This is a genomic window from Stenotrophomonas sp. SPM (assembly GCF_003105135.1).
Classification (GTDB): Bacteria; Pseudomonadota; Gammaproteobacteria; order Xanthomonadales; family Xanthomonadaceae; genus Stenotrophomonas.
The window spans coordinates 1-57,671 of sequence record NZ_QETL01000005.1 but is presented as its reverse complement, the minus strand read 5'-3'; the positions used below and the strand labels follow the sequence as shown (position 1 = coordinate 57,671).

Annotated in this window: 41 protein-coding genes (1 of these 41 running past the window's edge); 22 read left to right on the top strand and 19 right to left on the bottom strand. The window is 66.4% G+C overall.

What is annotated here, in order from left to right; genetic code table 11:
- On the top strand, nucleotides 1–62 hold the 3' end of the coding sequence (locus DCO49_RS02915; protein ID WP_108765801.1) for an HIT family protein. Its footprint begins 361 nt before the window's first position; only the last 62 of its 423 coding nucleotides appear in the window; the start codon falls outside the window, past its left edge; it ends in the stop codon at nucleotides 60–62.
- A gap of 15 nt (nucleotides 63–77) precedes the next feature.
- Nucleotides 78–245 (top strand): DUF5668 domain-containing protein, encoded by a 168-nt coding sequence (locus DCO49_RS20260; protein WP_165835665.1) that lies wholly within the window; start codon nucleotides 78–80, stop codon nucleotides 243–245.
- A gap of 97 nt (nucleotides 246–342) precedes the next feature.
- Here the strand turns inward: DCO49_RS20260 and dcd are convergent, their stop codons facing one another.
- Both dcd and apbC read right to left on the bottom strand, forming a co-directional pair.
- Nucleotides 343–915, bottom strand: coding sequence for a dCTP deaminase (gene dcd, locus DCO49_RS02910; protein ID WP_079222647.1), 573 nt, complete (start codon nucleotides 913–915; stop codon nucleotides 343–345).
- A gap of 79 nt (nucleotides 916–994) precedes the next feature.
- Nucleotides 995–1,849, bottom strand: a complete 855-nt coding sequence (apbC, locus tag DCO49_RS02905; protein WP_116862737.1) for an iron-sulfur cluster carrier protein ApbC — start codon at nucleotides 1,847–1,849, stop codon at nucleotides 995–997.
- Nucleotides 1,850–2,295: 446 nt separating this feature from the next.
- On the opposite strand from apbC, the gene DCO49_RS02900 reads away from it, so the two are divergent.
- From DCO49_RS02900 to DCO49_RS02875, 6 genes are all read left to right on the top strand, one after another.
- A complete protein-coding gene (locus DCO49_RS02900; protein WP_116862736.1) occupies nucleotides 2,296–5,106 on the top strand; it encodes a TonB-dependent receptor in 2,811 nt (936 codons plus the stop codon).
- A gap of 417 nt (nucleotides 5,107–5,523) precedes the next feature.
- Nucleotides 5,524–8,424, top strand: coding sequence for a TonB-dependent receptor (locus tag DCO49_RS02895; protein ID WP_116862735.1), 2,901 nt, complete (start codon nucleotides 5,524–5,526; stop codon nucleotides 8,422–8,424).
- A 109-nt stretch (nucleotides 8,425–8,533) separates the two neighbouring features.
- Complete coding sequence (locus DCO49_RS02890; RefSeq protein ID WP_243402635.1) at nucleotides 8,534–10,534, top strand: prolyl oligopeptidase family serine peptidase; 2,001 nt, start codon at nucleotides 8,534–8,536, stop codon at nucleotides 10,532–10,534.
- Between the two features lie 161 nt (nucleotides 10,535–10,695).
- Entirely contained in the window at nucleotides 10,696–11,502 is an 807-nt protein-coding gene (locus DCO49_RS02885) for a sel1 repeat family protein (protein ID WP_133249380.1), read from the top strand.
- Between the two features lie 187 nt (nucleotides 11,503–11,689).
- Nucleotides 11,690–13,795: a M13-type metalloendopeptidase gene (locus DCO49_RS02880; RefSeq protein WP_116862733.1), complete on the top strand. Its 2,106-nt coding sequence runs from the start codon at nucleotides 11,690–11,692 to the stop codon at nucleotides 13,793–13,795.
- 183 nt (nucleotides 13,796–13,978) lie between these two features.
- On the top strand, nucleotides 13,979–15,985 hold the full coding sequence (locus tag DCO49_RS02875; RefSeq protein WP_116862732.1) for a M13 family metallopeptidase: 2,007 nt from the start codon (nucleotides 13,979–13,981) through the stop codon (nucleotides 15,983–15,985).
- Nucleotides 15,986–16,111: 126 nt separating this feature from the next.
- Here DCO49_RS02875 and DCO49_RS02870 read toward each other — a convergent pair whose 3' ends face one another.
- The 3 genes from DCO49_RS02870 to DCO49_RS02860 all read right to left on the bottom strand — a co-directional run bounded on the left by DCO49_RS02870 (nucleotide 16,112) and on the right by DCO49_RS02860 (nucleotide 24,614).
- Nucleotides 16,112–19,150 (bottom strand): carboxypeptidase regulatory-like domain-containing protein, encoded by a 3,039-nt coding sequence (locus DCO49_RS02870; RefSeq protein ID WP_116862731.1) that lies wholly within the window; start codon nucleotides 19,148–19,150, stop codon nucleotides 16,112–16,114.
- A gap of 465 nt (nucleotides 19,151–19,615) precedes the next feature.
- Nucleotides 19,616–22,645, bottom strand: a complete 3,030-nt coding sequence (locus DCO49_RS02865) for a TonB-dependent receptor (RefSeq protein ID WP_116862730.1) — start codon at nucleotides 22,643–22,645, stop codon at nucleotides 19,616–19,618.
- A gap of 313 nt (nucleotides 22,646–22,958) precedes the next feature.
- A complete protein-coding gene (locus DCO49_RS02860; protein ID WP_116862729.1) occupies nucleotides 22,959–24,614 on the bottom strand; it encodes an SDR family oxidoreductase in 1,656 nt (551 codons plus the stop codon).
- Between the two features lie 135 nt (nucleotides 24,615–24,749).
- Here DCO49_RS02860 and DCO49_RS02855 point away from each other — a divergent pair, with 135 nt between their 5' ends.
- Nucleotides 24,750–25,232 carry a VOC family protein gene (locus tag DCO49_RS02855; RefSeq protein WP_116862728.1) on the top strand — a complete coding sequence of 161 codons (483 nt, stop codon included), beginning with the start codon at nucleotides 24,750–24,752 and terminating at the stop codon, nucleotides 25,230–25,232.
- Entirely contained in the window at nucleotides 25,229–26,815 is a 1,587-nt protein-coding gene (locus tag DCO49_RS02850; protein WP_116862727.1) for an NAD(P)/FAD-dependent oxidoreductase, read from the top strand. Before DCO49_RS02855 ends, DCO49_RS02850 begins: the two co-directional genes overlap by 4 nt.
- A gap of 63 nt (nucleotides 26,816–26,878) precedes the next feature.
- Here the strand turns inward: DCO49_RS02850 and DCO49_RS02845 are convergent, their stop codons facing one another.
- From DCO49_RS02845 to DCO49_RS02820, 6 genes are all read right to left on the bottom strand, one after another.
- Nucleotides 26,879–27,553, bottom strand: a complete 675-nt coding sequence (locus tag DCO49_RS02845; RefSeq protein ID WP_116862726.1) for a rhomboid family intramembrane serine protease — start codon at nucleotides 27,551–27,553, stop codon at nucleotides 26,879–26,881.
- Nucleotides 27,554–27,646: 93 nt separating this feature from the next.
- The gene (locus tag DCO49_RS02840) at nucleotides 27,647–27,985 is read right to left on the bottom strand and encodes an MGMT family protein (RefSeq protein ID WP_243402637.1); all 339 of its coding nucleotides are present in this window, start codon (nucleotides 27,983–27,985) and stop codon (nucleotides 27,647–27,649) included.
- Nucleotides 27,982–28,902, bottom strand: a complete 921-nt coding sequence (locus DCO49_RS02835; protein WP_116862725.1) for a DMT family transporter — start codon at nucleotides 28,900–28,902, stop codon at nucleotides 27,982–27,984. Before DCO49_RS02835 ends, DCO49_RS02840 begins: the two co-directional genes overlap by 4 nt.
- 188 nt (nucleotides 28,903–29,090) lie before the next feature.
- Complete coding sequence (gene gorA / locus DCO49_RS02830; RefSeq protein WP_116862724.1) at nucleotides 29,091–30,449, bottom strand: glutathione-disulfide reductase; 1,359 nt, start codon at nucleotides 30,447–30,449, stop codon at nucleotides 29,091–29,093.
- 111 nt (nucleotides 30,450–30,560) lie between these two features.
- A complete protein-coding gene (locus tag DCO49_RS02825; protein ID WP_116862723.1) occupies nucleotides 30,561–31,805 on the bottom strand; it encodes a DUF418 domain-containing protein in 1,245 nt (414 codons plus the stop codon).
- Between the two features lie 99 nt (nucleotides 31,806–31,904).
- Nucleotides 31,905–32,387, bottom strand: coding sequence for a peptidylprolyl isomerase (locus tag DCO49_RS02820; RefSeq protein ID WP_116862722.1), 483 nt, complete (start codon nucleotides 32,385–32,387; stop codon nucleotides 31,905–31,907).
- Nucleotides 32,388–32,498: 111 nt separating this feature from the next.
- Between DCO49_RS02820 and DCO49_RS02815 the strand changes: the two genes are divergently transcribed.
- From DCO49_RS02815 to DCO49_RS02805, 3 genes are all read left to right on the top strand, one after another.
- A complete protein-coding gene (locus tag DCO49_RS02815; RefSeq protein ID WP_116862721.1) occupies nucleotides 32,499–33,038 on the top strand; it encodes a C40 family peptidase in 540 nt (179 codons plus the stop codon).
- Nucleotides 33,039–33,238: 200 nt separating this feature from the next.
- Nucleotides 33,239–33,940, top strand: a complete 702-nt coding sequence (locus DCO49_RS02810; protein ID WP_243402636.1) for a C40 family peptidase — start codon at nucleotides 33,239–33,241, stop codon at nucleotides 33,938–33,940.
- A 240-nt stretch (nucleotides 33,941–34,180) separates the two neighbouring features.
- Entirely contained in the window at nucleotides 34,181–35,533 is a 1,353-nt protein-coding gene (locus DCO49_RS02805) for a sigma 54-interacting transcriptional regulator (RefSeq protein ID WP_116862719.1), read from the top strand.
- 224 nt (nucleotides 35,534–35,757) lie between these two features.
- On the opposite strand, the gene DCO49_RS02800 is transcribed toward DCO49_RS02805, so the two are convergent.
- The 7 genes from DCO49_RS02800 to DCO49_RS02770 form a co-directional block, all read right to left on the bottom strand.
- Nucleotides 35,758–37,050 (bottom strand): transporter, encoded by a 1,293-nt coding sequence (locus DCO49_RS02800; protein ID WP_116862718.1) that lies wholly within the window; start codon nucleotides 37,048–37,050, stop codon nucleotides 35,758–35,760.
- Nucleotides 37,051–37,095: 45 nt separating this feature from the next.
- Nucleotides 37,096–37,845, bottom strand: a complete 750-nt coding sequence (locus DCO49_RS02795) for a hypothetical protein (protein ID WP_116862717.1) — start codon at nucleotides 37,843–37,845, stop codon at nucleotides 37,096–37,098.
- 13 nt (nucleotides 37,846–37,858) lie between these two features.
- Nucleotides 37,859–38,563 carry a C39 family peptidase gene (locus DCO49_RS02790; RefSeq protein ID WP_116862716.1) on the bottom strand — a complete coding sequence of 235 codons (705 nt, stop codon included), beginning with the start codon at nucleotides 38,561–38,563 and terminating at the stop codon, nucleotides 37,859–37,861.
- Between the two features lie 139 nt (nucleotides 38,564–38,702).
- Entirely contained in the window at nucleotides 38,703–40,085 is a 1,383-nt protein-coding gene (locus tag DCO49_RS02785; protein WP_116862715.1) for an adhesin, read from the bottom strand.
- Between the two features lie 45 nt (nucleotides 40,086–40,130).
- Nucleotides 40,131–40,754, bottom strand: coding sequence for a hypothetical protein (locus DCO49_RS02780; protein WP_116862714.1), 624 nt, complete (start codon nucleotides 40,752–40,754; stop codon nucleotides 40,131–40,133).
- Nucleotides 40,751–41,290 carry a hypothetical protein gene (locus DCO49_RS02775; protein WP_108769515.1) on the bottom strand — a complete coding sequence of 180 codons (540 nt, stop codon included), beginning with the start codon at nucleotides 41,288–41,290 and terminating at the stop codon, nucleotides 40,751–40,753. Before DCO49_RS02775 ends, DCO49_RS02780 begins: the two co-directional genes overlap by 4 nt.
- 232 nt (nucleotides 41,291–41,522) lie before the next feature.
- Nucleotides 41,523–42,857 carry a dicarboxylate/amino acid:cation symporter gene (locus DCO49_RS02770; RefSeq protein ID WP_116862713.1) on the bottom strand — a complete coding sequence of 445 codons (1,335 nt, stop codon included), beginning with the start codon at nucleotides 42,855–42,857 and terminating at the stop codon, nucleotides 41,523–41,525.
- Nucleotides 42,858–43,010: 153 nt separating this feature from the next.
- Between DCO49_RS02770 and DCO49_RS02765 the strand changes: the two genes are divergently transcribed.
- The 9 genes from DCO49_RS02765 (at nucleotide 43,011) to DCO49_RS02720 (ending at nucleotide 56,028) form a co-directional block, all read left to right on the top strand.
- A complete protein-coding gene (locus DCO49_RS02765; RefSeq protein ID WP_116862712.1) occupies nucleotides 43,011–44,717 on the top strand; it encodes an alkaline phosphatase in 1,707 nt (568 codons plus the stop codon).
- Nucleotides 44,714–45,259: a WG repeat-containing protein gene (locus tag DCO49_RS02760; RefSeq protein ID WP_116862711.1), complete on the top strand. Its 546-nt coding sequence runs from the start codon at nucleotides 44,714–44,716 to the stop codon at nucleotides 45,257–45,259. The genes DCO49_RS02765 and DCO49_RS02760 overlap by 4 nt, the downstream gene beginning before the upstream one ends.
- Nucleotides 45,260–46,053: 794 nt before the next feature.
- Complete coding sequence (locus tag DCO49_RS02750) at nucleotides 46,054–47,166, top strand: efflux RND transporter periplasmic adaptor subunit (protein ID WP_116862710.1); 1,113 nt, start codon at nucleotides 46,054–46,056, stop codon at nucleotides 47,164–47,166.
- On the top strand, nucleotides 47,163–50,288 hold the full coding sequence (locus DCO49_RS02745) for an efflux RND transporter permease subunit (protein ID WP_116862709.1): 3,126 nt from the start codon (nucleotides 47,163–47,165) through the stop codon (nucleotides 50,286–50,288). The genes DCO49_RS02750 and DCO49_RS02745 overlap by 4 nt, the downstream gene beginning before the upstream one ends.
- Nucleotides 50,281–50,865, top strand: a complete 585-nt coding sequence (locus DCO49_RS02740) for a GNAT family protein (RefSeq protein ID WP_116862708.1) — start codon at nucleotides 50,281–50,283, stop codon at nucleotides 50,863–50,865. Before DCO49_RS02745 ends, DCO49_RS02740 begins: the two co-directional genes overlap by 8 nt.
- Before the next feature lie 181 nt (nucleotides 50,866–51,046).
- Complete coding sequence (locus DCO49_RS02735; protein ID WP_116862707.1) at nucleotides 51,047–52,555, top strand: alanine/glycine:cation symporter family protein; 1,509 nt, start codon at nucleotides 51,047–51,049, stop codon at nucleotides 52,553–52,555.
- Entirely contained in the window at nucleotides 52,556–53,395 is an 840-nt protein-coding gene (locus DCO49_RS02730; RefSeq protein WP_116862706.1) for a TrmH family RNA methyltransferase, read from the top strand.
- A 175-nt stretch (nucleotides 53,396–53,570) separates the two neighbouring features.
- Complete coding sequence (locus DCO49_RS02725; RefSeq protein WP_116862705.1) at nucleotides 53,571–54,563, top strand: hypothetical protein; 993 nt, start codon at nucleotides 53,571–53,573, stop codon at nucleotides 54,561–54,563.
- A gap of 13 nt (nucleotides 54,564–54,576) precedes the next feature.
- Nucleotides 54,577–56,028, top strand: coding sequence for an alanine/glycine:cation symporter family protein (locus DCO49_RS02720; protein WP_116862750.1), 1,452 nt, complete (start codon nucleotides 54,577–54,579; stop codon nucleotides 56,026–56,028).
- Between the two features lie 60 nt (nucleotides 56,029–56,088).
- On the opposite strand, the gene DCO49_RS02715 is transcribed toward DCO49_RS02720, so the two are convergent.
- Nucleotides 56,089–57,510, bottom strand: coding sequence for a M28 family peptidase (locus DCO49_RS02715; RefSeq protein ID WP_116862704.1), 1,422 nt, complete (start codon nucleotides 57,508–57,510; stop codon nucleotides 56,089–56,091).
- Nucleotides 57,511–57,671 lie beyond the last annotated feature (161 nt).

Here is a 57,671-nt window from a genome sequence, read left to right as displayed (position 1 = left end):
CCGCACTGGACCAGCATGTCGCCTACTGGAAGGAACGGCTAGGATATCCGGCCCACCCCTGAGCCTTTGACGACCCGATGCGCTTCAATCTCGTCGCCGCCATCCTGCTGATCCTGATCGGCTTGTTCATGCTCGCCAGCAACCTGGGCTGGACGCACCTGAACCTGTCCAAGCTGTTCCTGACCTGGTGGCCGGTCGGCCTGGTCGGTGTCGGCATCGCGATGCTGTTCGGGCGCGGCAAGTAAGGCAGCGCCGGGCCATGCCCGGCGAGCGCACCACGCGGCCATGCGAAAACGCCGGGCATTGCCCGGCGTTTCGATGCATCGTGGAGCAACGTGACCGTCAGGTGCGCGGCAGGGTCACGCCGGTCTGGCCCTGGTACTTGCCCCCGCGGTCCTTGTACGAGGTCTCGCAGACGTCGTCGGCCGCCGCCTGGAAGAACAGCATCTGGGCCACGCCTTCGTTGGCGTAGATGCGCGCCGGCAGCGGCGTGGTGTTGCTGAATTCCAGGGTCACGTGGCCCTCCCACTCCGGTTCCAGCGGGGTCACGTTGACGATGATGCCGCAGCGGGCATAGGTGCTCTTGCCCAGGCACACCACCAGGGTGTCGCGCGGGATGCGGAAGTACTCCACCGTACGCGCCAGCGCGAAGCTGTTCGGCGGGATGATGCACTCATCACCGACGATGTCGACGAAGCTGCCCGGGTCGAAGTGCTTGGGGTCGACGATCGTGGAGTTGATGTTGGTGAACACCTTGAACTCGCGCGAGCAGCGCACGTCGTAACCATAGCTGGAGGTGCCGTAGCTGACGATGCGCTCGCCGTTGGCATGCTTCACCTGGCCGGCCTCGAACGGCTCGATCATGCCGTGCTGCTCGGACATACGGCGGATCCAACGGTCACTCTTGATGCTCATGCTTTGTCCTGGGTACGAGGGGGCGCGTGGATTCTAACAGGGGGCCGGGCACGCACGCCGCAGCCCCGCAGGCCTGGCCTTACAGCAGCGAGGACAGGATCTGGATCGAGGCACGCGGGCGCTTGCCCACCTCCTCCACCAGGCGCTCGGCGGCGCGGCGGTAGGCCTGGGCCGCGGTCGACTCGGGCTGGGCAACGGTGATCGGGCTGCCGGCATCCCCCTGTTCGCGGATATCGATCTGCAGCGGCAGCGACCCCAGCAGCGGCACGCCGTACTGCGCGGCCATGCGCTCGCCACCACCCTCGCCGAACAGATGCTCGACGTGGCCGCAGTTGCTGCAGGTATGCACGGCCATGTTCTCGACGATGCCCAGCACCGGCACCTCCACCTTCTCGAACATCTTCAGCGCCTTCTTTGCATCCAGCGTGGCGATGTCCTGCGGCGTGGTGACGATGACCGCACCGGCCAGCGGAATCTTCTGCACCAGGGTCAGCTGGATGTCACCGGTACCCGGCGGCAGGTCGATCAGCAGGTAGTCCAGGTCGTCCCACAGCGTGTCTTCGAACAGCTGGGTCAGGGCGGCGGTCGCCCGCGGCGCGCGCATGATCAGCGGCGTCTCGTCTTCCACCAGGTAGCCGATGGACATGGTGTCCACGCCGAACGCGCGCATCGGCTCGATGCTCTTGTTGTCCGGGCTTTCCGGGCGCCCGGACAGGCCGAGCATCGCGGGCACGCTGGGGCCATAGATATCGGCGTCGAGCACGCCCACGCGGGCACCGAGCTGCTGCAGCGCCACGGCCAAATTCACCGAGGTGGTGGACTTGCCCACGCCTCCCTTGCCCGATCCCACCGCGATCACGTTGCGGATGCGCGCATGGGGCGAAAGGCCCTTCTGCACCTGGCTGGCATGGGGACGACGGGCGGGGCTGTTCACTGCGGACTCCGGAAGCGGTTCATGGGGCGGGCAACCTCCCATCATACAAGTTAAGCCACGCGCGGCCCTCCCCGTCCTGCGCGCGTTGGCGACCAGCACTGAACACCTGCTGCACGGGGGATACAGCTTCAACAGAATCTCCTGGCAGCGCTGATACAGCAGGTCGCATTTAGGTGAAACGCGACACCATCCTCCAATTCAATAGTTAATAATAAGTGAATTAATTATTAAGCTGACTTGAAGGCGAAACGACAAACTCTGCAAATAAATACCTATCCAATTGATTATTCGATGTAATTTTCCGCAAAATGCAGATATTTCTTACAACGCCGTGCCATTAACGTTAATGCCGTGTTACGGTCAGTTCGACAGTCTTCAAACTGAAGGCTGATTGAATGCCCCGGGAAAGGGGCTGCCTGCACTTACTTAATGGATGGGATATCGCAATGACTCGTCGTCGCACCAATGTCGTCCGCCACCCGCTCTCGCTCGCGCTGCTCGGCAGCCTGCTCGCCACCGCCCTTCCCGCCTTCGCCCAGGACAGCAAGGAGACCACCGACCTCGGCCGCGTGACCGTCACCGGTTCGCTCATCCCGCAGACCCAGGTGGAAAACCACACCCCGGTGCTGACCGTCACCGCCGAGGACATCCAGACCCGCGGCTTCACCAGCATCGCCGAAGTCCTGCAGCAGTCCTCGCTGACCACCGGCGGCCTGCAGGGCGGCCAGTCCTCCGCGGCCTTCACCCAGGGTGCCGAAGCGGCCGGCATGTTCGGCCTGGATCCGGGCTACACCAAGTACCTGATCAACGGCCGCCCGATGCTGCAGTACCCGGCGCTGTACAACGGCAGCGACGCCTTCAACAACATCAGCGGCATCCCGATCGACATCGTCGAACGCATCGAGATCCTGCCCGGCGGCCAGTCGTCGCTGTACGGCTCCGATGCCATCGCCGGCGTGGTCAACATCATCCTGAAGAAGCGCGTGGATGGCGGCACGATCAACGTGCGCGGCGGCGCCTATACCGAGGGCGGCGGCAACAACGTCCGGGTCAGCGTGGCCAAGGGCTTCAACAGCGCCGATGACCGCTTCAACGCGCTGCTCAACGTGCAGTACGAAAAATCCAGTCCGATCTGGGGCTACCAGCGCGACCTGACAAAGGTGAACAACCCCGCCGGTTACAGCGCGCAGGTGCCGTCCAACGACTTCCTCGTCTACCTGCCCGACGAGAACAACGCATTCGTCATGATGGACCCGACCCGCTGCGCCAGCGTGGCCGGGCAGTTCGGCGGCACCACCGAACTCGGCGTGCGTGCGGCCGGTGAATCCTGCGGTTCCAAGTACAGCGCCGGCTACCGCACCATCAAGAACGCCAAGGAAAGCAGCCAGTTCTATTCCTCGCTCAACTTCCAGGTGAACGAGAACTTCGAACTGTTCGCCGAGGCGCTCTACTCCCTCGAAGAAATCAACTACGTCACCGGTTCCGGCTACACGTTCTGGAGCACCGGGCCGGGCTTCGGCTACATCTACGACCAGGACACCGACCAGTACATGAGCCTGCAGCGCGCGTTCGCGCCGGAGGACATCGGCGGCCAGGGCTACCGTGACATCCAGGAAACCAACCGCAACAAGGCCTACCAGATCACCCTTGGCGGCCGCGGCACCTTTGGCGCCAACTGGGATTACAGCGCCAGCTTCAGCCGCGGCGAATACAAGCTGACCGAGCGCGGCTTCGCACGCTGGGCCGAGCCGATCGACAGCTGGTTCGAACAAAACGTGTTCGGCCCGGTGCTTGGCCAGACCGATGATGGCTACAACATCTACAGCCCGAACTGGGGCGCGTTCTACTCGCAGCTGCCGGCAGGCGCATTCCAGAGCTTCACCGGCTACACCTACAACCAGAGCCGCACCTGGCAGAACCTGGGCCGCGTGCAGCTGACCAACAGCGGGCTGTTCTCCCTGCCCGGTGGCGACGCCGGCCTGGGCATCGTCGTCGAAGGCGGCAGCGAAGGCTGGGACTACAGCCCGGATTCGCGCCTGCTCAACGGCGATGTCTGGGGCACCACTTCGGTGGCCGGCGCTGGCCATCGCAGCAACTACGCGGTAACCGGCGAACTGCGCCTGCCGCTGCTCGACTCGCTCACTGTCACCGGTTCGGGCCGCTACGACGCCTTCAAGATCGCCGACAACACGGTCGACAAGTCGACGTACAGCATCGGCGTCGAGTTCCGTCCGATCGAAAGCCTGCTGTTCCGCGGCAAGTACGGCACCGCGTTCCGTGCGCCGTCGCTGCCCGATGCCTTCCAGGGCGAAAGCGGATTCTACACCGCTGCCACCGACTACTACCGCTGCGCCCAGCTGGGCTTCGAGCCGGCCGACACTGTGGGCTGCCCGTATGCAGGCCAGTCCACCTTCGGCGTGCAGTCGGGCAACCCGGAACTGGAACCGATCACCGCCGATGTGTGGAACGCCGGCGTGGTCTGGGCACCGATGGCCAACCTGTCGCTGTCGGTGGATTACTACCGCTGGAAGATCGAGAACGAGGTCGACACCCTCAGCTCCGACCAGCTGCTGCGTGCCGAGTACTACTGCCGCAACAACCTGGACAACAACACCAACGCCACCTGCCAGAACGTCGCCGACTGGGTCACCCGCGATGCGTCGGGCAACCTGGACCAGATCTACACGCCCAAGCTCAACGTGGCACGGCAGAACCTCAATGCGCTGACCGCCAGCTTCAAGTACGTGCAGGACATCGGCCGCTTCGGCTCGCTGCAGTTCGCCAGCAACTACACCAACATCCTCAAGCGCGAACTGCAGCCGCAGATCGGCGATGACTACCTGGACCTGCTGCGCGATCCGTATGCGATGTGGAACTACCAGGCCTTCGCCAAGGTGCGTGCCGATGGTTCGGTTGGCTGGGCAAAGAACCAGTGGACCACCACCCTCTACTACAACTACATCGGCCGTACCCCGAACTACATGGCGTACCTGGGCGAAGGCTACGACTACGTCCATTCCTCCGGCTACAAGGCCGGCAAGTGGGGCTCGTACACCACCTACAACCTGAGCGTGAGCTACCGCGCGATGGACAACCTGACCCTGTCGCTGATGGTCAACAACGTGTTCAACAAGAACCCGTCGAGCCAGCGCCACAGCTTCGGCGGCAACATCAACGCACCGTACAACGAAAGCCTCTACAACCCGTACGGCCGGGCGATCTATGCCCAGATGCAGTACGACTTCGGCGCCAAGTAAGCGTCGCGACGCTACAGGGATGACTGGCACTGGCCCCGCTTCGGCGGGGCTTTTTTTTACCCGCGTGGCCGGCCCGCAGGCGCCGCCATGGCGGCCACCCCTTCCGTCCGTCGTCACAACCCGAACTGCCGGCTGAACATCGGGAACCGTATCCACTGTATACAGGGGCCACAACGGCCTGCCGCGCAGCAAAACCTTTCATTTGAAATCAAAGCGTTGGGTCAAAAATCCATCCAAATCAGCACTTTGCCTACCTTGGCTTCATGACGAGAGCGTGAACAGTTGACACGGCAAGTTAAGGTCGTGTTAACGTCGACCCATCGGCTTGTGAAGCCGGTTAGAGAACGGGGCGAAACGCCCTACAGGGACGACAGGCCTACGCGCCTGTCGAGAATTGATACATCAGGGGATCCATCCATGACCATCCGCAAGGCGCTCAGCCGCCACCCGCTGAGCTTTGCTCTGACGTCCGCCCTGCTGGCAGCCGTCGTTTCGCCCGCTTTTGCCCAGGAAGCCGGCAACGAAGCCGGTGGCAAGAACGCCACCAACCTGGACCGCGTTTCGGTCGTCGGCTCGCGCATCAAGCGCGCGGACGTGGAAGGCCCGGCTCCGGTCACCGTCATCACCCGCACGGACATTGACCGTGAAGGCTTCCAGACCGTCGGCGACATGCTGCAGACGCTGACCCAGAACACCACCTCTTCGTTCACCGGCGATCTGGCCGTGACCGGCTTCACCCCCAACGCGCAGGTCGTCAATCTGCGCAACCTGGGCCCCGGTTACACCCTGACCCTGGTCAACGGTCGTCGCCCCGCGCAGTACCCGCAGCCGTACAACCGCGACAACAACGTCGCCAACATCAACTCCATCCCGAGCAGCATCGTGGAGCGCGTTGAAGTACTGACCGGCGGCGCCTCGGCCATTTACGGCTCCGACGCGGTGGCCGGCGTGGTCAACATCGTCCTGCGCGAGCATTACGACGGCAACCTGGTCCGCCTGACCACCGGCACCACTGCCGAGGGCGGCGGTGACACGGTCAACCTGGAACTGACCGGCGGCCGTACCGGCGATCGTTGGAGCGCCGTCTGGGCCCTGCAGTACAGCGATCGCGAGGCGGTCTATGCCAACCAGCGTGAGTTCCTGTCGGATCTGCGTGAGGGCCCGCTGGGCTCGACCGCCAACCCGGGCCTGTCGCTGATCGCGATCCGCGGCCTGGCCTCGGCCAACGGCCCGGTCAACCAGAATGCCTACTACCCGGGCCAGGCCAAGTGCGACGCACTGGGCTTCACCACGGTGACCACCAACGCCCGCGGTACCTACTGCGGCTCCTATGACAGCAACGCGGCGCGCTCGATCTCCAACCAGCGCCAGTTCTACTCTGCCTACGGCTACGGCACCTTCGACTTCACCGACACCACCCAGGGCTGGGCCAGCGTCAACTACTACACCACCAGCGCCAAGGCCAGTGCCGGCACGGAGTTCTGGGGCACCTCGGGCGACAAGTTCAACATCCTGTCCAATGGCTCCACCAGCGCCTATTACTACGATGCCGGCCTGCGCGACATCGTGCAGCTGCAGCGTGTCTTCACCGCCGCCGAACTGGGTGGCAATGACGCGGCCAGCACCAAGTACGACGAATACACCTACGACTTCGCTGCCGGCGTACGCGGCACCTTCGCCGACCGCTTCGACTGGGAAGCCACCGGTGGTTATGGCTACTACAACTACAAAATGGATCGCCCGCGCCTGCTCGCGCAGTCGGTGCATGACTACTTCCTGGGCCCGGTGCTGGGCTACAGCAACGCCGCCGGTACCGGTGCGGGCGTATATCCGATCCACCGTCTGAACCTGGATCGCTGGTCCTCGCCGATCACCCCGGAGATCTACCGGTCCTTCGCGACCCGCGTGATCAACCGTTCGGAAACCAGCGTGGCGAACGCCGCCTTCAACGTCAGCGGCGATTTGTTCGAGCTGCCGGCCGGTGCCGTTGGCTTCGCCAGCGTGCTGGAATGGAACCGCCAGAAGATGGACATGGTGAGCGACCCGCGCACCGACCAGCTGCGTCCGATCGACAGCCAGACCATCTACAACCTGACCAGCTCGGGTGAGACCCACGGCACCCGCGACCGCTATGCTGCAGGTGCCGAGTTCCGCGTGCCGATCTTCAGCAATCTGAGCCTCAACGCCGCAGCGCGCTACGACAAGTACGACGACATCTCCTCGGTCGATGCGTCCACCACCTACAACCTGGGCCTGGAATTCCGTCCGTTCAGCAACCTGCTGCTGCGCGGCAGCTATGCCACCAGCTTCCGTGCGCCGGACATGCAGCTGATCTACGCCGGCGGTGCCGCTTCCTACACCACCGAGCTGGACGAGTACTCCTGCCGCTCCGGTACCGGTCCGGGCGCTGCCCAGGGCCCGCGTACCCGCACCCAGTGCAACTCCCCGACCAGCGATCCGACCAAGTACTCGGTGCAGACCCTGGTGGCCGGCAACCCGAACCTGACCGAAGAAAAGGGCAAGTCGTGGGGCGCGGGCTTCGTCTACGACATTACCGATGGCATGTCGCTGACGGTGGACTACTACCGCATCCGCCTGGAAGACGCCGCTGCGCAGCTGAGCAACGACTACCTGCTGCGCGCCGAAGCGGCCTGCCGACTGGGCACCGCCAGCGACGGCCGCTCGGTACCGAGTGCCTCGGTCTGCCAGAACGTGCTGGGCCTGATCACCCGTACCAACCTGCCCGGCTCGCCGGATGACGGCCGTATCCAGCGCATCAACAACGCCTACATCAACACCGCCCTGCAGGACACCAGCGGTATCGATGCAAGCTACAAGTACGCGCTGGACACCGACCGCTGGGGCCGCTTCAACGTTGACCTGGGTTACTCGCTGACGCTCACCAACAAGTACAAGCAGACCGCCGACGACGACCTGATCGACTACCGCGATCTGCCGCCGGAGTACTTCAACCCCGAGCGCAGCCGCGCCCGCGGCAGCCTGACTTGGACCAAGGGCGACTGGGCAACCACCGTGTTCGGCACCCGCTACGGCTCGGCCTTCAGCTATGCCGAAGCCGATGGCACCAACTCCGCAGGCGGTGATTACTCGCGTCGCCTGGCGCCGTACTTCCTGTGGAACCTGAGCGTGGGCAAGAAGTTCGGCGAGAACGTGCTGGCGACCTTCCAGGTCGTCAATGTGTTCGACAACCAGTACCGCAAGGACAACAGCAACACGACCTATCCGTTCTACGACCCGTTCATTGGCGCAGATCCGCTGGGCCGTCGCTTCTACATGAGCCTGCAGTACAAGTTCTGATCCTCGCTGCATGAGGTAGGAACGCATGGGAAAGCCCGGGCTTGAACCGGGCTTTCCTTTTTTCGAACCCGGCCGTCAGCACCGCCGGCCAGGACAAGGACCCCTGATCATGATGAAGACCTCGCTGATGGTGCCGTTGGCGCTCGCACTCGCCGCCGCCCTCCCCACCCCCTTGCTGGCCGCCCCTGCAAATACGCCGACGGCCTATTCAATCGAAGACTTCGCCAAGCACGCCAGCTACAGCTCGGCCAGAATCTCTCCCAATGGTGACTACCTCGCCATCAGTGTCGATCTGGGCGATCAGGACGTGCTCACCATCCTGCGCACCAGCGATCTGAAGGTGCTCAAGGTCAACCAGCTGCCGGACAAAAAAAGCGTTGGCTCGTTCTACTGGATCTCGCCCGAACGCATCATGTTCAACGCGGTCAAGAAGCAGGGTGGCTACGCCCAGCCCTTCCCCACCGGGGAATGGTTCGCGGTCAATGCTGACGGCAGCCTGGCCCGTCCGGTGATCTTCTACGGCACGCGTGATGCCACCCAGCGCAGCAAGAGCGTGGGCAACGAATCCTATTCGCTGCTGGATACGCTGCGCGGCGATGACCAGAACGTGATCATGCAGGTCCGCTACCCGCGCTCATCCGAAGGTGCTGGCACCCAAGTGGTGAGTGTGGACACGATCAGCGGCAGGCGCTCGCCGCTGGCACGCGCGCCCAAGGAAAACTGCGACATCGCGCTGGATGGCGCCAAGGAACCGCGCTTCGCGGTCTGCAGTTCCAGCCGCGATGAAAGCGGTGAATATGATGAGCGCAGCGAGCTGTACCGCCGCGACGGCACCGCCTGGACGTTGATCAACGCCTCCAAGTCCGACGGCCAGCATCTGCGTGTGCTGCGCACCAGCGCCGACGGTACGGTCTACGCGGAGCAGGATGATGGCAAGGCTCCGCCGGCAATCGGCACGCTGGACACTGCCAGCGGCCGGTTCCAGAAGCTGTTCCAGGACCCGGTCAGCGAAGTCTCGCAGATGATGTGGAGCACCGATGACAAGCGCCTGATCGGCGTCGTCAACCAAGCAGGCAGCCCCAAGGTCACCCTGCTGGACGAGGACCACCCCGATGCTGCGCTGTACCAATCGCTGGCCGAGGCATTTCCGGGGCAGATGGTGCAGTTCTCCAGTTCCACAGAAGATGGCAACCGCATCCTGCTTTCGGTTTACAGCGACACCAATCCGGGCGAGCTGTATCTGTTTGACCGCAAGAGCGGCCAGGCCCGTTTCCTGCTGCAGGGCCGTGACTGGCTCGATCCCAAGCGCATGGCCAGCGTCACCCCGTTCACCGTCAAGGCACGGGACGGCCAGACGCTGCATGGCTACCTGACCATTCCCCAAGGGGCGCAGGGCAAGCGCCTGCCGATGATCGTCAATCCGCACGGCGGCCCGATCGGCCCGCGAGACAACTGGGGCTTCAATTCCGAGGCGCAGCTGCTGGCGAGCCGTGGCTATGCAGTGCTGCAGGTCAATTTCCGGGGCTCCGGCGGCTATGGCAAGGCCTTCGAAGAAGCCGGGCACCGGCAGTGGGCTGAAGGCATCCAGAACGACATCCTCGATGCCACGCATTGGGCCATCGACCAGGGGGTGGCCGACAAGGACCGCCTGTGCATCTATGGCGGCAGCTTCGGTGGCTACTCTGCACTGATGGCGCCCATCCGCGAGCCAGGCCTCTTCAAGTGCGCCTTCGGCTACGTTGGCGTATATGACGTGGACATGCTGTTCAAGAAGGGCGACATCCCACAGCGTGAGTCCGGCCAGCGCTACCTGCGCCGCACCCATGGCACCGATGCTGCCGAGTGGAACAAGGCCTCGCCCGCCCGCCGCGCCAGTGAAGTGAAGATTCCTGTGTTCCTGGCCGCCGGTGCACGCGACGTGCGTGCGGTACCCGAGCAGACCGAACTGATGGCCAAGGCGCTGACCGACGCAGGCAATGCACCAGAGGGCGTCATCATCCAGTCCGGCGAGATGCACGGTTTCTACGATGTAGCGGCGCGGGTAAACCTGTACACGAAGATGCTGGACTTCTTCAACCGCCATATCGGAGCAGGTAGCGCTGCGCGGTGACCGTCGCGGGGCGGAGCAACCGCCCCGCATGCCCCTTTCCTTTGGCATAGTGACCAACGCCGCATGCGATGTGGCAGTCTCTGGTGGAGGATCCGGCTGGGTCCTTCACTTCTGGCTTCAATCAGGGAATGATGAACATGAAATCGCGTTACCCGCTGTTCGTGCCACTGCTGCTGGCACTGGCGCTGCCCGTCGCCGCCCCCGCGGCTCCCCCTGCGAAGAAGGCGCCCGCGCCTCTGCCCAGCGACCCCACCGAAGACCCGCTGATGATCAGTGCCGGCTTCCTGAACGGCCATCCTGACCTGCGCTTCCGCATGCTGGGCATGGAGAAACAGAGGGCGAACGACCAGGCCGCCGCCTTTACCTTCTTCCAGCGCGCAGGCTACTACGGCGACAAGGTGTCACAGGCCATGGTGGCCGAGATGCTGTGGAACGGCACAGGCACCGCCGTGAACCGCCCTCTGGCCTACGTCTGGATGGATCTGGCCGCCGAGCGCGGCTACAAGGGCTTCTTGGAGCTGCGCGAGCGGTACTGGGCTGCCCTGGCCGAGGACGAGCGCACGCAGGCAATCAATCAGGGCGAGGCGGTCTACGCACGCTTTGGTGATGCCGCTGCCGACCCGCGCCTGGCCCTGGCCATGCGCCGTGAACAGAAGCGGATGACCGGCAGCCGCACCGGCTTTGCCGGCAACATCAAGATTCTTGTGCCGGGCCCTAACGGCACCAGCGAGCAGATCGATGGCACCAAGTTCTATGACAGTCGCTACTGGGAACCGGCGCAGTACCGCCAATGGCAGGACAGCATCTGGTCGACCCCCCGGGTGGCGCGCGTGGATGTGGGTAGCGTCTCCCAGGTGCCACTGCCGGGCGAGCAGGAAAGCCGAATCCCCCAGACTTCTCCGCAGGTGGATGCACCGGAGCCGGTGACCGAAGATCGCCAGCCTGAACCGATCCCCGGCGGGAACTGAACCGCAATCGGACAGGTCAAGACAGTGTGCCGATCCTGCCCGCTTGCCAGCGGGCAACGGTGTGGCTTGTGGCCTTGCCATCGGTCATGACCTTCGACACCCTTGCATGACGGGCCGGCGGCGTATCGTTCGGCCCACGGCCGTCCTGCGGCCCTTCCCTGACTCACTCGGCCTGGAGGCCATACAAGTGACCCGTACTCCCAAGATCGTGCTGCTGACCCTGGCCGTTTCGGCCGCGCTGGTCGGCTGCGGCAAGACCGATACCCCGGCAAAGGACGCCGCCGCCTCCACGCCGGCCGCCACCGAGCAGGCCACCGCCTACACGCTCGACGAAGCCAAGCTGCCGGCCTACAACGCCTTCCAGGCCAGTGACCTGGACAGCAAGCTGGACGCCTGCGGCGCCTTCGGCGACTACGTCAACGGCAAGTGGCTGGCCGCCAATGAGATTCCGGGCGACCGCACCAGCTGGGGCGCCTTCACCATCCTCGACGAGCGTTCGGTAGCGGTGCAGCACCAGCTGGCCGAGCAGGTCGCCCAGGTCAAGAACCCGAACCACATCGAGAAGATCGTCGGCGACCTGTGGGCCACCGGCATGGACGAGGCCAAGATCAACGCCCAAGGCATCGAGCCGCTGAAGGCCGACCTGGCCGCCATCGACGGCCTGCAGGACAAGGCCGCCATCGCCGATTACCTGCGCACCAGCGCCGCCAAGGGTGAAAACATCCTGTTCGGCTTCGGCGCCGAAGCGGACTTCAAGAACTCGGCCGTGAACATGGCCTACGCCAGCCAGGGCGGCCTGGGCCTGCCGGACACCACCTACTACACCGATGCCAAGAACGCCGACAAGCTGAAGGCCTACCAGGCGCACGTCGCCAAGGTGCTGGAGCTGTCGGGCGTGGCCGCTGCCGACGCCGCCAAGCAGGCCGAGGACGTGGTCAAGTTCGAGACCCGCCTGGCCAAGGCCTCCAAGTCGCGCGTGGAACTGTCGCGCAACGTGGAGCTGTTCTACAACCCGCTCACCCTGGCCGACGCCGACAAGCTGACCCCGAACTTCAGCTGGACCGAGTTCTTCAAGTCGCAGGGCGTTGCCGCGCCGGAGAAGTTCTCGCTGGCCATGCCGGCCTTCCACGAGGAAGTGAGCAAGGCACTGGGCGACACCGATCCGTCGGTCTGGCGTGCCTACCTGCGCTTCCACACCGTTGACGGCGCCTCGCCGTACCTGGCCGATGCGTTCGTGCAGGAGAACTACGAGTTCTACGGCAAGACCCTCAATGGCCAGAAGGAACAGAAGCCGCGCTGGAAGCGCGTGCTGGGCACCATCGAGAACGATGCCGGCGAAGCCTTCGGCCAGCTGTACGTGAAGGTCGCCTTCTCGCCGGAAGCCAAGGCGAAGATGGAAGAACTGGTGAAGAACCTGGCCGCGTCGCTGAAGGAACGCATTCAGGGCCTGAGCTGGATGAGCGACGAAACCAAGGCCAAGGCCATCGCCAAGTGGGAAACCTTCACCCCGAAGATCGGTTACCCGGACAAGTGGCGTGACTGGGCCGGCCTGCAGACCCAGCGCGACAGCTACCTGGGCAACGTGCGCGCGGCCAACGAGTTCAACTACAAGTTCAACCTGTCCAAGGTCGGCAAGCCGGTGGACAAGACCGAGTGGGGCATGACCCCGCAGACGGTCAATGCCTACTACAACCCGCTGCAGAACGAGATCGTGTTCCCGGCCGCCATCCTGCAGCCGCCGTTCTTCGACCCGAAGGCCGACGACGCGCTGAACTACGGCGGCATCGGCGCGGTGATCGGCCACGAAATGACCCACGGTTACGACGACCAGGGCGCACGCTTCGGGCCGAGCGGCAACCTGGAAGACTGGTGGACCCCGGCTGACAAGAAGAACTTCGAAGGCCTGACCGGCAAGCTGGTCAAGCAGTTCGACCAGTACAAGGTCGACGGCCAGGCAGTGAACGGCCACCTGACCCTGGGCGAGAACATCGCCGACCTGGGTGGCCTGGCCACCGCCTACGACGCCCTGCAGAAGGCTACCGCCGGCAAGGAAGATCCCAAGGTCGACGGCTTCACCCGCGACCAGCGCTTCTTCTTCAACTGGGCCACCGTGTGGCGCACCAAGTACACCGCGGAAAACGCCAAGGTCCGCCTGGCCACCGACCCGCACGCCCCGGCGCAGTTCCGCGCCATGGGTGCGCCGTCGAACCTGCCGACCTTCGCCGCTGCGTTCCAGTGCAAGGCCGGCTCGCCGATGGCCCGCACCGGCGACCAGCAGGTGGTGATCTGGTAAGCCGCGGCTGACGCAAAGGTGACCCCTCAAAGGCCCGGGATTTCCCGGGCCTTTGTTTTTGCATGCACACCACCCGGTAGCGCCGGGCCATGCCCGGCGAACGCCGCGTGACGCGTGCATCCCGTGTCCATGCACGGCTTGCTATAGTTCGCCCGCCCTCAATCCATCACGGATTCGTTCTACATGCCCAATTTCCGTCCGCTTGCCGTCGCCCTGGGTATCAGCCTGGCGACCCTGGTCCCGACCCACGATGCGTTCGCCGCCAAGAAGAAGGCCGTGCGCGCCCCCGCCGTCAGCGCCCAGTGCAGCGATTTCTACGATGCCACCAACGCGGACTGGCTGAAGGCCAACCCGGTGCCGCAGTCCGGCGCCGCCACCGCGCTGGGCCAGCTGGTCGACCGCAGCCGCCAGCAGCAGCGTGAACTGCTGGACGCCTCGATGAAAGCGCCGCAGGGCAACGTGCAGAAGCTGCTGGGCGACTTCTGGGCCAGCGGCCTGGACGAAGCCGCGGTGGAAGCCGATGGCTCCAACCCGATCGCCCCGCTGCTGACCCGCATCAACGCGATCAAGAAGGCCAAGGACGTCCCGGCCTCGATCGCCGCACTGCACCAGGTCGGCATCCCGGTGGCCTTCAACTTCGGCCCGGACGTGGACCTGAAGGCGCTGGACCGCCACATCGGTTACTTCATGCAGGGCGGCATGGGCCTGCCCGACCCGGCGTTCTACACCCGTACCGACGCCGACACCGTCGCCCTGATGGGCCGCTACCGCAACTACGTCAAGCAGATCCTGGCCCTGACCGGCACCCCGGCAGCCAAGCTGGATGCCGAGTCGCAGTCGGTGATCGAACTGGAAACCGAACTGGCGCGCAACGCGCAGTCGCTGGCCGGCATCAACAATCCGTTCAACAACTACGCGCCGATCTCGAACAAGGATCTCAACAGCCGCTACCGCAACCTGCAGCTGGATGCCTTCCTGAAGGCGCAGGGCGTGAACGACGACCTGGTCTCGCTGGCCGACCCGGGCCTGTTCAAGCAGCTCGACACGATGGTCACCAAGCTCAAGCCGGAGCAGTGGAAGGCCTACCTGCGCTGGCGCGTGGGTGACTCGATGGCACCGTACCTGTCCAAGGCCTACCGCGACGCCGAGTTCGAATTCCGCGGCCGCGTGCTGCGCGGTGAAACCCTGCCCGCACAGCGCTGGGAAAACGTGCTGGATGCCATCAACGTGGCCGCCGGCCCGATGGTCGGCCGCGAGTACGCCGCCCGCTACCTGTCCGCCGAAGATCGCCGCCAGGCAGCGTGGATCGTCGACAAGGTGCGCGAAGTGCAGATCGAGGCGGTCAAGAACAGCACCTGGATGAGCGCCGAGGCCAAGGCCGAAGCACAGGCCAAGCTGGCCGCACTGAAGATCGAGATCGGCACCCCGCTGCGCGACCTGGATTACAGCGTGCAGCCGATGGGCCGTGGCTCGTTCGGCGGCAACATGCTGATCGCTTCGACCTGGCGCCATCGCGAGGAAATGAAGCGCATCGGCAAGGGCAACGCCGACCGTCGCTGGGACGTGCTGCCGCAGCAGCCGTCGCTGGCCTACGACCTGGCGCAGAACCGCCTGATCGTCACTGCCGCGATCCTGCAGGGCCCGGTGTTCAACGCCAAGGCCGACGCCGCCGACAAGTTCGGCAGCTTCGGTGGCCTGGTCGGCCACGAACTGAACCGTGCCGTCGACGCCAAGGGCGCCCTGGTCGATGCCAAGGGTGAACTGCGCAGCTGGTGGACCCCGGCCGACAAGACCGCCTGGACCCTGCTCGGCAGCCGCGTGGCCGCGCAGTACGGCGCCTATGAATTCCCTGGCGTGAAGGGTGCCAAGGTCAATGGCACGCTGACCCAGGAAGAGAACCTGGCCGACATCGCCGGCCTGGAACTGGCCTGGGCGGCGTATGCCGCGCAGGAACCGAAGGCCAAGCCGGCGCAGCAGCAGGGGTTCTTCCGCGCCTGGGCCGCCCTGTGGCCGCAGCAGCTGTCGCCGAACGAGGCCGCACGCCGCCTGACCGCCGACATCCGTGCACCGGGTCGCTGGCGCACCAACGGCCCGCTGTCGAACCTGCCGGCCTTCGGCGCGACCTTCAGCTGCAAGGCCGGCCAGCCGATGCAGCGCACCGACGCCGAGCAGATCAAGGTCTGGCGCTGAGCCTGGCCGTGGTGCGGTAACGGAAAAGGCGCCTGAGGGCGCCTTTTTCGTCGGCGGCGCCTACAAAAAGAAGACCCCGGCAGATGCCGGGGTCAAATGTCCTGCTGAAAGAGAGCGGTTTCTACATCAGAAGTCGTAGGACGCGGTCAGGCGAACAGAGCGCGGCGCGGTGTAGTAGGTGCCGATTCCATAGGTGTTGGAGATCGTGTGCTGACCGGATTCATACGACGGATCGGACTGCAGCTGGCGACGCTGGTTGAGCACGTTGAACACGTCCAGGCCGAAGGCCAGCTTGTGATCGGCAAAGGTCGGGCGATACATCACGCCCAGGTCCAGGCGATAGGTCCAGGGCTGGCGGCCGGCATCACCCGGACGCGACGGCTGGCCGTTGCAGTAGTGGTACGCAGACTCATAGCCGATCGGATCGCTGCCATCCGCACCGTAGTAGCCCAGGCAGCTCTTCGGCATGCCCGACGAGATGAGCATGGTGGCCGACGCCGTCCACTCATCGTTGAACTGATACGCGCCGTAGCCCTTCAGCTGGTGGCGACGATCGTTGGCCAGGTAGCCACCGGCGTACTCCATCAGGTAGTAGGAATCCCAGTCCTGGGTCTTGGACACGTCGTCCTGGCCGATGTCCGACTTGACCTGGCCCTCGGTGTTGCCGAAGTTGCGCGACCAGGTGTAGTCCAGGCGGCCGTACCACTTGTCGCTCAGCGGATGTTCGATGAACAGATCGACGGCGACGTAGCTGCGCTTGGCCTTGTTGCCGTTGTAACCCCAGTCCGACGAGCTCATCTGCACCGGGGTGTAGCCCGAACCATCGGCGTGCTTGACCATGAAGGTGTTGGTCTTGCCCGGGTTGAAGATCACGCAGCCCGGCACTTCCATGCCGCTTGAATCGATACCCATCGACTCGAGCTTGGCGTAGATCTGGTCGGAGTCGCAGGTGTCGTCGATTGCTGCCTGCAGGCGACGATAGGTGAACTTGGCACCAGAGTTCCAGGACGAACCCAGGGTCTTCTCAAAGCCCACGATGAACTCGTCCTGGTACTGCGACTTCAGGTCGGTCGGCGCCACCGACAGCGGGTCAGGCGCAACGCCATACTCGTTGTTGGTCGACACCGGGCCCGGGCCCAGCGCTGTCAGGTCGGTAGGGTTGCCGTTGGCATCGATGCCACCGTAGGTGAAGTATTCACGGGTATAGGTCGATGCCGACGCGCCACGGATGGCCACGCTGTTCGGCAGGGCCAGGTAGTAGCGGCCCAGGTTGGCGAACACCTTCATCGACGAATCACCGAAGACATCCCAGCTGGCGCCCAGGCGCGGCGCCCACTGGTCACCGCTCTCGACATAGGCGATGGCCGAGCTGTTGTAGTTGGTGAACTTGTCATTGCGCAGGCCCAGGGTCAGCAGCCAGTTCGGGCTGACCTGCCAGCGGTCTTCCAGGTAGTAGGCCTTCTGCTCCACCGACATGCTGGTGGTGGTGGAGAAGATGTACTTCTGCACGTAGTACCCATCACCACCCGGCGCGGAGATATCGAAGGCCGGCGCCGGCGACGAACCCGGTGCGATGCGCGAATAGATCCACGCGTAGCCCGGGCCGGTCATGGCCTGGCCTTCGCTGTTGCCCTGGTAGGTCATGTTGTCGATGCCGGCGGTCAGCTCGTGGCTGCCGATGCGGTACTGCAGGTCCGCACGCAGGCCGCGGGTCTTGCTGCCAGCATCCGACGCCTTGGTGTAAAGCGCGGTCTGGTCGTTGCGGATCGGCGTGCCGCCGGTGATCGACGGATCCTGGTTGGTCGGACCGCTGATGTAGGCGTTGGCCGAATCGAGCGGATTGAACTCCAGGTTGCTTTCCTTGCTGCGGCCCCACACGGCGCTCAGGGTCAGGTCATCGGTCAGGTAGCCGGTGTACTTGAATACGTCGAATTGGTCCTTGAGCTTGGTCGTGTTGGCGAAGGTCCCGTTGCGCTCGCCCTCGCTCATCGTCTCGTAGTCGAAGTCACGGTAGTAGGCGCCATAGCGGTCCGTGTTCTCGACCCGGGTGTACTCCAGCGTATTGCTGTCGTTGATGTTCCAGTCGATCTTGCCGTAGAACTTCGGCGTGTCGTAGGCGTAATGGCTGCGGACCTGCTGCGCGGCTTCACCGGCGCTGGTGGAAACGCCTTCAGTGCGATCCTTCTCGGCGGCGAGATGGATGAACAGACGGTCCTCGACCAGCGGGCCGCTGACATAGCCGCTGTAGGAGGTGCGGGTCGCCTTGTCGCCCTTGCGCGAGCGATACAGGGAGCCGGCCACGGTGCCGGTATCATCCTCGAGCTCGAACCCCTGCGGCGCAGTGTGATTGGGGTAGTAGATGTCGCGCGGCGATTCCGCCAGCGAGTCGGGCGACCAGGTGGTCTGGAAGCCGAACTTCCATTCATTGGTGCCGCGCTTGCCGAGCTGGTTGATCACGCCACCGGTGGAGCGGCCGTAGCCCGCACCGTAGCCACCCATGAAGGTCTCCTGCTGGTCGATCGAGCCGTACGGCAGGCTGACACCACCCATCGCGCTGAGCGGATTGGTCGCGTTGAAGCCGTTGAGGTAGTAGGCGTTCTCGGTGACGCTGGAGCCACCGAACGACAGCACCGCGCGCGAACCATTGGAGAACTCACCACTGCCGGCGACAACGCCCGGCGCGAGCAGCGCGATGGCTTCGGCGCTGCGGCCCAGCGGCAGCACGTCCAGCTGTTCGGAGGTGATGACCGACTTGGAGACCGTGTTGGTCACGTCGATCTTCGGAATGTTGGCTGCAGTGACGTTCACTGCGTCGAGGTTGGTGGCGCCGCCGGTGGCGGACTGGCCAAAGGAAACTTCCGTGCCGACGCCGACCTTCAGCAGCACGTTGTCACGCTTCTCGACCACCTGCCCGTCACGCTCGAGGCTGATGGAGTAACGGCCCACCGGCAGCGAGCCCAGGGTGTAGCGGCCGTTTGCATCGACGTTGGCGCTTCGCTTGAGACCCGAATCGCTCTGCACGACCACCGTGGCGCCTGCAGCGGCCGGGGCGTTGCCATACAGGGAACCGGTGGTGCTCTGCGCCGCTGCGGCGCCGACGAACGAGGTCAGGACAACGGCCAGTGCCGTGCGCTTCAGCCGGATGGCCGTCTTGCTGTAGGTCATGGAATTTCCTTGTTTCGTGAAAAGACACACTTACGTTTCAGGCTCGCTGCATCGATGTTCGATCATGAAAACAGCTGAATAGGATATTAATTTCATAAAAGTTTAACTTGCAAGGCCTACCGGACAATATTTTATGTGTTTGATTTTATTGACTTTGTTTTGATACAAATCAAAACATTCATTTACATTTCATTTAACTGAGACATTCCAGCATTCATTTGACCGCTTATGCGCGGCGCGGGCGCGCTGATCCCGAAAGGTCCGCCGATCATTTACTTTCGATTTCCCGCAGCGGGCGGCAGGGCGAGACGACAACGAAAAAGGCGCCCTGGGGCGCCTTCGCTGGTATGACCGGGTATCCGTGCCTGCCGTGGATCCGTGCAGGGCAGGTCGCTGGAAAAAGGGCCCTGACGGATCAGGGCCAAGCCAACCCTTGCGGAGAGAGAGAGCCGTTGTTCGCGCAGGTCAGAAGTCGTAGGAAGCGCTCAGGCGCACCGTCCGCGGGGCCATGAAGTAGTTGCCCATGCCGTAGAGGTTGGAGACCGTGTCCGGCCCGGTCTGGTACTTGGCGGTCGACTGAAGCTGGCGCCGCTGGTTGAGCACGTTGAAGACGTTCAGGCCCAGGCCCAGCCGGTTGTCAGCAAACCCGGGGCGGTACATCACGCCCATATCCAGCTGCGCCGTCCACGGCTGCCGACCCGCGTCGCCGGGACGCGACGGCTTGCCGTTGCAGTAGTGGTAGGCCGAGCCGTAACCATTGAGAGGATCGCTCTGGTCACTGCCGTAGTAGCCGAGGCAGTTTTTCGGCATGCCCGACATCACCCGCACCGTGGCAGATGCGGTCCATTCGTCATTGATCTGATAGGCGCCGAACGCCTTGAACTGGTGCCGCCGATCATTGGCGAGGTAGCCACCGGCGTACTCCATCAACGCCGCCGCATCCCAGTCCTGGGTCTTGGACACATCGCCCTGGCCGATATCCGATCTCACCTGCCCTTCGGTGTTGCCGAAGCTGCGCGACCAGGTGTAGTCCAGGCGGCCGTACCAGCCGTCGGACATCGGGTGCTCGATGAACACATCCAGCGCGACATACTGACGCTTCGCCTTCTTGCCGTCGTAGCCCCAGTCGGTCGAACTCATGCTGACCGGCGTGTAGCCGGAGCCATCACGGTGCCGCAGCTGGAACGTGTTGGTGGCACCTGGATTGAAGATCACGCAACCGGGCAGGTCGAAGGTGTCGGCATCCAGCCCCATGCCTGCCAGTCGGTCGACGAAGCGGTCGGCATCGCAGGTATCGTCAATGGCCGACTGCAGTTGCCGGTAGGTGACCTTGCCACCGGTGTTCCAGCGGCTGCCCAAGGTCTTCTCGAAGCCCAGGATCAGTTCGTCCTGGTACTGCGACTTCAGGTCGGTCGGCGCCACCGCCAGTGGATCGGGTGCCTGCCCATACTCGCCATTGGCCGACACCGGCCCCGGCCCCAGCGGCGTCAGACCGGTCGGATTGCCGTTGGCATCGATGCCGGTATAGGTGAAGTACTCACGCGTGTACGTCGATGCGGAAGCGCCACGGATGGCCACGCTGTTGGGCAAGGCCAGGTAGTAGCGGCCCAGGTTGGCGAACAGCTTCAACGAGGCGTCACCGAAAACATCCCAGCTGGCGCCCAGTCGTGGCGCCCACTGGTCGCCGCTCTCCACGTAGGCGCGGCCATCGCTGTTGAAGTTGGTGAAGCGGTCGTTGCGCAGGCCGAGCGTCAGCAGCCAGTCGGGCGGCAGCTGCCAGCGGTCCTCCAGGTAGTACGCCCGCTGCTTCACCGACATGCTGGTGGTGGTGGAGAAAATGTACTTCTGCACGAAGTAGCCATTTCCTCCCGGGGGTGCGATGCCGAAGCCCGGGCTGGGCGAGGCGCCGGGATTGCCGCGGGAATAGATCCAGGCATGGCCGGGGCCGGTCATGGACTGGCCTTCGTTGTTGGCCCGATAGGTCATGTTGTCGACGCCAGCGGTCAACTCATGGTTGCCGATGCGGTACTGCAGGTCCATGCGCAGCCCGTGCGTCGTGCTGCCCGCATCCGGGGCCTTGTTGTAGAGATCGGGCTGGTCGTTGCGGATCGGCGTACCACCGTTCAACGCGGGATCCTGGTTGCCGGCGCCACTGATGTAGGGGTTGCCCGAGTTCAGCGGATTGAACTCAAGGTTGCTGGTGCGGGCGCGCCCCCACACGGTACTGAAGGTCAGCGCGTCGTTGAGGTAGCCGGTGTACTTGAAGATGTCGACGTCGGTGGTCGATTTGCTGATGTTGGGGAAGGTGCCCGTGCGATCCCCCTCGGACAATGTCTGGTAGTCGAACTCCCGGTAGTAGCCGCCGGTACGATCCGTGTCCTGGAAGCGCGTGTATTCCAGCGTGTTGCTGTCGTTGATGTTCCAGTCGATCTTGCCGTAGAACTTCGGCGTATCCACACCGTAGTGGTTGCGCACCTGCTGCGCGGCGGCCTCGTTGGCGGTTGCAACCCCCTCGCGACGGTTCGACTCGGCGGCAAGGTGGATGAACAGCTTGTCTTCGATCAACGGGCCGCTGACATAACCGCTGTAGGTGGTCGTGGCGGCCTTGTCACCGCGCCGGTAGCGGTACAGCGTGCCCGGCTTGCCCTCGTTCTCGTAGGCATATCCTTCCGGCAGGGTCATGTCCGGGTAATTCACCGATGCCGGTGACTCGGCCAGCCCGGCCGGTGACCAGGTGACCTGCGCGCCAAACCGCCACGCGTTGGTGCCACGCTTGCCGACCTGGTTGATGACACCACCGGTGGAACGGCCATACGCCGCGCCATAGCCGCCGGTGAAGGTTTCCTGCTGGTCGATGGAGCCATACGGCAGACTGATGCCACCCAGGTAGTTGAGTGGATTGGTAACGTTGAAGCCATTGAGGTAGTACGCGTTCTCGGTGACGCTGGAGCCGCCGAACGAGAGGACCGAGCGCGATCCGTTGGAGAAGGCACCGCTGCCGGCCACCACGCCCGGCGCCAGCAGCGCGATGGACTCAGCGCTGCGCCCCAGCGGCAGCACGTCCAGCTGCTCGGAGGTGATGACCGACTTGGAGACCGTGTGGCTCACATCGATCTTCGACAGGTTCGCCGCGGTGACATTGACTGCTTCCAGCGTTGTGGCCGGGCCATGTGCAGCGAAGCTCACTTCGGTACCGCTGCCCACGCGCAGCTGCACGTCATCGCGCTGTTCGAGGATGCGCCCGTTGCGCTGCAGGCTGATGCTGTAGCGACCCACCGGCAGCGCGCCGAAGCTGTAGCGTCCCTGCGCATCGACGGCGGCCGTCCGCTTCAGGCCGCTGTCGCTCTGGGCGACGACGGTCGCGCCTTCGGAACCGGCGGCGGTGCCATGCAGCGTGCCGGTGGTGCTCTGCGCGGCGACGCTGCCAATGATGGAAAACAATACTGCCGAAAGCGCGCTGCGCTTCAGCACACGATGTGCGGATGCAAATGCCATGAACTCTCTCCGGTGATGGAACTGCCGGAGCGTTATAGGCACGGACCTGGCGTGCGGGGCAGTGCTGCAACGGGTGATGAATCGGGCGAAATACGTCACGACCAACGTTCGACGTAGGCCAAACCCTCCGCCATGCGCTTGAAAAAGCTGAGGATTCAGCAGGTCATGCAGCCGCTCGCATCGCTGCCCGGATCGCCTCACGACAGGTGAAATACGTCACCCAAGAATAGGCAACGCGCAGCGGACAGTGTCCGAAGCGACAGCGCACCATTCCGATTCCGACACACCCGCTGCATGCACGCAGCGGAAATCCTCACGCCGGCTCCAGCGTCCCCCGGTAATGCACGATGCGGCCGACCAGCGGCGCACCGATCTCCACGTCGAACACGAAACGTCCATCCACTTCGTACTCGAAGCTGTCATCTCCCGGCAGCAGCGCGCGCGGCAGCGGGATGCCCAGCAGCGACCAGCGACGCGGCACCAGCTGCAGCCGACCGCCCTCGACCACCACGGCCAGCGCCACCGACACGGCACCGAAGCGCTCGACCAGCAGCGCCTCGTTGCGGCCACGCCCTTCGGTCTGCAGTGAGGAGAAACGGCGCCCGGCAAACGTGCGCGTCCAGCGCTCGCCGCCCGCTTCCGGCGCAAAGGCGACGCTGACCGGCACCTGCTCGCCCGCAGACGGGAAACCAAACACCACGCCCAGCAGCCGCGACAGCAGGCCATTGCCTCGCTGCACCTGCGCCCTGCCCTGCCAGCACCGCGCCGCACCCGGCGCATGCAGGGCCTGCACGGCTGCGGGCAACTGCGAATAGGCCTCGCCGAGCACGCGCTGGTACAGGCTGGCGCCGGGCATGTCCTGGCGGAAACCGGTATGGATGGTGCGGCCGGCAAACACCTGGTCGTAGTCGGTCAGTTCCAGCGCGTGCGTTGCCGGGCGCGCGCCCGGCACCGGCCGCTCGCCGGCAAGCTGCTTGCGGATCAGCGCCTCGATGGCCATCGACGGAATGTAGGGACCGTCATCGGCTTCGGCCAGCAGGTGCCAGCTCTGCCGCACCGGCGCGCCGTCACGCACGCCGAGCGCGCGCACGATCATGCCGCCGCGATGCTCGCCGAACTTCATCAGGTTCAGCACGGCGTAGAACAGCCGCGAGCACGGCTCCAGCGACGGCAGTCGCAGGTGCTGGCGGGCCTTGGCCAGCAGGTTGAGGATGCGGTGCAGGATCTCCGGCACCGGCCCGGCACCGATCCAGACTTCGGTGAGCGTCGGGTGCTCCGGCGGCAGCACCTGCAGGTCGGGCACGTCCACCAGCGAGAAATGCAGGTTGCGCAGCGGTATCCGGCCCGGCACCGCCACGGTGAAGCGGCGGCTTTCGGCCAGGCCCACGCCGTGGCCATCACGCCCACCGCGACGCAGCTTCACCGGTGACCCGGCATAACCGACCACCGCGCGCATCACGTTCAGGCCGATGCCGGCGTAGGGCGACGGCGCGATTCCGCCTTCCACGCTGAGGATGTCCATGCGCGTGGCCATCACCCGCAGCACGGCGGCGGTCAGCACCGGGAAGCTGCTGACCCCGGACAGCACGTAGACGCCGGCCGCGCGCGCCTGCGCGTCGAACTGTGAGACACCGAACACGAAGTCGGCGGCGTCGGCGAAATCCAGATAGTCGATGCCGGCGGCGATGCAGGCCTCGATGGCCGCATAGCGCTGGCTGCCGTACTCTTGGAAGGGACCTGACGCATCGATCACCAGATCGGGCCCTTCGGCCAGCAGGGTCGGCGCCAGCTCCTGCCGGTCCACCCGCAGCGGCCGCACGCGCGCTTCGCCGCGGTAGTCCGCGCAGAAGGCCTGCGCCGCCGCCAGGGTGCGCCCGGCCACCAGCAGCTCCAGCTGCGGCAGGTCCGCCAGCAGCTGCACCAGGCGCCCTCCAAATACCCCATATCCGCCGAGGATCAGGATCTTCACGCGTCGTCCTTGTCGTACTGCGATGGAAGGGAACTGCTCTGCCATCGCATGGTAGCGCGGTCCTGCAGTGCAGCACGATCCCGCATTAACACCGCCCGTGCTATCGCTGCGCCTTCGCCCGCTGCGGAGCCGATCATGATCGTCAGGAACATCATCTGCGTGTGGTACGACAAGGAGGCGCTGGAAGCCGCCACCTTCTACGCCAGCACCTTTCCCGACAGTGCGGTGACCGCCGTGCACCATGCGCCCGGCAACTACCCCGCCGGCCAGGAGGGCGCGGTGCTCACCGTCGAGTTCACCGTCTGCGGCGTGGCCTGCGTCGGCCTCAATGGCGGCCCGGCGTTCAAGCACAACGAAGCGTTTTCGTTCCAGATCCAGACCGAGGACCAGGCCGAGACCGACCGTCTGTGGAATGCGATCGTCGGCAATGGCGGCCAGGAGAGCGACTGCGGCTGGTGCAAGGACCGCTGGGGCGTGTCGTGGCAGATCAGCCCGCGCATGCTCATCGAAGCGGTGACCAGCCCGGACAAGGCACTGGCGAAACGCGCCTTCAACGCCATGATGCCGATGAAGAAAATCGACATCGCCACCATCGAAGCGGCGATTGCCGGCGCATGAGCCACTGGGACGCGATCATCGTCGGCGGTGGCCACAACGCACTGGTGTGCGCCGCCTACCTGGCCAAAGCTGGAAAGAAGGTGCTGGTGCTCGAGCGCCGTGGCGTGCTGGGCGGCGCAGCGGTCACCGAGGAGTTCCACCCCGGCTTCCGCAACTCGGTGGCGTCCTACACCGTATCGCTGCTGCAGCCGAAGGTGATCGACGACCTGCAGCTGCACGCGCATGGGCTGCGCATCATCAACCGGCCAGCCAACAACTTCCTGCCGCTGGACGATGGCCGCTACCTGCTGTCGGCACCGGGCCGTACCCAGGCCGAGGTGGCGAAATTCTCCGAGCGCGACGCGCTGCGGCTGCCCGACTACGAAGCGCGGCTGGAGATCTTCGCCGACGTGCTGCGTGCATGGGCGCTGCGTGCGCCGCCCGACCTCGGCGTGGCCGGCGGATGGCGCGCCCTGCCCGCGCTGTGGCAGATGGGGCGCCTGGGCCGCGAACTGGCCTCGCTGGATGCGTCGCTGCGGCAGGAGCTGCTGGACCTGTTCACGCTGTCGGCCGCCGAGTACCTGGACCGCTGGTTCGAGAGCGAACCGATCAAGGCGCTGTTCGGCTTCGATGGCATCGTCGGCAACTTCGCCAGCCCGTACACGCCGGGCAGTGCCTACGTGCTGCTGCACCACGTGTTCGGCCAGTGCAACGGCGTGAAGGGTGCCTGGGGCCACGCCATCGGCGGTATGGGCGCGATCAGCCAGGCCATCGCGGTGGCAGCGCGCGCAGCCGGCGCGGAGCTGCGCGTGGATGCGGGTGTGCAGCGCGTGCTTATCGAGCAGGGGCGCGTGGCCGGTGTCGTGCTGGCCAGCGGCGAAACCCTGCGTGCGCGCAGCGTGGTCGCCAACGTCAATCCCAAGCTGCTCTACGAACAACTGCTTGAGCCGGCGCAGGTACCGTCGGCCACGCGTGAACGCATGGCGCAGTGGCGCTGCGGCTCAGGCACATTCCGTATGAACGTGGCGCTGTCGCGTCTGCCGGACTTCACTGCCCTGCCCGGCCCTGGCGACCACCTCAGTGCCGGCATCATCATGGCGCCCAGCCTGGACTACATGGACCGCGCCTGGCTGGACGCACGGCGCGATGGCTGGTCGCGCGAACCGATCGTGGAGATGTTGATTCCCAGCACGCTGGACGATTCGCTGGCCCCGCCCGGGCAGCATGTGGCCAGCCTGTTCTGCCAGCACGTAGCGCCGGTGCTGCCCGGTGGGCGGCACTGGGATGACCATCGGGACGAGGTGGCCGACCTGATGATCGCCACCGTCGAGCGCCATGCGCCGGGCTTTGCCGGAAGCGTGCTGGGCCGGCAGGTGCTGTCACCGTTGGATCTGGAACGAACCTTTGGCCTGATCGGCGGCGACATCTTCCATGGCGCGCTCAGCGCCAATCAGCTGTTCTCGGCACGGCCGATGGTCGGCCAGGCCGGCTACCGCGGTGCGCTGCCGGGGCTGTACCTGTGTGGTTCGGGCACGCATCCCGGTGGTGGTGTGACCGGGGCGCCAGGGCACAATGCCGCGCAGGTGGTGTTGCGGGATCTGTGACGGTGTGAAAGCGTGCGGACCAACGGTCGACACCTACCCGCGTGACGCGAGGCGCGACGCGCCTCACTTCACGCTGCGCAGGTGATTCGGGCGCTTGGGCGGGCCGGGGGGGCGGCGCTTGCTGAAGGGAGGCTGCCCACGCCAGTAGCGGATCAGCAGCCAGCCGAACAGCATGCCGCCCAGATGGGCCAGATGGGCGACGCCCGGTTCCCAACCGGTCATGGCCATGACGATTTCCGTCACGCCCATCAGGATCACGAAGGTACGCACGGTCATCGTGATCGGCGGGAACATCAGCCGGATGACCTGTTTGCCGAAGATCATGCCGTAGGCCAGCAGCAGGCCAAAGATACCGCCCGATGCACCCAGTACCGTGGCGGGGTTGTCCAGCAGGGTGCCCACCAGCAACTGGCAGACACCGGCACCGGCGACGCACACCAGGTAGTAGGTCAGGAAGCGCTTTTCACCCCACACCTGTTCCAGCGGCGCGCCCAGCATGAAGAGCAGCATCATGTTGAAGAACAGGTGGCCGAAGCCTGCATGCAGGAAGCCATACGTCAGCAACTGCCACGGCTGGAAGTTGCTCCCCGGCGAGAACGCATCGAAGCCCTGCTGCAGCGGCTGCAGCATGAACGGCTCGAAGGTCTGCATGCCAAGCAGGAACGGCTGCTGCAGCAGGAACAGGATCACGTTGGCGATCAGCAGCGCCTTGGTGACAGGGGTCAGTCGCGGGAACATGGGAGCACCTGCATGGAACGGCCTCCATCATAGCCGCAGCACTACGGCAACGTCGCGACCGCCCAGCGCCCGGCGTTCAGACGGCAGCGGTGATCAGCCCGGGTCCCATAGGGCCGCGTCCAGTGCAGCAGCCGGGTCGATGGCCGGCATCCGCACCCGGCCGTTCTCGACCACCACACCTTCGGCGCGAAGCCGCTGCGACTGCTCGCGCCAGCCGGCCGAGCCTTCGGCCATGGCGATGCGACCGTCCGAGCGCAGCACACGGTGCCAGGGCAGGTCCGGATCATCATTCTGGCCCAGGATCCGCGCGGTCAGGCGTGCGCGCCCGGGCAGGCCGGCACGCATCGCCACCTGGCCATAGCCCAGCACCTGGCCCGGCGGGATCGCACGGATCACCGCCAGGATGCGGTCACGCGCCTGCTCCGGCGTCAGCGCCGCAGGCGCGTCACCAGCAGTACGCCGATCAGCACCAGTACGGTGCCGACGATCTGCGCCGGCCCCATCGGCTCGTCGAGCAGCCATAGACTCATCACGATGGTGGAAACCGGCCCCAGCATACCCACCTGCGCGGCCAGCGACGAGCCGACGCGCTGCACCGCCAGCATGATCGCCAGCACCGGCAGCACGGTGCACACCGTGGCGTTGACCAGCGACAGCCATTGCACCGGCGCCGGTGCCTGCCACAGCAGCGGCAGCGGATGGGTGATGGCGAAATGCAGCAGCACCAGCACGCCGGCCACGCAGCTGGCATAGGCGGTCAGCCGCACCGCACCGATGCGCGCGACCACCTGGCCGCTGCCGAACAGGTACAGCGCGTAGCTGAGCGCGCTGCCCAGCACCAGCAGGCTGCCGACGATGATCTGCCCGCCCTCGCGCTGCAGATCATGGCCGAAGGCCAGCAGCACGCCCAGGTAGCTCAGCACCAGCGCCGCGACCTGCCAGCGGCCCGGGCGCTGCCGCGCCAGCAGCACGTTGATCAGCAGCACCAGGGTCGGGTTCAAGTACAGGATCAGCCGTTCCAGGGTCACGCTGATGTACTGCAGGCCCTGGAAATCGAGCAGGCTGGACAGGTAGTAGCCGGTGAAGCCCAGCCACAGCACGCGGGCACGGTCGGCCCAGGACAGCGTTTCGGCACGCCGCGCCGACCACAGGGCCATCAGCACGAACAGCGGCAGCGCCATCAGCATGCGCAGGGCCAGCAGCGTAGTGGCATCGACGCCGTGGCGCAGACCGAGCTTGACGATGATGGCCTTGCCGGACGCGGCGATGGCACCCACCGCCGCCAGGCCGATACCGCCCAGGGCAATGCGCGGGGAGGCAGTAGCGATGCGGGGGGAAGGGTTGGACATCAGGACGACGGCAGACCGCAGGGGGCGGCCATGGGGTATGTGGGGACGCGCATTGTCGCATGCGCGGGCGCGCTGCCCGCCTTGTTGAGTCGAGCCATGCTCGACTGACTTCCCACCGCAGTCGAGCATGGCTCGACTCTACAGATGGGCGCAGCCGAGCATGGGCTCGGCGCTACAGCAACTGCAGATCAGCGCATCAGCACCACTTCCTCGGCCGAGGTCGGGTGGATGGCCACGGTATCGTCGAACTGGGCCTTGGTCGCGCCCATCTTCACCGCCACCGCGAAGCCCTGCAGGATCTCATCGGCTGCTTCACCGAGCAGGTGGATGCCGACCACGCGCTCCTCGGCACCGGCGCAGACCATCTTGAACAGGCTGCGCTGGGTGCCGTTGGCCAGCGCCTGCAGCATCGGCCGGAACCGGCTGTGGTAGACCGTCACCTGGTCGAAGCAGGCACGTGCTTCTTCTTCGCTCATGCCCACCGCGCCCAGCGGCGGGTGCGAGAACACCACGCTGGCCACGTTGCTGTAATCCATCTTCGCTTCAGGGTGACCACCGAACAGGCGGTCCATCAGGCGCCGTGCCGCGGCCACGGCGACCGGGGTCAGGCCGACCTTGCCGGCAATGTCACCCACCGCATGCACGCTGGGCACCGCCGTGGTCTGCCACTCGTCCACTTCCACCTGCTGGTGTTCGCCAATGCCGATGCCCAGCGCTTCCAGGCCGAGGTCGCGGCTGTTGCCACGGCGGCCGGTGGCGAAGAACACCGCATCGAACACGCTGTCCAGCGGGCCGTCATGGCCGAAGGCGCGCACGCGCTCACCGTCGCGCTGCAGTTCACGCAGGCGGTAGTCGAAATAGATGCGCACACCCTGCTGTTTCAGGTTCTCGGCCAGCTGGTCGGTCAGTTCATGATCGAAGCGCTCCAGCAGCCGGTTGCCGCGCACCAGCAGGCTGACCCTGCTGCCCAGCGCCTGCAGCAGTCCGGCCAGCTCCACCGCGATGTAGCCGCCACCGATGATCGCCACTTCGGCCGGCGCACTGCGCAGGTCGAAGAAATCATCGGAGACCAGGCCCAGCTCCGCGCCGGGAATGTCCGGCCGCTGCGGGTGCGCCCCGGTGGCGATGAGGATGTGTCCGGCGCTGTAGCGCACGCCATCGCTGCAGGTCACGGTATGCGCGTCGACCAGTTGGCCGCGCGCGGGGATGCGCACCACGCCGGTTTCGTCCAGGCGCTTGTTGTAGCTGGTATGGATGTTGGTGATGTAGGCCTGACGATGGATCACCAGTTCCTTCCACGACAGCGCCGGGCGTGCCGGCACATCGAAGCCCATCGCACTGGCCAGGCCGATGCGCTCGTGCAGGTCGGCCGCCAGCCACATCGCCTTTTTCGGCACGCAACCGACGTTGACGCAGGTACCGCCCAGCGCGCCGGGTTCCAGCAGCGCCACGCGCTTGCCGTGCTGGGCCGCGCGGATGGCGCCGGCCAGGCCGGCGGAACCGCCGCCAAGCACGATCAGATCGTAGTCAAAGGTTGCAGTGCTCATCGGAATCGCTCGAAGAAAAGAGGAGTCGTGGATCCACGCGATGCGTGGAGGCCGCCGCCGCTGTGGGCGAGCATGCCATGGGGATGCGCAGCGTGAGCGGTGCGGGCGGGGTCATCCCTGCGCGACCTCGCGGCGCATCGGCGGCCATTGCCGGTAGGTCATCGCACGCCACAGCCATTCCATCGGGCCGAAGCGGAAGCGCCGCAGCCACAGCTGCGAGATGCCCACCTGCAGCGCGAACAGCAGCAAGGCGAACACCAGCTGCCATGCGCGCGGCATCAGGTCGAACCAGCCCAGCCCGTAGTGGTTGAACAGCCAGGTGCAGACCAGCGACTGCGCCAGGTAGTGGGTCAGCGCCATGCGCCCCGCCGGTGCCAGCCAGCCCAGCCACGCGCGCCAGTGCACGATCCACGCCAGGTAGCCCAGGCACATCGGCACCGCGCCGACCGACACCAGCGACATCACCGCGGTGGTTTCAAAGGTGTATTCGCCCGGCGCCAGGTACGGCTTCCACAGCACCCCGCCCAGGGTGACCAGCAGGCCCAGCGGCAGCGCGACCCAGCGCAGGCTGGCATACAGCCGCGGGAAGCGCCCCGGCTCGGTCAATGCACCACTGGCGGCGAACCAGCTACCGATCAGGAACATGCCCAGCACTTCCGGCCCGGTGATCACCAGCGCGCCCAGCGAGCTGCCGAACTCCTGCAGGCGCTGCACGTTGCCCTGCATCCACGTGCCCTGGCCGTACACCAGGCGCTGCTGGTCGATGGCCTGCTGCGCGTCCACCAGCATCTTCTGCAGGTCCTGCGGCGGCGAGATCGTCACCATCGCGCCGATCAGCAGCATCATCGACACGCCGGCCAAGTAGACCACGATGCCCATCCACGGCAGCCAGCTGCGCGGCGCTTCGCGGCAGGCCAGCAGAGGCAGCGAGACCAGCGCGTACATCACCAGGATGTCGCCGGACCAGACCAGCAGTGCGTGGCACAGGCCGATCAGCGCCAGGCCGAGGCTGCGCCGCAGGTAGAACGGCGCGAATTCACGCCCGGCCGCCTGCGCGCGTTGCGCCATGACCGCAAAGCCGGCACCGAACAGCAGCGAGAACAGGGTGAAGAACTTGCCCTGCACGAAGATGTAGACGAAGGCATCGGCCGCGTAGTCCAGCCCGTGCCAGCGCGTGTCGATGCCGGTGAAGGCCAGGTCCAGCGGTCCGCTGAGGGCCTCGATGTTCATCAGCAGGATGCCCAGCAGGGCCACCCCGCGCAGCACGTCCAGCACCGCGATGCGTTCGCCGGAAGCTACCGGCTGCAGGGAAAGGGAAGCGGCGTTCACGGGGCATCCGGCAGGCAGGTCCGCCATTATGCCGCCGCCCTGCACGCCATGGACGGCCGCGCCCTGTCCCAGAAACGCAACGACCCGCCGAAGCGGGCCGTTGCTGCCATCACGATCGCGTGGCGATCAGTGCTGGTGACCACCGTCGCCATGGACGTGGCCGTGGTCGATTTCTTCCTTGGCGGCTTCGCGCACTTCAACGATCTCGACGTTGAAATGCAGGTCCTTGCCGGCCATCGGGTGGTTCAGGTCGACGTCGACCACGCTCATGCCGACCTTCTGCACGGTGACCGCGCGCGGGCCGAAGTTGGTCTGCAGCACGACCTGCTGGCCCGGGACCAGCTTGGCGGTGCCGAAGTGCTTCTTCGGCACGCGCTGGGACAGGCCCTCGCGGCGCTCGCCGTAGGCATCGGCCGCCGAGACGTCGACGTCGAAGGTCGCGCCGGCTTCCTTGTCCATCATGGCGTTTTCCAGGCCCGGGATGATGTTGCCGTGGCCGATCAGGATCGACAGCGGCTCACCGCGGTCCTTGGACGATTCGATCGGCGCCTGGCCGACCTCGGAGACGGTGTAATGGAAGCGGACAACGCGGTCTTTTTCGATCTTCATGCGCAACTCTGTCTGGATCTGCCGGAGGCAGGCGGGTTGGGGCGGGTTGTCGCCCGGCGGGGACGCCGCCATCATGACGGCCAATCCAAGGTGGCGCATTATCCGGAGAACATGCACAACACGCCAGTTTCGTCCGGCCTGCGCCGGATCCTCGCGCCCGCCCTGCTGCTGGCCCTGCCCCTACTGCTGGCCGCCTGCGGTGGCGGCAAGGCCGTCCGCCCCGCCACGCCGCCGCCCACGGCGCACTGGCCGGCCACCACGCCGGACAACCCAGAGGCTGCCAATTCGGTGCTGATGCGCGCCATCAGCCTGGTCGGCACGCCCTACCGCTATGGCGGCAACACCCCCGATTCGGGCTTCGACTGCAGCGGCCTGGTGACCTACGTCTACCGCGAGATGGTCGACCTGAAGCTGCCGCGCACTTCGCGCGACCTGGCCGCCGTGCAGGGGCCGAAGATCGATCCCCAGCGCCTGGCCACCGGCGATCTGGTGTTCTTCGGCAGCCGCGGCAACGTCACCCATGTTGGCATCTACGTCGGCGAAGGCCGGTTCGTGCACGCGCCAAGCACCGGCGGCACGGTCCGCCTGGACTCGCTCAGTGGCGCCTACTGGAAAGACCACTACACAGGAGCGAAACGCGTTCTTCGCTAAAATGAACAGGCGATATGTTCAAAACTGTGATTGAAGTCACTATGTAAATAACGGTTTATTAACGGAATTTTTAACTTATTGACGCTTTTACAGGGCATGATGCCCCATCGTTTTTTTCCTGTGACCGACGCGTGACGACTGACGACCTGCAAGGCCAAGGCCAGACCGCCGCTTCTTCACGTAGTGTCCGCCCGCTTTTCCTGGGCCTGGCGCTGTGTCTGACCAGCCTTCCGGCCTGGTCGCAGAATGCCCCCACCAAGACCGACGCGACCCCGGCCACCGTGGCCGAGACCGCCCGGCCGGCCGCCAAGGCCGACGCTGCCGCTCCCCAGCGCAGCCGTGCCGATGCCGCCGCCAGCGCCACCCTGGCCGCCCTGCTGCCGCATCTGGCCGCCAATGACACCATTCCGCTGATGGACCGCTCGGCGATGGTCGCCGGCGACCTCAGTCGCCTGCTTGCCAACTACGACACCAGCAGCGCCGCCAACGGCAGCGTCGTTGGCACCGAGGCCGACAACGGCAAGGTGCAGTCCCTGCTGCGCCGCGCGATGACCCTGCTGGGCACCCCCTACCGTTGGGGTGGCAGCAACCCGGACAGCGGCTTCGACTGCAGCGGCCTGGTCGGCTACGTGTTCCGCTCGGCGCTGGGCATCGAGTTGCCGCGCGTCTCGCGCGAAATGGCCCATGACAACAATGCCGAACTGATCAACGACCGCGCCGCGCTGGCTGCGGGCGACCTGGTCTTCTTCGGCCGCAAGGGTCGCGTCGACCACGTCGGCATCTATGTCGGCGAAGGCCGCTTCCTGCACGCACCGAGCACCGGCAAGGATGTCCGCGTCGACACCCTGCTCAGCGGCTACTGGGGCAACAAGTTCATGCAGGCCCGCCGCGTCGACCTCTGACCCGGACGCCCTGCACCCGCACTGGAAGCCGCTGCCCTGCAGCGGCTTTTTTGTTGTCCGCCTCCCCTGAAGTGCAGATGCGTGGCCGCTGGCCGCCGTTGCCTGCGTTGGTCACTGATGTCACGGCGAGATACATGCCGCGACCGGCCGCTGGACGCGGCCATGGCATCCCGGCGTGGGGCGGCACGCGCGATGCCCGGTCTGACACCGCCCGCGTTGCCCGGATGCTTGGGGGAAGGCATGGCGGCAAGCCTGCAGGTTCCATCACGCTGTGTGATCTGGTTCGGCCAGCCACTGGCGAGCGAGCGCGACGCCCTGGCGGCGGCCGGCTGGCAGCTGCGCTGCGTCAGTCCCTCGCCGGCCATGGCCGTGGGCCTGCGCGGCCGCGACCATCTGGTGGCCGTGCTGGACCTGCGCCACCTGGATGCGGAGGCGCTGCAGCCCATGCTGCCGTGGGTCGAGCAGCACCACCACCTGCCCTGGATGGCCGTGCTGCCGGGCGGCCTGGATGTGCCGCCACCCAGCTGGGCGCCGCTGCTGCGCGCCTGCCAGGATCAGTTCACCCTGCCCCGCGAGCTGCAGGACCTGCTGACCGCGATGCAGCGCGAATGTGGCGAGGATGATCCGCCCGCAGCGGCGATACGCGACGGCGGCGGCCTGCCCGCGCTGATCGGCGACAGCCCGGCCCTGCTGGCCGTGCGCGCGTCCCTGCACAAATTCGCTCCGGTCGAGCTTCCGGTGCTGGTCACCGGCGAAACCGGCACCGGCAAGGAACTGGCCGCGCAGGCCCTGCACGCCCTGTCCGGGCGTGCCGGCCGGTCCTTCCTCGCAGTCAACTGCGGGGCCATCCCGGCCAGCCTGGTGCAGTCGGAGCTGTTCGGCCACGAGCGCGGCGCCTTCACCGGGGCTGCCCAGCGCCGGGTCGGCCTGTTCGAAACCGCCAACGGCGGCACCGTGTTCCTGGACGAGGTGGGCGACCTGCCTGCCGACGCACAGACCAGCCTGCTGCGCGTGCTGCAGGAAGGCACGCTGGAGCGGGTTGGCAGCAACCAGCCGCTGCGGGTGGATGTCCGCGTGCTGGCGGCAACCCACGTGGACCTCGAACAGGCCGTCGCCCAGGGACGGTTCCGCCGCGATCTGTACTACCGCCTCAACGTGCTGCGGCTGCCGATGCCGGCGCTGCGCGACCGTGGCAACGACGTGCTGCTGCTGGCCGAGCACTTCCTGCGGAGCTTCCGCCACCGCCATCCCGGCCGCGCCCGTGGTTTCGATCCCGGTGCGCGCGTGGCGATGCGCCACTTCGACTGGCCGGGCAATGTGCGCGAGCTGTTGAACCGCGTGCAGCGCGCGGCGATCGTCAGCGAACACGAGCTGATCAGCGCCAGCGATCTGGATCTGGCCGACGCCGACGCCCCCTCGCCGCGCGCGGTGCTGCAGGACGCGCGCGGCCAGGTCGAGCGCGATGTGCTGCTGCGGACGCTGAAGATGCATGGCTACAACGTGTCGGCCTGCGCGCGGCACATGCAGGTGTCGCGGGTGACGGTGTATCGGTTGTGCCGGAAGCACCGCCTGGAGCTGCCGCCGGAACGGTAGTGCCGGATCCTGCCCGGCAGGAAGTCAGCCGAGCGCGGCTCGGCTCTACTGAAGGCGGGCGCCTCAGTGACACCCCTCCGCGGTCGCGGGAAATGGCTGCCGGGCAGCGCCCGGTCAGAAGCCAGCCGAGAATGGCTCGGCTCTACCGGGAGCGTGAGCGTCGCTGCGAGAAAAAGAACGCCGGGCGAGGCCCGGCGTTGCCGATGCAGGATCACCGCAATCAGCTACAACATGTACGGCACCTTGAACGACAGCGTGAAGTCCGGTGCATCCGGGGTCAGGCCGATGCCCAGCAGGGTCACCATCGTCGCGTGCTGGTTCAGCGCATAGGTCACGCCGAGGTTCAACGACGCCGCGTTGGCATCGCTGCCGATCACCTTCACCCACTGCCCGCCTTGGAACCGCGTCGACGCGCGTGCACTGATCTTGTCGCTGAAGGAAATGCTCAGGCTGGTGCGTTCGTTGAAGGCGAAGGCCACGCCGGCACCGAAGTACACCGACCCGCCCAGCTTCACATCGCCGGGGTTCACGGTGTCCGGGTTGCTGTCGATATCGTCGAAGCCACGCGGGAAGGAATGGATGTAGCCGGTGTTGGCGAACAGGATCGCCGGATCGGCGGTCTTCACCATCGACACGCCCAGGTTGGCCTGCCAGACGCCATTGCCGGTCGGCTGTTCGCGCGGTACCGCGAAGCGGATGTAGTCATCGTCATCGCGCTCGATCACCCGCCAGTCCAGGCCATACGGTGCGCGGCCGGTCGGTGCGGTGACGCCGCCGGTCAGCACCGTTTCCGGGCGCCAGCCACGCTCGCCGAACAGGCGGTAGTTGGCGCTCATGCTGACATCGCCGATGCCGTTGCCGTTGGTCTCTTCCTGGGCGATGGCCGCCGCCGCGCCGCCCGCACCGCCCTTCTGGTACACGGTGCGCCGCGCCAGGTAGGGCACGTCCATGTTCAACGTCAGGTTCGGGCTGACACCCCAGCGCGCGGCCAGGTTGTAGGTCAGCGAATCGGACTCGACATTCTCGATGGCGATGTTGCCGAGGAAGATCGCATCCAGCGCCAGGAAGCCGTTGAGGGAGAGCTGCTTGCGGTCATAGCGCGCATAGGTGAGGCTGTTTTCTACGGTGAACTTGCGAGAGAACAGCGCGGCCTGCTGCTGCTTCACATCGTCCACGCTGCGCCGCGCCTCCTGTTTGGCCTGCTGGGCCTCAGCCGCGGTACTGGCATAGCCTTCGCTGCTCGGTGGCATGGCCGCCGCCGCAGGCGCCAGGGGCGCCGCCGGGGTCGTGGCGCCGCCGGCCCGTCCGCTCAGGCGGGCCTGCATGGCCTGCACCTGCATGTCCAGTTCGCGCAGGCGTCGCACCTCCTGCGCGTAGTTGGCCTTGAGCTGCTCGAGCTGGGTGATCAGTGCCTGTACATCGGCACCGTCCTTGGCCTCCGCCGCCGGTTGCTGGGCGAAGGCATTGGCCGCCAGCGCCGCCAGCGCCAGCGGGGTAAGACGCAAATAGGTGTGCATGTTGTTGGCCTGCGTTGTCCGTCCTTCCCCCTTGACCGGGCCGTGTTACTGGCCCGGGCCCATGCCGCGGTTCAGCGCGATCGCCTGGGCCACGCTCTGGCTCAACGGCTGGTTGCTGGCCACGGTGCTGCGTACCAGCTCAAGCTGCAGCCGGTTGCTTGCTACCTGCCCATCACCGGACAAGGCGATGCCCTGGCCGACGCTGCCATTGCGGATCCACTGCTGGACCAGGCCCTGGCCGTCGATCTGCAGCATCAGGCGCGCCTGGTTGCCATCGAGCACCGCCGTGGCACTGGTCCCACCCTGCTGCATCTGGGCGATGCGGTTGCCATCGTCGGTGGTGGTCGGCACCGCGCCATCACGTACGGTCAAGGTGGTCACGTTGCGTGCGGTGTTGCCATCGCCGGCCACCTGCACCGCCTGCACCAGGCCGGTGGCGTTGGCCAGGCCGCTGCTGTCGATGCTGCGTCCGTCCGGGGTGGGCATCGGCGCATCTGCGTTGGTGACCTGCACGTGCGGCTGGAACGTCAGCCGCGGCGTACTGCCCTGGCGGAAGTCCATGCCCAGGGTCAGCGCGCCCTGCACGCTGCTGCCGTTGGCGCCCTGCCATTGCGAAATCATCGTTACCCCGAACCAGGCCACGTTGTTGCCGCCCACGGTGTAGCGGCCACGCATCAGGTTCAGTTCGGGATCGGGTATTTCCTTCAGCCCGCGCCCTGGTGCGCCTTCAGCGGCCCAAGCGGGCAGCACCGGCAACAGCAGCAGCATGGCGATCAACAAACGTTGGCACAGCATGATCGGGCCTCCTTCAGAACAGGTCGGCATGGCTGAAGCCGAAATCGACCAGTTCGGCATCGGTGATCGGGCCCTGCCGCGCGTACAACGCACGCGCACTGGGCCGCTCGCTGGGTTGCAGAAGAACAGTGTTGCGATCGAAGTCGCTGCCGATCACGACGAAAACAGCGCGCGACGGCCACGCTTCGTTGAATTCGGCCAGGGACAGGCTGCGGTTGCCGAGGATGGGGTCGGCCACCTCGACGATGCCGCCGCGGACCTGCTTGAGCACCACGAAGTGGCGGAACCCGCGCACGTCCATCAGCACCAGGCCGGGCACGCGCAGGTTGCGCAGCCGGCTCTCATCGATGCGGTAGCCACGCCCGCGCATGCCGAGTGATTCGACATAGCGCTTGATGTCCAGCAGCGAGAAACCGCGTTCCTTCACCAGCTGCGGATCGGAGACGCCCATCATCCCTTCGATCACCGTCGCCTCCGTGGTGTCCAGGTGGTAGGCGTAGCGCAGGATGGTGGCCAGTGCGGCCGCGCCACAGCTGTAATCGGTGTGTTGCCGCACCAGGTTGCGGTAGCGCCGCTCCTGCATGCTCTCTACCTTCTGCTGCATCAGCGCGCCGTTGGGCAGTATGCCGGTGAACTTGACGTCGCCCGCCCATGCGTGGGCGCTGCCCAGCAACAGCAGGCAGGACAGCAGGCGGATCCAGCAGCGGTGTGCGGCCATGGTGCCCTCCAGCAGAAGGAAGGAGCCCCTGCCCCAAGGGGGAGGAGGAGCAGGGGCTCCCGGGGGACCCGGCCATTGGCGGATGACCGGGCTTGTTGCACTCAACGCAGCTTCGCTGCGAAAGCGGTCACGCCAGGTGTTACTCGCCGCCGCCGGTGCCGCCACCGCCACCGGTGCTCGGCTGTGCCACGGCCAGGGCCAGGCTGTTGGCCTGCAGGTTGCCGGTGCCAGAGGCGACGTTCACGCCGATGTTGCCGGAGGCACCCGAGAACGCACTGCCCGACAGCGCCGAGGTGTTGGTCGCATTCACGTTCACCCAGCGGGTGGTCGTGACGGTGCCGCTCAGGCTGGCGTACAGGTCGGCGACGCCCAGTTCGACGAACTGGCTGGTGCCGCTTTCACGCGTATCGAAGCCCAGGCCACCGACGCCCTGACGGTACGGGTTCGGCGTCGCGTTCTGGATCTCGTTGTCCAGATCGATGTGGCCGGTCGCGTTGCCACCCGGGTGCGGCAGGTCGCCACTCCAGGTATCCAGATAGTAGTTGGCCATCTGGTAGGCATTGCCACGGCCGCTGTAGGTGCCGGCGCCATAGGCCAGGGTCAGGCCGCTGACACCGCCGCTCATGCCGACCTGCACCGTATCGGTGTAGGACTGCACGAAGCCGGCATTGCTCACGGCATTGCCGCTGGACACCTGGTTGGAGCTGATGCTGGACTGGGCCATCGCGCTGGTGGCCACCGACGCAGCGAGCGCGTTCTTCTGCTCGTTGTTGTTGCCCGACGCGATGTTCACGCCGATGTTGCCGGACGCGCCGCCGAAGGCATTGCCTCCGAGGCCGGCGGCGTTGGTGACGCCGGAGTTCATGGTGGTGTTGCCCATGCCGGACTGGTTGACGAACACCTCGGCGTCGGCCATGCCGAAGCTGAAGGACGCGTCAGCGGCGGACAGCGAAGCCGCATTGTCCTGCGCGTTGTTGTCACCGGCCACCACGTTGAAGCCGAGGTTGCCCGAGGCACCCGAGCCGACGTCATCGGCGATCGAGGCGCTGTTGGTGACCAGGCTGTTGGACGCGGCGTTGTGGCTGATCGACTGGCGGTTGTCGATGACCGCGATGGCGGCCGAATCCAGGTCGATGTCACCGGTGATGGTCGGATCGCCGGAGAAGTTCACGTCGCTGCTCAGGCGCAGGTCCTTTTCCAGGTTCACGTCGACGCCGTGGTTGTTCTTTTCCTTGCGCTCGTCGGCCTGGATGTTGCTGTTCTTCTGCACCTGCTCGTTGACCGTACGGTTGCGGGTCACGCTCGAGCTGTCGGTGTTGTTGCGTACCGTGGTGTTGGTACGGGTCCAGTTGCGGACCTCGTTGTCGGTGTGGTTGTGGGTGTCGTTACGGGTTTCGGTCACGACATGGTTGTGGTTGATGTTCGCGTTGGCGTTCTGGTTGTCCCAGCCGTTGGCCGCGGCGGCGGTCGAGGCAGAAGCAATTGCCATGGCGAGCAGAGACTTTTTGAAAGTCGCGTTCATGGTGTCCTCTCTCTCATCAGTGATACATCGGGTGGTGGGTACTGCTCACGGGTTGCCCTGGACGACCATGCCAAGCACGTTGGCCGTGTCGTTGCGGGCTCCCGCGATCTGATTGAGTTGCAGGACACCGTCGAAGCCCCGCAGTGCCGAGGCGGAAACCCCAACGCTGCGGATACCCGCCGCAACACCGTCGCCGGCGTCGCCCTGCCCCCCTGTTGACGCGATGTCCGACGCCGCCAAAGCCGCGTCGTCGGTCTCGCGTATCCCTTGCCGGGCCAGCGTCGCGCTGACGACGTTGAGCGTCGTGTTGGCGATGCCACTGGCCTGGTTGATCGATGCGATGCCACTGGCGCCGTTCAGCGCCTGGCCTTCGATATGTGCGGTGGCCTGCAGCGGCCCCGAGAGCACCACGTCGGCATGGCGCTGCTGGCGTGCGGCGATGGCGACGTTGGCCTGGTCGCCGGTGGCCATGCCCTGCAGGTTGGCCTGGATGTTGAGGTCGCCGCTGGCCTGGTTGACCATGATGGCGCCGCTGGCACCGGCCAGCGCGCGGTCGCCAATGCGCGCCACGTCCAGGTAGGACAGCATGCCGCTGTAATCGTCTGCCCAGGCCAGTGCGGGCGCACCCGCCAGCACCAGCAGCAGCGCGCCACGCGCCGCGCGATTCACTTGCCACCTCCCTGCGGTGCCGCGCCCAGCGGGAACTGCGCCAGTGCGCCGCGCACGGTATCGCCGATGCCGCGGGTGGTGTTGCCGACGGCGCCGAGCGGGCCGCTCATCGCACCACCCAGGCTGTTGCCGCCGAGCGCGCCGTCACTGGAACGGCCCAGCGTGCCGCCAAGGGCCTGGTGGGTCACCCGCTCCACGGTGGTGCCGCCCGGCGCGGCCATGCGGCCGGTCTGCCCCGCCCCCAGCCCGGCATAGTCGTCATCGCTCAATTCATCCATGCCGCTGGAGCCGCCGCCGCTGCCGAGTGCGGTGGCGATCTCATGCTGCGGTTTGGGATCGGCGATCAACGCCATGCCGGGCGGCGCCATGCGATAGGCCGGACGTGCGGCCACATCCCGCAGCAGGACGATCTCGCCCGGCTGCGCCTTCACACCCTGGCGCGCACCGGAGGCGGCGGCCGCCAGCGGGCAGGCCAGGGCCAGCAGCAGCGCCAGCTGCCGGACCGAGGAACCGAGATGGGTGCTGCTGCTGTCCATGCCGCTCTCCCGTTGCGTATGCGCAGGGACAGAGCAGCTTCCGTGCCAACTTCCAAACCGCTTGGTAGCAAGCGGTTCAGCCAGTCGAGGGGGCGGCGCGTTGCGAGCAGGGTGTTACAGAGGCATTCGGATTTCGTTTGCCTTAACGTGCAGGAAACGATGCTGCACAAGGCTTGGCAGGGGCTGTATCAGCGGCGTTACAGCTGCTGATACAGCCCGTTGCAGTGCCGCTTCAGCTACGCGGCGGGGTCGGGTCGGGATCGTCCAGGCCGACGTTGGTCGACGGGTTGTCGTACACCGACTGGTCGAGCAGGCCGGTTTCCTTGGCCACCAGCACCGGTACCAGCATCTGGCCCGTCACATTCGTCATGGTGCGCATCATGTCCAGGATGCGGTCGATCGCGTACAGGTAACCGATGGTTTCCAGCGGCAGGTTGGCCGCACTCAGCACCACGGTGGCCATGATGACCGCCGTGCCCGGCACGCCGGCCGTGCCGAAGCTGCCCAGCACCGATGCGATCAGCACCACCACGTACTGCTCCGGCGACAGCGGCACGCCGCTGTACTGGGCGATGAACACCGCGCACAGCGCAGGGTAGATCGCACCGCAGCCGTCCATCTTGATGCTCGCGCCCAGCGGCACGGCGAACGAGCCGTAGTCCTTGTTCACGCCCAGGTTGTGGGTGATCGAACGCAGCGCCACCGGCATCGCGGCGAAGCTGGACGAGCTGACGAACGCCACCTGCATGCCCGGCGCGGCACCGCGGAAGAACTTCAGCGGATTGAGGCCGTGCGAGAGCAGCAGGGCACTGTAGACCACGATGATGTGCAGCGCGCAGGCCACGTACAGGGCCAGCACGAAATGGCCCAGTGGCAGCAGCTTCTCGAAGCCGTAGCTGCCGACCAGGCCGGCGATCAGGCCGAACGTACCGATCGGGGTGACTTCCAGCACGAAGCGGGTCACCTGGATCATGATGTCGCTCATCTGGCCGACCAGCTTGCGCGCCTCGGCCACCTTCTCGCCGAGCTTGACGATGGCGAAGCCAACCAGGCCGGCGAAGAAGATCACCGGCAGGATCGAACCGCGGCCTGCGGCCAGCACTGTCTCGCCGGCGGCATTGACCTTGGTGCCGATGCCCGACAGCGCGTAGAACACGTTGGACGGCACCACGTCCAGCAGCACCTGCACCGCGCTGGGCACTTCGCGCGGCACGTAGTTGTTGGCCATCGACAGCTGCAGGCCACCGGCGCCGGGCTGCAGCACCGTGCCCACGCCCAGGCCCACGCACACCGCCAGCGCGGCGGTGATGACGAACCACAGGAACGTGCGGCCACTGAGCGCGGCGACCGATTTCTGGCCGTGCAGCGAAGAGATGGCGTTGATGACCGCGAAGAACACCAGCGGTACCGCGATCATCTTGATGAGGGTGACGTACAGTTCGCCGAGCGGGCCGAACCACGTTTCAGCGGCCGGGCCAAGCGCCCAGCCGGCCAGCGCGCCAAGCACGAAGCCACCGACCACGCGCTGCCAGAATGGAATCCGCAGCCAGGCAGAGACCAGTTTCATAGGCAATCCAGGGGGGAAGGAAGGGATGCTGGCACGATAGCCCAAGCGGGCAGGCGGTACGACCGCCCTACCGGCAAACAGTGTGTCATCGGCGTGCATTGCAGGGTTGGGCATAATGAACGCCCCGTTACACTTTGTGAGATCCCAGCGTCCATGCGTCGTTCCGTCTCCCTGTTGGCCGCCTGCGCCACCACCCTGCTGCTGGGCGCCTGCGCCAGCACCCCCCCCGCCTCCGCCCCGGCCGGCCTGAAGGTCGCCGTTGATCCCGTCGCACATCCGGCCGGCGAGACCCCGCAGTGGTGGTATCGCAGCGGCGCCGCCCAGGCGGCCGCCAATGGCGCGATGGCCGGCAAGGCGAAAAACGTCATCCTGTTCCTGGGTGACGGCATGAGCCTGACCACCGTCGCCGCCTCGCGCATCTACGAAGGTCAGCAGAAGGGCGGCTCGGGCGAAGAGAACCTGCTGTCCTGGGAGCGCTTCCCGGCCACGGCGTTCAGCAAGACATACAACACCGATTCACAGACGCCGGACTCGGCCGGCACGATGACCGCCATCACCACCGGCGTGAAGACCCACATGGGTGCGATCGGCGTCAGCGCCGGCAGCCGCAGCGACTGCGCCGACAGCCTGTCCAAGGGCCTGCTGACCTGGCTGCAGCTGGCAGACAGCGCCGGCCTGGCGACCGGCATCGTCTCCACCGCACGCCTGACCCACGCCACCCCGGCCGCAACCTACGCGCACTCGCCCGAGCGCAACTGGGAAAACGACACCGACCTGACCGACGCCGCCAAGGCTGCCGGCTGCAAGGACATCGCCCAGCAGCTGCTGTCGACCTCGCGCTACGGCCGTGGCCCGCTGGTCGCCCTCGGCGGTGGCCGTGGCGAATTCACCACCGTGGAAGAACGCGACCCCGAGTACGACGACAAGGTCGGCCAGCGCCTGGACGGGCGTAGCCTGGTGCAGGAATGGCAGCAGTCGCATCCGCAGGGCGCCTACGTCTGGAACAGTACGCAGCTGGCGGCCGCGGCCACCGCGCCGGCCATTCTCGGCCTGTTCGAGCCGGACCACATGCGTTACGAGTACGAGCGCCCGCAGGACCCGGCGGGTGAGCCGAGCCTGGCCGAGCTGACCGCCGCGGCGATCAAGAACCTCCAGCAGCATCAGGAAGGCTACGTGCTGATGATCGAAGGCGCGCGCATCGACCACGCCAACCACAGCGGCAACGCCTACCGCGCCCTCACCGAAACCGTCGCCCTGTCCGACGCGGTGCGCGTGGCCAACGAACTGACCTCGGCCGACGACACCCTGATCATCGTCACCGCCGACCACTCGCATACCCTCAACTTCGTCGGGTACCCGGCGCGAGGCAACCCGATCCTTGGCAAGGTGAAGGACAAGGGCGGCGAAGATGGCGCTGGCAAGCTGGACTACGCGCTGGATGGCAACGGCCAGCCCTACACCACGCTGAGCTACGCCAACGGCCCGGGCCACACCGGCACGACCAACCAGCAGCCGGCCGGCCCGAAGGTCTACCCGCACAACCCGAGCAGCTTCGAACAGGCCAACGGCCGCCCGAACCTGCATGACGTGGACACCGAGCACCCGGACTACATGCAGGAAGCACTGGTGCCGATGAAGTCCGAATCGCACGGTGGCGAAGACGTGGGCATCTGGGCACGCGGTCCGGGCAGCAAGGCCATCCGCGGCACCCTGGAACAGAACGCGATCTACCACATGATCGTGCAGGCCACCCCGGCCCTGCGCGAGCGCCTGTGCCAGGCCGGCACCTGCGACGACAAGGGCGTGCCGGTGCAGCTGCCGGCCCCGACCGCCTTCGAGCGCAAGGCCGAGGCGCAGTGACGGCACGGTCTGAGCGGCCGTCTTCTGCCAGCGGCCGCCTCGCGCGGTCGCTGGCACTGTGCGGCCTGCTGGCCAGCGGTGCCGCGTGGGCGCAGGCACCGGCGTGCACCCAGCTGACGGAAGAACACGGCCTGTTGGCCCTGCCCGGCTGCGAGGTGGACGGACACCAGTTGAAGCTCAGCGCCAACGTGCTGAAGGGCCTGCAGTACGACGCGCAGGGCCTGGCGGTTGTGCATGCCGATGGCGGCTTCCACTACGTGGCCCGCAGCGGCCGCAGCCTGCCGGTGCTGGCGTGGGACAATGGCGCGGACACGCCGCAGGAAGGCCTGCTGCGCGGGCGCGTGGGTGACCGCGTCGGCTACTTCGACCTGCAGTTCCGCCAGGTGATTCCGGCGCTGTTCGATTTCGCGTGGCCGTTCGAGGACGGCGTGGCGGAGGTCTGCAACGGGTGCAGGCGTGGCACGCCGGATGGCGATGGGCATACGCCGATGGAAGGTGGGGAGTGGTTCCGCATCGACCGCACGGGCCGTCGGCTGAAGTAGGTTCTTTTTGCAGGGCTGCGCCCTGCACCTGCTCAATGCAACGGCAACGTCAAAGGCAACAGCGGGCTATCCGTGGGTTGGCGGGGCGGTGTCGGATTGCGGGGACGCCGCAAGTACGTCCCTGTAGGCTTGGCCGCGGCATCCATGCCGCGGACACCCCGCAATCCGACACCGCCCCACCTTCGACAGGTTCACGCGGCTGTTGGTAACTGCGACTGTGCGGCTGGTGGTAGGTGCCGACCGTTGGTCGGCACATCTGTCAGATATCGAAATTCATCTGGGGTCAGAGCCCGTTGCGGAGCAACGGGATCCGACCCCGTGCCGTTCCGGCAGATCGCGGAAAACTGTCGAAGGCGGGGTGGGTCCGGTTGAGGAGGCGTGAGCCGCATGGATGCGGCGATCGAGCTTACACGGACGTACTTGCAGCGTCCCCCTCAATCGGACCCACCCCGGCCAACCCACGGAATGCCGGCTTTTGAAGTTGACGTTGCCTTGGCTCGAAGCAGGTGCAGGGCTGCAAGCCCTGCCGGGAAAAAAAAACAGGGCCGGACCCCGCCAGGGCCGACCCCCGCCTGGCGCCCTCTGCCAAGCAGCCTCGACTGTACGATGACAACGCACGATAAAGTGCGGCCGGATACATCCCGACATACGCCGACATTGCGCCCCCGAGCCTTGCATGGAACGGGTTGACGGCGCCACCGCAGCGCCGGTTCCACGCCGGTAAACGCTTGGCACATACCGCTTTCGCAGGCGCTTGCCTACACTCGGCGGCCATGCAACAACCAGGACCTTTCATGTTGGCTCGTATTGCTTCGACCCTGGCCCTTGGCCTCAGCCTGGCCGTCCTGGCCGGGTGCGCAGGCAAACAGGAGGCCGCCGCGCGTCGGCAGGGCGAAGCGGTGCCGGTCACCGCCCAGGTCGTGCAGCCCTCGCAGTGGAACGACACCCTGCAGGCGCTGGGCACGGCCAAGGCCCGTGAATCCATCAGCGTCACCGCCAAGGTCAGCGAGATCGTCGACCGCGTGCACTTCGAAAGCGGCCAGCAGGTCGCCGCCGGTGCGCCCATCGTGACTCTGCGCGGGCAGGCCCAGGAGGCGGCGCTGGTGCAGGCGCAGGCGACCTTCCACGAAGCCGACCAGCTGTACAAGCGGCAGCGCGAGCTGGCCTCCCAGCGCCTGGTCTCCAGCGCCACCCTCGATACCCAGAAGTCGATCCGCGACGCTGCCGAAGCGCGCGTTGCGCAGATGCAGGCGGACATCGGTGACCGCCGCGTGCGCGCACCGTTCGCCGGCGTGCTCGGCATCCGCCAGATCAGCCCGGGCACGCTGCTGACCCCGACCACGGTCATCGCCACCCTCGATGACATCGAGCGCATGCACGTCGATTTCCAGGTGCCGGAAGTGGAAATGGCCGCGCTCTCCAACGGCGACAAGGCCAGCGCGACCAGCGTCGCCTGGCCGGGCCGCACCTTCGAAGGCGAAGTGACCACCATCGATGCACGCGTCGATCCGGCCACGCGTGCGGTGACCGTGCGCGCCGACTTCGCCAACGCCGACCACGCACTGCGCCCGGGCATGCTGCTGGACGTGCGCCTGTTCCGCCCCGAGCGCCCGGCGCTGGTGGTGCCGGAAATTGCCGTGGTGCAGGTCGGCCGCGATACCTTCATCTACCGCATCAAGGCCGACGACACTGTCGAACGCGTTGATGTGACCACTGGCGCGCGTCGTGCCGGCGTAGTCGAGATCCGCCAAGGCCTGCAGGGCGGCGAGCGCATCGTCGTCGACGGCACCGGCAAGCTGCGCGCCGGCCTGAAGGTCGCCGCCACGGATGCTGCACCCGCCAGCGGCACCGCACCGGCCAAGGCGCCGGCTGCGGCACCTGCACCGGCCGAGGGCAACGGCGGATGAAACTGTCGGACATTTCCATCCAGCGGCCGGTGTTTGCCGTGGTGATGAGCCTGCTGCTGGTGGTGCTGGGCATCATGTCCTTCACCCGCCTGACCCTGCGTGAGCTGCCGGCCATCGATCCGCCCATCGTCTCGGTGTCGGTGGACTACACCGGTGCTTCGGCGGCGGTCATCGAAAGCCGCGTCACCCAGGTGCTGGAAGATGCGCTGGCCGGCATCGAGGGCATCGACACGATCAACGCGCGCAGCAGCAACGGGCGCTCGCAGGTCAGCATCGAATTCACCTCCAACCGCGATATCGAAGCAGCCGCCAACGACGTGCGCGACGCGGTCAGCCGCGTGGCCGACCGCATGCCTGAAGAGGCGCGTCCGCCGGAAATCGCCAAGGTCGAAAGCGATGCCGATCCGATCATCTGGTTCAACATGTCCTCCACCACGATGGACACGCTGGAACTGAGCGACTACGCCGACCGCTACGTGGTCGACCGCTTCTCCAGCCTGGACGGCGTGGCCCAGGTCCGCATCGGTGGCCGCCAGCGCTATGCGATGCGCATCTGGCTGGACCGCGACCAGCTGGCCGCGCGCGGCCTGACCACCGGCGACGTGGAAACCGCGCTGCGCAACGAGAACGTGGAACTGCCGGCTGGCCGCATCGAATCGACCGACCGTGACTTCACCCTGCGCGTCGAGCGCAACTACGTGAAGCCCGAGGATTTCGCCACCATCCCGCTCGGCAAGGGCAGCGATGGCTACGTGGTGCGCATGGGCGACGTGGCCAAGATCGAACTGGCGTCGGCCGAACGCCGCGCGTACTTCCGCAGCAACGGTGAACCCGGCGTCGGCCTGGGCATCGTCAAGACCTCCACCGCCAATTCGCTGGACGTGGCCCGCGCCGCGCGCGCTGAAGCAGAAAAGATCGCCGCGACGCTGCCCGAAGGCACGCAGATCGTGGTCACCTTCGACAACACCACCTTCATCGAAGCGGCGGTTGACCGCGTCTACGCAACCCTCGTCGAAGCGATGCTGCTGGTGCTGGCGGTCATCTGGCTGTTCCTGGGCAGCTTCCGCGCGGCACTGATTCCCGCAGTGACCGTGCCGGTCTGCCTGGTCGCAGCCTTCATCGCGCTGTACGCCTTTGGTTTCTCGATCAACCTGCTGACCCTGCTGGCCCTGGTGCTGTGTATCGGCCTGGTGGTGGATGACGCGATCGTGGTCGTGGAAAACGTGCAGCGCCGCATCGACCTGGGCGAACCGCCGCTGGTCGCCTCCAAGCGCGGCACCACCCAGGTCGCCTTTGCGGTCATCGCCACCACCGCCGTGCTGGTGGCGGTGTTCCTGCCGGTCGGTTTCCTGGAAGGCAACACCGGCCGCCTGTTCCGCGAACTGGCCGTGGCGCTGGCCGCAGCGGTGGCGTTGTCGGCGTTCGTCGCGCTGACGCTGACCCCGATGATGGCTTCCAAGCTGCTCAAGCCGCACACCGGGCACGCGCCGCGCGGCCTGTATGGCGTCATCAACCGCAACCTGGAACGCCTGGCGTCCGGCTACGGCCGCGTGCTCGATCATCATGTCGACCGCTTGTGGATCTACCTGGTGGTGATGGCGCTGGCGCTGGCCGCCAGCTGGGGCCTGCTGAAGATCCTGCCGTCCGAGCTGGCCCCGGCCGAGGACCGCGGTTCGTTCCAGATCATGATCGACGGCCCGGAAGGCGCCGGCTACGACTACACCGTGCAGCAGGTGCAGCAGGTCGAAGCGCTGCTGGCCCCGCACGTGGGCGCCGACAAGACCATCGCCCGCGCCAACCCGCGCGTGCCCGGCGGTTTTGGCGCGAGCGAGGAAATGCACACCGGCCGCGTCAGCGTGTTCCTGCAGCCGTGGCGCCAGCGCACCGAAAACACCGTGGACGTGGCCAACGACCTGCAGAAGGAACTGGATACCCTGCGCGGCGTGCGCGTGCGTACCCAGGTCGGTGGCGGCCTGGTGCGCAGCGGCGGCCAGCCGTTCCAGATCGTGCTGGGTGGCCCGGAATATGCCGAGATCGCGCAGTGGCGTGACCGCATCCTGCTGCGCATGGCCGACAATCCGGGCCTGGTCGGCCCCGATTCGGACTACAAGGAAACCCGCCCGCAGATGCGCGTGAACATCGACCGCCAGCGTGCGGCCGACCTCGGCGTGCCGGTCACCGCGATTGGCTCCGCGCTGGAAACCATGATGGGCTCGCGCCGCGTCACCACCTTCGTCGACAACGGCGAGGAGTACGACGTGCTGGTGCAGGCCGGCCGCGATGGCCGCGCCAGCCCGGCCGACCTGGCCGCCATCCGCGTGCGCGCCAACTCCGGCGAACTGGTGCCGCTGTCCAACCTGGTCACCCTCAGCGAAGTGGCCGAGGCTGGCACCCTGAACCGCTTCAACCGCCTGCGCTCGATCACCATCAGCGCCGGCCTGGCCCCCGGTTATCCGCTGGGCGAGGCCATCGCCTGGGCGCAGCAGGTCACCCGCGAGGAGCTGCCGCAGTACGCGCAGATCAACTGGAAGGGCGAGTCGCGCGAGTTCCAGAGCGCGGGCGGCGCGGTGCTGCTGACCTTCGCCATGGCCCTGCTGGTGGTCTACCTGGTGCTGGCCGCGCAGTTCGAAAGCTTCATCCACCCGCTCACCATCATGCTGACCGTGCCGCTGGGCGTGCTCGGCGCGCTGGTCGGCCTGTGGGTGAGCGGCGGCACAGTGAACCTGTTCAGCCAGATCGGCATCGTGATGCTGGTCGGCCTGGCGGCCAAGAACGGCATCCTGATCGTCGAGTTCGCCAACCAGCTGCGCGATGACGGGCGCACCGTACGCGCGGCCATCATCGAATCGGCCGTGGTCCGCCTGCGTCCGATCCTGATGACCTCGATCGCCACCGTGGTCGGCGCCATCCCGCTGGTGGTAGCCGGCGGCCCCGGTTCGGCCAGCCGCGGCACCATCGGCATCGTTATCATCTTCGGCGTCACCCTGTCCACGTTCCTGTCGCTGTTCGTGGTGCCGGCGTTCTACGCGCGCCTGGCGCCGTACACCCGTTCTCCGGAAGCGGTGAAGCGCGAACTGGAGAAGCAGGAAGCCGAATCGCCCTCGGTCGGCGGCCATGCCTGACCGGCATGCAACTGGGTTCGGATCCCTTTCCCACGGGGAAAGGGCTCTGACCCCAGGCCTGCAGGGCGAAGGTTTCACCCTGCGCCCCTGGCACGCCGACGACCTCGAATCGCTGCTGCACCACGCCAACGACCCGGCCGTCTCGCGTGGCCTGCGCGACCGCTTCCCATACCCGTACACCCGTGATGACGGCGAGGCCTTCCTGGCCGGCCGCGTACTCGCTCCGGGCACCCTCAACCTGGCCATCGAGATCGACGGCCACGCCTGCGGCAGCATCGGCGCGCAGCCAGGCACGGCCGAGCGCGGCCATACCGCCGAACTGGGCTACTGGCTGGGCCAGGCGCACTGGGGGCAGGGCGTGATGACCCGCGTCGTGTCCCTGTTCGCCCCCTGGGTGATGGACGAGCTGCGTCTGTTCAGGCTGCAGGCCGAGGTGCTGGATTTCAACGAAGGCTCGGTCCGCGTGCTGCTGGCCAATGGGTTTGCCGAAGAGGGCACTGCCCGCTGCGCCGTCTACAAGCGCGGCGCCCTGCACGACCTGCGCCGCTTCGCCCGGGTACGCAGGCAGCTGCCCTGAGCGCGCAGGCTGGTCGCTGTAGAGCCGAGCCCATGCTCGGCTGTCCTCGGGGGCCCAAGCCGAGCACGGGCTCGGCTCTGCAAAACAGCGCTACCGCAGCGACCTTCGATCAGGGAGAATCGGTTCCGTCCCTTCCAGCCGACGGGACGTCCTCACAACCCGCCGACTGGAGAGAGCGCGCGTGGAAGCTACCGTACATTTCATCAACAGCATCATCTGGAGCAAGGCCCTCATCGCCGTGTGCCTGGGCGCCGGCCTGTTCTTCAGCCTGCGTACCCGCTTCATGCAGCTCCGCGGCTTCTTCGAGATGTGCCGCCTCACCGTCAAGGGCGAGAAGTCCGACGCCGGCGTGTCCTCCTTCCAGGCCCTGGCCATGTCGATGGCCGGCCGCATGGGCATCGGCAACATCGCCGGCGTGGCCACCGCCATCGCCTTCGGCGGCCCCGGCGCCATCTTCTGGATGTGGGTGATGGGCTTCTTCGGCGCGTCCACCTCGTACGTGGAATGCACCCTGGCGCAGATCTACAAGACCAAGGATGCCGATGGCCGCTACCGCGGTGGCCCGGCGTACTACATCGAAAAGGCCATGGGCCTGAAGTGGTACGCGCTGGCCTTCGCCATCGCTACGATCATCGCCGCCGGTTTCCTGATGCCGGGCGTGCAGGCCAATGCCATCGCTGACAGCGTCATCAACGCCTGCCGCGGTACCGCCGTGTGCGGCCCGCTGGACGGCCAGATGCTGGGAATGAGCGCGGTCGAAGCGTTGAAGCTGGGCATCGGCATCGCCGTGGCCCTGCTGCTGGGCGTGGTCATCTTCGGTGGCGTCAAGCGCATCGCCAACTTCGCCGAAGTGGTGGTGCCGTTCATGGCGGCCGCCTTCATCCTGATGGCCATCGTCATCATGATCATCAACTACGACCGCGTGCCGGAAATGTTCGGCATCATCTTCGACAGCGCGTTCGGCACCCATGCTGCGTTCGGCGCGATGATGGGCCTGGCGGTGGAGTGGGGCATCAAGCGCGGCATCTACGCCAACGAAGCCGGCCAGGGTTCCGGCCCGCACGCCGCCGCGGCGTCCGAGGTCTCGCACCCGGCCAAGCAGGGTTACGTGCAGGCGTTCGCCATCTACTTCGACACCATGATGGTGTGCACCGCCACTGCGTTCCTGATCCTGGCCAGCGGCACCTACAACGTCTATTCGCCGGTGGAAGGCGCCGCCCCGATCTTCCAGGGCCTGGCCGGTATTCCGGAAGGCGCCGGCTATGCGCAGGCGGGCGTGGAAGCGGTGCTGCCGGGCTGGGGCGCGGCGTTCGTCTCGATCGCCATCTTCTTCTTCGCCTTCACCACCATCATGGCCTATTACTACATGGCCGAAACCAACCTGACCTACGTCAACCAGAACAAGAAGCGCCCGCTGACCGTGCTGGTGCTGCGCCTGGGCATCCTGGCCATGGTCGTGTTCGGCGCCTTCCACAACGCCACGCTGGCCTGGGCGCTGGGTGACATCGGCGTGGGCCTGATGGCCTGGCTGAACATCATCGCCATCCTCATCATCCAGAAGCCGGCCATGCTGGCCCTGCGTGACTACGAACGACAGAAGAAGCTGGGCCTGGATCCGACGTTCGACCCTGATGCCCTGGGCATCAAGAACGCGGATTTCTGGCGCCAGCGCAAGCAGGAGAGTGTGTAAGTGAACAACCCTTGGAACAACCGCCGCCCGTCCGCCCGTCCGCCGCGCGCAACGCCGTTGCCGCGTCCGGAGGTGCCGGCAACGGGCGGTGGCGGTGGCGGGCGCGGCGGCAACGATGAGCTGCGCCTGTTCGGCCTGAACGCCGTGCTGGCCGCCTTCGAAGCGCGCCCGCAGGCACTGCGCAAGCTGTACCTGCTGGAGGCGCGCATTCCGCGCCTGCAGCCGTTGCTGAAGTGGTGCGTGGCCAACCGCGTGGGCTACCGCGTGGTGGAGGACGGCGATCTGAACAAGCTGGCCGGCACCACCCACCACGAAGGCGTGGTGGCCGATGTGGTGCGTGCGCCGGTGCTGCCGCTGGCACAGTGGCTGCAGCAGGTGGACGATGGCCCGGTATTGGCGCTGTGGCTGGATGGCGTGGGCAACCCGCACAACCTGGGCGCGATCCTGCGTTCGGCTGCGCACTTTGGCGCGAAGGCCTTGCTGCTGCCGGCCAGCAGCACGCTGGCCCTGTCCGGTGCCGCCGCACGCGTGGCCGAAGGTGGCGCCGAGGCGCTGCCGCTGGTGCAGCTGCCCGATGACGCGACCGCCATGGCGCAGCTGCGCGCGGCGGGCTTCGGCCTGGCCGCGACCCTGGTCGAGGGTGGCCAGGACGTGTTCCGTGCCGAGCTGCCGGCGCGCCTGGTGTATGTGATGGGTGCCGAGAGCGAGGGCATGGACCGCGCGCTGGCCAGCCAGTGCGACCAGCAGGTCTCCATCCCCGGCAGCGGCGCGGTGGAAAGCCTGAACGTCGCCTCGGCGACGGCGGTGCTGCTGGCACAGTGGGCCAGCCGCCGCGGCTGAGTGCCCGGACCGGGATCAGATCCCTCGCGCGTGCGAGGGCTCTGACCCAGGTAGTTGCTAAGCGCGCTTTGCAATTCGCAACGCCCGCTGGTCATTTGAAACTTTCCTTATTGGTCCGCCATTTCGGGCGACGCAGGGTGGAACTCCATCCCTCGTTGTAACCGGAGTGGCTGTCATGTCCCACCTGCAACGCACCCTGTCCGTGTCCCTGCTGCTGGCATCAGCACTGGCCAGTGCCACTGCCCGTGCTGATGCCAGCGAGCACAGCTTGGAAAACGTCAACTTCATGGGGCCATTGATCACCCCCAATCCCGCCGGCCTGCCGCAGGGCCGCTGGTTCCTCGAACCCTACCTGGTCCGCGTCGACAGCAACGCGCACTACGATGCCGACGGCGAGCGCCGGCGCAGCGCGCAGGACAGTGGTGCCTGGGCGGTGGTCATGCCGGTGATGTACGGCTTCAGCGACCGCCTGATGGGCCAGGTCAACCTCAGCGCCTCGCGTGCCGAATCCGGCAGCGGACATAGCGGCGGCTTCCGTGCCGGTGATACCACTGCCCGCCTGCAGTACCTGCTGCAGGCGCCGAGTGCCGACGGCACCGGGCCCGCGGTGTCGCTGGCGCTGACACAGCGCTTCAGCACCGGCAGCCACGATCGCATCAGCGGCAACCCACTGGATGCGCAGGGTGATGGCGTGCAGCGCACCACTCTGGCGCTGGGCGTGCAGCAGGTAGTGTGGATGCCGAACGGGCGTCCGCTGCGCTGGCGCGGGCAGCTGATGGCCGGGCCTGCGCCCGCGCGTACGGCACTATCCGGCGCCAGCGTCTACGGCACCGAAGCGGGTTTCCAGGGCCACATCGCGCGAGGCTCGGTGCTGGGGCTTTCGGTGGCCGGCGAGTACAGCTTCAACGACCGCTGGGTGGGGGTGATGGAAGTCGCCGCCAGCCGCGAAACCGGCCAGCGCCTGATCGGCTTCATGCCCACTCCCGACGGCAACGGCCGTCGTGTCAATGAACTGCGCCCGGCCAGCCGCTCGCTGACCCTGGCGCCGGCGGTCGAGTACCACTTCAGCCCGTCGCTGGGCCTGATCGCCGGCGTCGAGTTCACCGTGGCCGGCCGCAACACCGGCCGCATCGTCAGCCCCCAGGTCGCCCTGGGCGTGTTCTTCTGAGGGGCCGCACATGATGAGCATCGAATCGATCGTCAACGTCCTGCTGGGCATCATCTGGAGCCCGTGGCTGGTCGTGCTCTGCCTCCTGGCCGGCCTGTATTTCAGCGTGCGTACGCGCTTCATCCAGCTGCGCGCGCTGCCGGACATGCTGCGGCTGATGTTCCGCCACGAGCGCTCTGCGGCAGGCGTCTCACCGTTTCAGGCGTTGTCGCTGTCCCTGTCCAGCCGGGTCGGTGTCGGCAACATCGCCGGTGTCGCCATGGCCATCGCATTCGGTGGTCCGGGCGCGATTTTCTGGATGTGGATCGTCGCCTTCCTCGGTGCCTCCAGCGCCTTCATCGAATCAACGCTGGCGCAGATCTACAAGGAGCGTGATGCCAATGGGCAGTACCGCGGCGGCCCGGCGTACTACATCGAAAAAGGGTTGGGCCAGCGCTGGTATGCGGTCCTGTTCGCGCTGGTCACCGTGCTGGCCGGCGCGATGCTGGCAGGCACCCAGTCCAACGCCATCACCAGTGCGGTGAACGAGGCCTGGGGCATCCCGGTGGCGGCCACCACGGCGGTGCTGCTGGTCATCCTGGCGGCCGTGCTGTACGGCGGCGTGCGCCGCATCGCGCGGGTGGCCGAGTGGGTGGTGCCGATCATGGCGGTGGCTTATCTGCTGGCCGCGGCCGTTGTCATGGTCATCAACGTGGACAAGGTCCCCGAGGTCTTCGCGCTGGTCCTGCGCAGCGCGTTCGGCGTGGACGCCGCGTTCGGCGCAATGATCGGTACCGCCATCCAGTGGGGCGTGCGTCGCGGCGTGCTGTCCAACGAGGCCGGCATGGGCAGTGGCGCGCATCCGGCTGCGGCGGCGGAAGTCTCGCACCCGGTCAAGCAGGGCCTGGTGCAGTCCTTCTCGGTCTACATCGACACCATGGTGGTGTGCAGCGCAACGGCGTTCCTGATCCTGTCGACCGGGCTGTACAACGTCTACGACCCGGCCGTGAACGGTGTGCCCGACGAGGCGCGCCTGCTGCTGTCCAACCTGCCGGGTGTCGAGGCCGGGCCGCGCTACGTGCAGCATGCGGTGGAATCGGCGCTGCCGGGCTTCGGCAAGTCGTTCGTCGCGCTGGCGATCCTGCCTTTCGCGTTCACCACGATCCTGGCGCTGTACTACATGGCCGAAACCAACGTCAGCTACCTGTGCCGCGATCGTCCCGGACGCGCGACGGTTACCGGTTTCCAGCTGCTGTTCCTGGGCGCCACCGGCTATTCGGCGGTCAACACCGCAACGGTCGCCTGGGCACTGGGCGATATCGGCGTGGGCATGATGAGCTGGTTGAACATCATTGCCATCCTGCTGCTGCAAAGGCCCGCTCTGGCGGCACTGCGTGATTACGAGCAGCAGAAGCGCAGGCAGCGTGATCCTCTGTTCAATCCGCAGACCATCGGCGTGCGCAACACACGGGTCTGGGAGAGCTGAACGAAAGCGGGGCCAGAGCCCTCGCCAAGGCGAGGGCTCTGAGCCCATCACATCACCGCATCACTCGTTCGGCGGCGTGGTCGCCTTCGCTTCGCTGCCGAAGTTGCCATCAGCCTCGGCGGCCAGGTAGGCGAACACGGTGTAGGCAGCCACGTTCTGCGCCAGCGCCTTCGGGTCGATCTTGTCCAGGGTGTCGTCAGCGGTGTGGTGCAGGTCGAAGTAGTCCGAGCCGTCCTGCGCCAGCCATGCCCACGCGCCGCCCTTGGCTGCCAGCGGGCCGACGTCCGGGCCCGGGCCGCCCTTGTCGGCCATGTACTCGATTCCCAGCGGCTTCATCACTTCAGCAATCTGCGCAGTGGCCTCACGCGAACCTTCCGGGTTCGGCGAGCCGGTGTTGAACGCGTAGATGCGGCCGGCACCGAAATCGCTCTCGGCGGCCAGCTGGTGGCGCGCCACGTCCTTGGCATGGGCTTCGGCATAGGCCTTGCCGCCGTACAGGCCCTGTTCCTCGTTGGCGAAGGCGACCACGCGGATGGTGCGCTTGGGCGCCTGCTTGAGCTGGCCGATCAGGTGGCCGGCGGCCATGGTGATGCCCACGCCCGCGCCGTCATCGATGGCGCCGGTGCCCAGGTCCCAGGAATCGAGGTGACCACCGATCACCACCACTTCCTTCGGCAGGCTGTGCCCGGTGATTTCACCGATGACGTTGTAAGAGGTGGCAGTGCCATCCCAGCCGCAGTCCAGGGTCACCTTCACGGTGGTGCTGCCGCGCGCCACCAGGCGCGCCAGCTGGTCGGCATCGGGTACCGACAGGGCGGCCGACGGCACCGGGGTCAGGCCGTCGTCGTAACGGGTGATGCCAGTGTGCGGCACGCGGTGCGAATCGGTGCCGGCCGAGCGCATCAGAAAGCCGACCGCGCCCTTGCGGATCGCCTCGGACGGGCCCTTGCTGCGGATCGCGCCGCCACGGCCGTAATCACGGCCATCGCGGTACGGCAGCATCTGGTAATCGACGAAGGCGATCTTGCCCTTCAGCGAGCCTTCCGGAGCAGCCTGCAGCGCGGCGAGGTCGGCAAAGCGCACGACTTCGGCTTCGACGCTGCCGCCCGGGCTGCCGCCCAGCGCGGTGATCTGCAGCGGCTGCTGGTGCTTGCCGGTCACGGCGGCGCGTTCACTGCGACGTTCCCACTTGGGAAAGGTCACCGGTTCCTTCCATACCTTGTCGAAGCCGAGTGCCTTGAACTTGGCTTCGGCCCAGGCCACGGCACGGGCATCGGCTTCGCCGCCGGCGATGCGCGGGCCGATCTCGGTCGTCAGCGATTCCACCACCTTCCAGCCCGTGTCATCGGCCAGTGCCTGGTCGCGCAGCTGCGCGGCCGTAGCCAGCGAGGCCGGGGGCAGGGTGGTGGTGCGCGGCACCGCAAAGGCCGGTGCGGCCAGCAGGGCGAGGGAGGATGCGATGGCAAGGACGCGGCGACGCATGGACAGCTCCGGGAAGGGAATCAGCCTTGGAGCTTAACAGTCGTTCAGTGCCGCGCATGGGTGGGAGGTCACGGTGGTGGCGAACGCTGTTTTCCGGCCATGACCGGCAAAGCGGTAGCGCCGGGCCATGCCCGGCGGAGGTCCACGATCCGGTTCGCTCG

Coding starts and splice junctions, on each gene's coding strand:
- DCO49_RS20260 (WP_165835665.1), top strand. CDS start 78: ATGCGCTTCAATCTCGTCGCCGCCATCCTGCTGATCCTGATCGGCTTG.
- dcd (WP_079222647.1), bottom strand. CDS start 915: ATGAGCATCAAGAGTGACCGTTGGATCCGCCGTATGTCCGAGCAGCAC.
- DCO49_RS02900 (WP_116862736.1), top strand. CDS start 2,296: ATGACTCGTCGTCGCACCAATGTCGTCCGCCACCCGCTCTCGCTCGCG.
- DCO49_RS02895 (WP_116862735.1), top strand. CDS start 5,524: ATGACCATCCGCAAGGCGCTCAGCCGCCACCCGCTGAGCTTTGCTCTG.
- DCO49_RS02890 (WP_243402635.1), top strand. CDS start 8,534: ATGATGAAGACCTCGCTGATGGTGCCGTTGGCGCTCGCACTCGCCGCC.
- DCO49_RS02875 (WP_116862732.1), top strand. CDS start 13,979: ATGCCCAATTTCCGTCCGCTTGCCGTCGCCCTGGGTATCAGCCTGGCG.
- DCO49_RS02870 (WP_116862731.1), bottom strand. CDS start 19,150: ATGACCTACAGCAAGACGGCCATCCGGCTGAAGCGCACGGCACTGGCC.
- DCO49_RS02865 (WP_116862730.1), bottom strand. CDS start 22,645: ATGGCATTTGCATCCGCACATCGTGTGCTGAAGCGCAGCGCGCTTTCG.
- DCO49_RS02855 (WP_116862728.1), top strand. CDS start 24,750: ATGATCGTCAGGAACATCATCTGCGTGTGGTACGACAAGGAGGCGCTG.
- DCO49_RS02850 (WP_116862727.1), top strand. CDS start 25,229: ATGAGCCACTGGGACGCGATCATCGTCGGCGGTGGCCACAACGCACTG.
- DCO49_RS02845 (WP_116862726.1), bottom strand. CDS start 27,553: ATGTTCCCGCGACTGACCCCTGTCACCAAGGCGCTGCTGATCGCCAAC.
- DCO49_RS02835 (WP_116862725.1), bottom strand. CDS start 28,902: ATGTCCAACCCTTCCCCCCGCATCGCTACTGCCTCCCCGCGCATTGCC.
- gorA (WP_116862724.1), bottom strand. CDS start 30,449: ATGAGCACTGCAACCTTTGACTACGATCTGATCGTGCTTGGCGGCGGT.
- DCO49_RS02825 (WP_116862723.1), bottom strand. CDS start 31,805: ATGGCGGACCTGCCTGCCGGATGCCCCGTGAACGCCGCTTCCCTTTCC.
- DCO49_RS02820 (WP_116862722.1), bottom strand. CDS start 32,387: ATGAAGATCGAAAAAGACCGCGTTGTCCGCTTCCATTACACCGTCTCC.
- DCO49_RS02815 (WP_116862721.1), top strand. CDS start 32,499: ATGCACAACACGCCAGTTTCGTCCGGCCTGCGCCGGATCCTCGCGCCC.
- DCO49_RS02805 (WP_116862719.1), top strand. CDS start 34,181: ATGGCGGCAAGCCTGCAGGTTCCATCACGCTGTGTGATCTGGTTCGGC.
- DCO49_RS02800 (WP_116862718.1), bottom strand. CDS start 37,050: ATGCACACCTATTTGCGTCTTACCCCGCTGGCGCTGGCGGCGCTGGCG.
- DCO49_RS02795 (WP_116862717.1), bottom strand. CDS start 37,845: ATGCTGTGCCAACGTTTGTTGATCGCCATGCTGCTGCTGTTGCCGGTG.
- DCO49_RS02790 (WP_116862716.1), bottom strand. CDS start 38,563: ATGGCCGCACACCGCTGCTGGATCCGCCTGCTGTCCTGCCTGCTGTTG.
- DCO49_RS02785 (WP_116862715.1), bottom strand. CDS start 40,085: ATGAACGCGACTTTCAAAAAGTCTCTGCTCGCCATGGCAATTGCTTCT.
- DCO49_RS02775 (WP_108769515.1), bottom strand. CDS start 41,290: ATGGACAGCAGCAGCACCCATCTCGGTTCCTCGGTCCGGCAGCTGGCG.
- DCO49_RS02770 (WP_116862713.1), bottom strand. CDS start 42,857: ATGAAACTGGTCTCTGCCTGGCTGCGGATTCCATTCTGGCAGCGCGTG.
- DCO49_RS02765 (WP_116862712.1), top strand. CDS start 43,011: ATGCGTCGTTCCGTCTCCCTGTTGGCCGCCTGCGCCACCACCCTGCTG.
- DCO49_RS02750 (WP_116862710.1), top strand. CDS start 46,054: ATGTTGGCTCGTATTGCTTCGACCCTGGCCCTTGGCCTCAGCCTGGCC.
- DCO49_RS02745 (WP_116862709.1), top strand. CDS start 47,163: ATGAAACTGTCGGACATTTCCATCCAGCGGCCGGTGTTTGCCGTGGTG.
- DCO49_RS02740 (WP_116862708.1), top strand. CDS start 50,281: ATGCCTGACCGGCATGCAACTGGGTTCGGATCCCTTTCCCACGGGGAA.
- DCO49_RS02725 (WP_116862705.1), top strand. CDS start 53,571: ATGTCCCACCTGCAACGCACCCTGTCCGTGTCCCTGCTGCTGGCATCA.
- DCO49_RS02720 (WP_116862750.1), top strand. CDS start 54,577: ATGAGCATCGAATCGATCGTCAACGTCCTGCTGGGCATCATCTGGAGC.
- DCO49_RS02715 (WP_116862704.1), bottom strand. CDS start 57,510: ATGCGTCGCCGCGTCCTTGCCATCGCATCCTCCCTCGCCCTGCTGGCC.